Origin of the sequence: Geobacillus sp. WSUCF-018B, from assembly GCF_002809985.1 — a bacterium.
Classification (GTDB): Bacteria; Bacillota; Bacilli; order Bacillales; family Anoxybacillaceae; genus Geobacillus; species Geobacillus thermophilus.
This window is the reverse complement of record NZ_PIJF01000008.1, coordinates 1-57,671: the sequence shown is the minus strand read 5'-3', so window position 1 is coordinate 57,671 and position 57,671 is coordinate 1. Positions and strand designations below refer to the sequence as shown.

Sequence of the window (57,671 nt, the reverse complement as noted above, 5' to 3'; positions counted from 1 at the left end):
CCCAATCATCGTTCACATTTCGGCTGATGGTGTAGCGAAACAGCTCTGACATGGACACAACGACATCTGCCAACTCTTCTTCTCCCTTTTCTTCTAATGACCATCGCAGCGACTCCAATGTGTTGTACAAGAAATGGGGGTTGATTTGCGCTTGAAGCGCTTTCAATTCACTTTGGCTGCGAACAATCTCTTTTTGATACACCATTTTGATCAAATGATTCGTTTCTCTCACCAATTGGTTATAGGTGCTATTCAGCTCCCTGATCTCATTGACCGTAACCATCTTCGGATCAACTGTTAATAACCGCTCATTCGCCAGCCGCATCGTTTTCGTTAATTGAACAATCGGCCGTGTAATGATGGTCGAGAGAAGCAGCGAACATAAAAAGTAAACAAGCATCCCGATAATGCCAGCGAAAATGATCCCAAACCGAATGCTGTTCACTCCCTTGGTCAGGGCACTGACAGGCGTTAATATGAAAACGGTGAACCCTTTGTTGGAAGACTGCTTTGTTACCATGTATTCGGTTTGATTTATTACCGTTGCTGACCGTTGATTTAATGAAGATACATCAGTTAAGCTGGAATTATTTGAAAAAATAACCTTTCCTTCCGGATCGGAAACCAATACGTATTGCCCCGTGTTCACCTCAGTAATCGCGAAATACGGCTTGTAAATTCGCACAAGCAAGTATCCCCCGTTGGCAAAATGACGCTCCATCAACGTAATGCGCCGTATCGCTAAATAAAATTGCGGGTTTCGCGGATCTTCTCCGATCCATACAAGTCTGCCTTTCGCGCGATCCGCTTCATAAATCCATTTCACGTTGAGACGTTGAAACATCTTCATAGAACTGTCTAGGGGAAACACTTGCTTTAAATCTTCTGTATAAAGCTCGACAGAGTAAATGCCCTCAGAGTTGGCTTGGATATTATTAACCACACTTTTTAACCTTTGCAATTCTGGAAACGTCACTTTCTCTCCCCCATGGATTCGTTCGAATAATCGCTGGACTTCTTGATTGGTCATCACAAACTTTGTCGCTGTATTCAACTGTTCAAACAATGAATCAATCCGACCGCTCGCTTCAATAGCTGTCTGCTTGATTTGGTTTTCAGCGTTCTTCCGAATCAACAGGGACACTTGCTTGAGCGTGATCATGCTGACGAGAGACAGCACAATCACCATGACAAATAGGAATACGACCAATATCTGATTTCGCAACGTGTTCCATTTTTTTAGGTAGCTAAGCATGGCGATGTCCCTTCCTAACGGAAAAGAGTATATGAAAGACAAATCTCTTTAATTACTAGTATAGTGGCTTCTACATAATTTGTATAGAACACAAACAAAGATTGTCGAAACAAAAAGCTGGTCGTGTCCGGTTCATCAACCATCCGACCAGCTCATTCAACTTCATATTCGTCTTGATTTCCACAGCATTCTATGTGGTGACCAGCAACATCGATAGGTCTATTTCTCATTCACCCACACCGTCATCTCCCCTTCCCCACGGTTGCACCAGGCATAATAAGGAATCGCACGGAACGGAACTTGATAGGTTCGGGGTTCAATCGGCCGATACAACTCATCGTTCCATGCCGATTCATCGATCCGCTCGGCGATGCCGGTGATCACAACCACCCCTTCGAGCAACCCGGGTTCAAAATGCGCTTCAAGCCTGGCATCGCGCGGGAGGAACAAATTTGCCAAATTCGGTCCGTTATCGACTTCTTCCAAACAATACACAATCGGCCCGCGCTGCAACGCAACTTTGCCGGCATTGACGCGCACTTGGGGATGCGCCTTAATCCGCTCGACCGGCATCGAGAAGTGAAGGACCATTTCATCCCCTTGCCGCCACACTCGACGGATATAAGCGTACCCTTTTTTGGTCAGCGGCGCAATGTCTACGTTTTCCCCATTGATCGTTACCTCCGCTCCCCGGCACCATCCAGGAATGCGCAATCCAAGTGTAAATTCCTGAGCTGATTCCGCCGAAACCGTCAATCGAACCGTTCCATCCCAAGGATAATTCGTCTCTTGCACGATCTCGACTGACCGACCGCCTATTTCCGTTTGAATGTTGCTGCCGACATAAAGGTGGACGAACAACGCATCTGATGTTTGCGAATAAATATAATGGCCAATCGACGCGATGAGACGGGCCAAGTTCGGCGGGCAGCACGCGCAGCTGAACCATTTTTGCCGCACCGGTTTCACATGGCGTTTGTCATGGCGTTCGCATGCCTTCGGCCACACTTCGAGCGGGTTGACGTAAAAGAACCTCTTGCCGTCCAAATCCATGCCGCTGATCGTTCCGTTGTATAGCGCCCGTTCCATCACATCCGCGTATTTCCCGTCCATCTCCAGTTCCAGCATGCGGCGGGCCCAAAACACTAACGCAATTGACGCGCACGTCTCGGCATAGACCGTATCATTCGGCAAATCAAAATCAAACGTAAACGATTCTCCAAAAGCGCTCGAGCCGACGCCGCCCGTGATATACATTTGCCGTTTCGTCACGTTTTCCCATAACGTTTGGCATGCTTGTTTCAACGATTCGTCTCCCGTTTTCGCCGCCAGACCGGCCATCGCGGTGTACATATAGAGCGCCCGCACCGCATGCCCAACAGCTTGTTTTTGTTCCCTGACCGGAATGTGCGCCTGATGGTAACGATACCCGCCGTCATACCAAAATGGCCCCGTTTCCCCCCTTGCTTCTTTTTCCTGATCAAAGTAATGAGGTTGCTGCCCGCGCTGATCAATAAAATATTGGCTCAGTTTTAAATAGTTCTCGTTTCCAGTCGCCTCATACAATTTCAACAGCGCCAACTCAATTTCCTGATGTCCGTCGTATCCAGGAATTTGGCCTTCCCCGCGGCCGAATACCGTACCGATATAGTCGGCATATTTGCACATAATGTCTAAAAAGCGCCGTTTGCCTGTAGCCTGGAAATAAGCAACTGCCGCTTCGATCAAATGGCCGGCGCAATACAGTTCATGATTGTCCCGCAGGTTGGTCCAACGTTTACCGGGTTCCTTGACCGTATAATACGTGTTGAGATAGCCGTCCGGCTGCTGGGCGCGGCCAAGCAGCTCAATCACGTCATCCGCGAGTGCTTCCAATTCCGAGTCGCGCTTTTCCTCGAGTAAATACGCCACCGCTTCGAGCCATTTCGCTACATCGCTGTCTTGAAAGACCATCCCATAAAATTCTCCATCTGATTCGCCAGCGGCGATGCGGAAATTTTCGATTGCATGGCTTGGTTCAGCGCCTAGGATGCGGTCATTAAGCGCTTCCCACTGGTAAGGAACGACTTCGTTCCGGACGACATCGATATATCGTTTCCAAAACCGATCCTTGACATTTGCCCTTATTGTAGCTTTTTCCACTTTGATTCCCCCTATCATGTTCCTAAAACCCATTCATTTAAAAAGTAGAGAATCGTAAAGCGGTTCGGACGCAATCGATGAGCCTCCCGCAGACTCCGTTCAACCAACGGAAGATCGATGCCGAGTTGTTCCGGGAGAGCGGCCCCTCCTACTTTCTCTAACATAGTTCGAACGCGCCCTGGAGAGGGCAAGGATTCAAGCAGTTTCTGAATAGAAGCCGCATTGGCTTTGAGTCGTTTCCTTGCAGTTTCGTCTATTGATTTCGGTCGTTCTTCTAGTTTGTTCCATAACGGCCAAAAGACGCGTTGATAGTGTTCAATGATCATCGGAGTCGCTGCACCAACTTTCGCCCCGTGCAGCACTTGCTGCTTGTTTTGGCGCAAAAACTCCATTTCCCAGTAGTGGGATAGATGGTGTTCCGCCCCCGATGCCGAGTACGATTGCCCCATGAGCAACATCGCAATGCCCGACTGCAGCAACGCATTCATTAATACACGAATCCCTTGTTCACCGCCATCGGCAATGTCATCAATATGGTCGACACATGCTTTGAGAGATTGTTCAGTAAGCTGGTGAACAAATGGACAATAGGGCTCATCGGCCATCCAGTGGGCAAACTGCCAGTCGACCAATGACGTATACTTCGCCACCATATCGCCAAATCCAGCGGCGATCATCTCTTTTGGAGCTTGGGACAACACATTCGTATGGGCAAATACGGCGATCGGCGCCTGCGCTTGGATCGTTTGTTTCCCCCCACGAATGATGAGCGGAGCTCCCATTGACGTAAATCCGTCCACCGATGGAGCAGTAGGAACCGAAATAAACGGAACTTTCATTTTATAACTGCCAAAACGGGTAATGTCGTGAATCGTTCCCGCCCCTACGGCAATGAACGCATCGACATCGTCCGGCGTTTCCAGCAGCACTTGCACGATGGCACGCTCATCGGCGATGACATCCCCATTTTCATCCGGTTGCACGAAGCATACCTTGCAGCGAATCGATTCATTTTCCAGCTCATCACACAATGATTGTCCCGCCGCCGCAAACGTCCGCGCGTCGGCCACCACAGCCACTTTCTTATATCGCTTGTACTGCAAATAAGCTGCCAGCCGTTTGAACGCCTCATGGCTCACGACAATTTGTTCAATCGGAATATCATAATGACGATGCCCGCACTGACATTGCTTGGCTAATGAAACGATGCCGTCCAATGTTTGATTCACTGCATGATCTCCTTCCCTAAGCGGATGATGTCACCAATCGAGTCCAACACATAATCGGGCCGTTCCTTGGCCCGCAATGCGTCAAGCTGACTCCGCTTTGTATTACCGGTCAACACAAGAGCAGTCTTCATCCCGTGCATCCGCCCCATGCGAAGATCTGACTCCACACTGTCACCAATGATGAGACAACGGTGAGGCGGCACTTGCAGCTGGCACAAGGCCGCTTCCGCCATAAAGCAAGAAGGCTTGCCTAACACGATTTCCACTGTTCGGGCTGTCGCCGCTTCAATCGCCCCGACCATCCCCGCTACATCAATGGCATTCCCATGTTCACTCGGAAACGTTTTATCGATATTGGTCGCTATGATGCGCGCTCCATGCCAAACCGCGCGAAAGGCCAAATCCAGCTCTCGATAGGTCATAGTCTCATGCAACGTGATAACGAGAAAGTCCGCTTCCTCTGGCACGGCTGCCAATCGAACGTGGTGGAGGCGCAACTCTTCGCGCAACCCCTCATCCCCCAGCGTCCAAACTTGACACAGCGGATAGTGTTGGCGCAAAAATTGGGCTGTTACCGTTGAGGATAAAATGATGTCTTCCTCCCCCGCCGCAATTCCAAACCGTTCAAGCTGTTCATAGCACATGCGCCGCGACCAATTGCCCCGGTTACTGACGAACACGATTCGTTTTCCAAGAGAACGGAGGTAGGCAACCGCCTCATTCGCATGGGGAATTAGTTCATTTCCTCTCCATATCGTCCCGTCAAGATCGATCAACACCCCTTCGATTTCCTCCATCAAGAGTCATCCGCCTCCTATCCGTCTATGACGTCCGCACACCAAACCGGTAGACCGTCGTTGATGCTCGCTCTTTGCCAGCCGGCAATACGATCGACGGAAACTGCGGATGATGAACCGCATCCGGCAACCCTTGCGTTTCTAAGCAAATGCCGAGATGTTTCCGCGACGGCACGCCGCCTAAATCCATTCCTTCCGGCAGCTGGTTCGATGTGTACACGACCACGCCGACTTCGTCCGTCTCCACCGTCAACGTTCGTCCGCTCTCTTGGTCGGAAAGAACAATTTCCTTGTCATGATGCCGGTCGAGCCAAAACGGATGGTCATAGCCCCCGCCGACGAGTTCAATTTGCGGATGCCCCGATTCGACCGCCTCCCGGATCGCCTTTCCTTGCCGCAAGTCAAACGGCGTGCCAGCGACATCCAAGACGCGGCCCGTCGGAATCAGCTCCTCATTCAATTCCAGCACACGCGAGCTTTGGATCGTCAGCGTGTGATCCAATATATCGCGCTTGCCGTTTCCGCTTAGGTTGAAATACGTATGGTTCGTTAAATTGACGAGCGTCGTTTTGTCCGAACGAGCCCGGTGTGTGACGATCCATTCGTTGTCATTGTTCAGCCAATATTCCACTTGAACATGAACCGTTCCCGGGTACCCTTCCTCCCCATCCGGACTCGTGTACGAAAAGACGACCCCCACCGCATCGTCGCGTTGAACGGGCTCGGCCTGCCACAGCACGCGATGAAACCCGTTCGGTCCGCCGTGCAAGTGGTTGTTGTGTTCGTTTTTCGCCAACCGGTACGTGACGCCCTCAAGCTCAAAGCTCGCCCCGCGAATGCGCCCCGCCACCCGGCCGATCACCGCGCCAAAGTAAGGGGCGTTGGTCAAATACGGTTCAAATCGTCCAAACCCGAGCACGACGTTTTCGATGTTGCCGTTCCGGTCGGGAACGCGGAGGTCCGTCACGATGCAGCCGTAGTTTGTCGCCGACAGTCCCATGCCGCGGTCGTTTGTCAAGGTGAATAAGAACACGTCGTTTCCATTCCATTCGGACCACTTTTCGTATGTAATGTTCATCTCGATTCTCCTTCCTTCATAACCGTACAATCGCTCCCGTTTTCATCGATGTGCGGCAAGCATCAAGCGCCCGTGCTTGTTGGATCATGCGCTCCGGGGAATACAACAGCGGTGTGCCGTCAAGAATGGCGCGCGAGAAATGCTCGATTTGCAGCGCGTATTGATCGCCTGACACTGTTTCCTCGCGCTCGCTTCCATCAGCTGTTACGATCGTAATCCGTCCCTCACCGCCATCGACATCCGGACGGTACGCCCGCGAGACAACGATTTTTCCCTTCGTGCCAACCACTTCATATTTATTTTGTGGAAACATATCAAAACTGCACGTGAACTGCGCAAGAACACCGTTTTCCATCCTCATCCAACCGTTCGTCGTCAAATCGACCGAATGGTGTGGATCAAAACAAGATTGGACGAACAGCTCAACGGGCTCGGTATCAAGAATGTGTCTCGTCGAATGCACACAATAGCAACCGACATCGAACAGACTTCCCCCGCCAAGCTCATCGTTCATGCGGATATTCGTTTCCCGGTCTTGCAAGTAAAAGGAGAAATGGGAGCGCATGTACTTAACTTCGCCGATCTCGCCAGCGGCCAAAAGCTGTTTGACCCGTTCGTGCTGTGGGTGGAACTGGTACATGAACGCTTCCATGAATAAAACGCCATTTTTCTCGCATTCCTCAATCATGCGCCGGACATCTTCTGCGCATAAAGCGGCAGGTTTTTCACAAAGCACGTGCTTTTTCTTCTTCGCCGCTTTGATCGTCCATTCAGCGTGCAGGCTGTTTGGAAGCGGGATGTACACTGCGTCGACGTCCGGGTCATCAAGCAGCTGGTCATAGCTGTCATACGCTTTCGGAATACCGAGCTCCCGCGCCGCTTGTTTAGCTCTCCCGCTCTCACTCGCGATGGCCACGACTTCAGCGTGATCTGCCCGACGAATGGCGGGAATCATCACGTCTTTGGCAATGGCAGCTGTACTCATAATACCAAAGCGGACTTTACATCCCATATTTCGTATCTCCTTCCCGTTTTCAAAGGGATAGGCTGGCCATCAGACCAGCCTTCACTTCCTTATCGTTTTCCTAAACGAATGACGTTCCACGACAACTTCGGCAACGTCGCTGACACTTTTCCACCGGACGACTGGGCATCGCCGTTGCGGTGTGGAACGACCGGAGACGATTGCGCTGAATTCGTTTGTTTCACATTTTCATGCTCCAAAACGATATGCTCAATGACGCGATAGTCTTCAAAACTGCGAACATCGCATTCGAGCAGCAACGCATCGTCCATATCACGGTTGACGGCAAAAATCGTCACTTCTTCTTTTTCTTCATTGTAAACCGCAATCGATTCTAAGTATGGCACATCGGTGAAGTCTTTGCTGTCGTATTTCGGGCTCGAGATGACCGGATGCAACGCCACCCCTCTGCCATAAACAGAGGCGTGCATAAACGGATAATAAATCGTTTGTTTCCAAGCCGGACCGTTCTTTTCCGTCATGATTGGCGCAATGACATTTACTAATTGGGCCAAACAAGCGATTTTCACCCGGTCCGCATGTTTCATGAGCGTAATGAGCATGCAGCCGACAAGAAGCGCATCTTCAAGGTTATAAATATCTTCCAACAGAGGCGGCGCAACGGTCCACGGCTCAATTTGCTTATCCGCCTCATTTGAGTGGTACCATACATTCCACTCATCAAACGAAAGATGGATCGTCTTCTTGCTTCGTTTTTTCGCCTTTACATAATCGGCAATCGCCACAACCGAACGGATAAAATCATCCATTTCCAGCGATAGAGCCAAATAATTGGCCGTATCATTGTCTCGGTTCCCGTAGTATTGATGGAGAGAAATATAATCGACATGCTCATACGTATGATCAAGAACCGTCGCTTCCCATTCCGCAAACGTCGGCATATTCCGGTTCGAACTGCCGCAGGCGACGAGTTCAATCGTCGGATCGACCCACTTCATCACTTTTGCGGCTTCGCATGCAATCCGCCCATACTCCACTGCTGTCTTGTGGCCGATTTGCCACGGGCCGTCCATCTCATTGCCTAGACACCATGTTTTAATTTTATGCGGCTCTTTATAGCCGTGGGAAATGCGCAAATCGCTGTAATACGAGCCCGATGGGTGGTTGCAGTATTCGACTAAGTTGCGTGCTGCATCAATGCCTCGTGTCCCTAAGTTGACAGCCATATTTACTTCGGCCCCGACCATCTTGGCCCAGTCCATAAATTCATTCAACCCGATTTCATTCGTTTCCACCGACCGCCATGCCAAATCAAGCCGACGCGGACGCTGCTCTTTTGGCCCCACTCCATCTTCCCAGTTGTAACCGGACACAAAATTCCCGCCCGGATAACGGATAATGGGCACTTGCAGCTCTTTGACCAGCTCGATGACATCTTGCCGGAACCCATTTTCGTCGGCTTGCGGATGGCCGGGCTCATAAATCCCTCCGTATACCGCGCGGCCGAGGTGCTCGATAAAAGAACCGTAAATGCGTTTGTCGATTTCAGCGATTTTGAAGTCTTTTTCGATGATCATTGTTGCTTTTTTTGCAGCCATCTGCCACTCTTCCTTTCTATTTTTTATCAACTTGTCAATCTATTCTTCCCTTCCCCATTTCGCCCTTCCTGGAAACGGGCAACATTCCTGCTTCCATTTTGCCTGATAATGGACAAGATACCCGCTATAAGCGCAAGTTGTCCCATATTGGAGAGAGGAACAACTTTGGCATATATTAACCCTTTTCTCATATATGTCATCGGAAACGAGTGATGAATGATCAATTTGTTTGAGGAGCTGATCCATCATTTCCTGTGTGACGATGACGCTGCCCGCGCAGTCTTGGCACCAATTTTTTTCTTCCATATTTTCCGCCGCCTTTGTCTTCATTGTCGTTCAATCAAAGCCGCTTTATTTTCAACAATCGCTAAAGTGACGACAGACATGGGCGGAAGTTTGGCCATCAGTGTATGTTGGCCGAGCTCTATTTGACGGAACGGTTCGGGCTTCACTGCATCCGGCTTTTCAAATGTATTATGGGCATTCATCTCATTCGCTGTTAACATCGTGCCGAATACTTGCTTGCGTGCGAGGCTGTCTCCACGAAACTCTAAATCTACTACCGCCTCATTTCGATGATCAATATTGCATAAACTGATATGGACAGTTCCTTCCCCGTTCTTGGATGCAGTGATGCTTACTTGCGGCAACGTTTCCCCGCGATGCTCATACTCGGCACATGAAGACTCTATTGCCAACAACTCGGCATCTTGGTGAACCTTATACATGTCAAACACATGATACGTAGGCGTGAGAATCATTTGTTCCCCTCTTGTCAAAATGACCGCTTGCAAGACGTTAACCGTTTGCGCAATATTCGCCATTCGCACTCGATCACAATGGTTATGGAAAATATGAAAATGGAGAGCTGCGACAAGCGCATCACGGATTGTATTTTGTTGATATAAGAATCCCGGATTCGTGCCTGGCTCTACGTCATACCACGTTCCCCATTCATCCACAATGAGCCCGACGCGCTTTTCCGGATCGTACTTATCCATAATCGTGCTATGCCTCGTAATCAATTCATCTATATATAATGCTTTTTTCAATGTAATAAACCACTCATCTTCTGTAAAATCCGTGGCGGAGCCTTTCCCGAGCCAAAAGTCCCCAGGAATTGTATAATAATGAAGGCTCAACCCATCCATAAAGCGGCCGGCATTTTTCATTAAAACTTCTGTCCAGTAATAGTCATCTACATTCGCACCACAGGCAATTTTATAAATTTGATTGTCCCCGTAATTTCTGACATATGTTTGATAGCGGCGATACAGGTCGGCGTAATATTCAGGGCGCATATTCCCTCCGCAGCCCCAGTTTTCATTCCCGACCCCGAAATATTTCAACTTCCACGGCTTCTCCCGCCCATTCTCCTTGCGCCAATTCGCCATTGGCGATTCTCCATCAAATGTCATATACTCAATCCATTCTGACATCTCTTGAACCGTGCCGCTGCCTACATTGCCGCAAATATAAGGCTCGCATTCAAGCATTTCGCATAACATCATAAACTCATGAGTGCCGAAATGATTGTTCTCAATCACCCCTCCCCAATGGGTGTTAATCATTTTTTTGCGCTGCTCCCTTGGGCCAACCCCATCCTTCCAATGGTACTCATCCGCAAAGCAGCCGCCCGGCCACCGCAGAACCGGAACTTTTATGTTTTTCAACGCTTGCAATACATCGTTGCGAATCCCATTTGTATTCGGAATCGGAGAGTCTTCTCCGACCCAAATTCCTTCATAAATGCAGCGTCCAAGATGTTCCGCAAAATGGCCGTAAATGTTCTTGTTGATGGTTCCTTTTGGCATGTCAACGTTTATTACAGCTCTGTTTCTCACAATACCCCTCCCATTCCTTTCATTAATGTTATGTAGACATTTGCTTCACCGGTGTTAGATTATAATTTGTACGTACCATATAAGACATTAAACAAAGTTAAGGTATATTTGTACGTATAAATTTCAATTCAATTGTATCACAACCTTTCTTTTTTTCAAGGGGGCTTTCAAAATTTTCGAATCGTTCGCAACACCTCTGCTTTGCCGCCCTATCCATCGATGGAGATGTGAACCCCCTTGGAAAAAGCCAAGGGGACTTCGCTGATTTATTCACTCGTTTGCGCCAAGTCAGTCACTTGGGAAGGAGTTAACGCGCCCTCGTAAATGCGCAGTTCGTCAATCAATCCTTTGAATGGAGGGTCCCACCAGTTTACCCCTAGAGCGAAGCTTGCGTTTGCGCCGGTGAAGACATCCGGAAAGTTTGTGCCGCTGAATTTTTCCACGCCGTTTATATAAACTTTAACCGCGCCGTTATCGACCGAGAACGCTAAATGTGTCCACTGACCCGTTGGGATTTTCCAAAAAGTTCGACCATCATACCATGGCGAGCTTCCTGACCATAGCATCGTATTGCCGTCCCAACCTTGCGGAACGAGGCTTATCCAATGGTTAGGATCCTTGGCGCCAAAGAAAGTTGTCGTATGCGTGGTTAATTGTTCCGGTTTCACCCAAAGCGACACCGAATATTGGTTGCTTGAGACCAAACCGTCCGGCAAGCGGATGCCAGATTGTCCGTTCAATACGGCCGCTTTCCCGATCTTGCCGTCTGCATAAGCGATCGTGTCGCCCTCGTTATCGATTCTATTGCCAGTAATCGTACCTGGTCCAAAATTGCCCGTACTATCGCTTAAGTCATTGTTATCAAAACTGTAATGCGCAGTTAACTTCGCTTCCTCGTAGGGCAGTACAGTAATGTGAAACACTTTCGTCGCTGTGGCATCTCCTTTCGTAATCGTCGCCGTAAGGGTAGCCGTAACAGGGGCTGAGCCGACTTCCGGACGATGAACGACTCCCGTCTCGGAAACCACCTTTGCGTCCGAAGTGGTCCACGAAATTACCGTATGCCTTGTTCCCTCGGTGGGAAGATGTAAGTTGGAAACCACGTGATCAGTATCACCAAGATCCAAGTCACTCGCGACATCCTCTACAATTTCCTCATCTGTTTTATCAGCCAGTTTGCTCCCCCAGATCGAGATACCTTCATTTGAAAGAGCGGTAAAGGCCATGACATAACGTTTGGAAGTGGGATCCCATTGACGTACAAATACCCCGTCATACGTTTCTCCATCGATTGTGATTTCTGCTTGATTATGTCCGATTTTTCTCCACGTCCCAGTGGCATCCCCGGAAATGGTGTTATTTCTGTTCAAGCGTACAAATATTTGCTTTTTTATGTCAGCCGAATAGTCTTTCCCGTGATTGATCAATTGATATTCCCCAACAACATCTTGCTTGTTGACTTTTTCAAGCTTTTCGCCTGCATACCGATATGGAGCTACAACCGGCCATCCATTTTTATTCATAAACATTTGATGGACCCGAACTTCATGATACTCACCCGATTGCGGAAAACGAGTATGAAAAACTAAAAATTGCTGGCCAGTTTTGCGGTCCAAATAAACAGAGTTATGCCCCGGAGAGACATACCCTACGCCGATTCCCGTCCCAGGATCTCCTACTTTTCGTTCGAATAAGAAGTTCCCCATAATTTTATTGCCATAAGGGGAGTTATCAACTTCTTCTGGCAAAACGGCACTTTGCCCCTTTGCATCTACGTAAGGTCCTGTTGGGCTAGTTGACCGAAACTGTCTCATGTTATAGCCGCCGTCCGCTCCTAACCAACCGTATGTGACATACAAATAATAATAGTCTGTATTTTTATCGTAGACGATGTACGTCCCTTCTCCGGATTGATAATACCCGCCCGCGATCTTTATGCCGAAATATCGGTCAACAAGCCGTCCATCGGGAGTTTTTCTATCTTTGCCAGGATAGATCGGCTTGCCAGTCGTTTTGTCCATCGGTAGGACAAAAATACCGCCAGACCATGATCCGTAAGCCATCCAAAGGTTCCCTTTCTCATCATAAAACAAATTGGGGTCAATAGCGTTAGGAAAGTCTCGATTATTATACGATCCATCATTATGAAACCAATCGGCCCGCACCCCTTTCAATTTTCCTTGCTCGATCAATTTAGGAATATTCGTATTCGTCCATTTTTTATTGATTTTGCTGTTGGCATCATATGCTTCCTCTTTAGTAAATCCGGAATATACAATTGTATCCACATACTTATATGGGCCTTCGATATGCTTAGACACCGCATATCCGATGGCTGACCGAATGTAAGTGGACGAAACCGAGTAATAAATCATATAGGCTCCTTTTGTGCCGTCTTCATTGACATAGTCTTTGTTCCAAAAAACATCCGGAGCCCAAACCGCAAAACCGCCCTTGCTGTCGGCATCATTTTCACCCGCCCATTTAAACGAACCAGCCAAATTCTTTGATAAATCGCCATATAGCTTATTATTTGGTGTTGTGTAGCCATTAGTAAACTTCTCCCAATTCATTAAATCTTTTGACTTGGCGGCCTCAATATGGGAACCAAAAATGTAATACGTATCACCGTCTTTCACAATCGATGGATCATGGACAGATACATTTGTAAATTGGGGATCCTTTACCTTTTGATTTTGCCGGACATTCTCTCCTGTATGCTTCTCTTCTCCCCTCCCTAGCGTTGCGCTGGACAAACATACGGCAACAATTAAAAGAAACAGAGCGATTCCTTTCAAACTTCTCCTTTTCATCCTAAGCACCTCTTTTTCATGCTAAACCTCTATCCTTTAATCCCTGAAATAGCAATCGATTCAATAATTTGTTTTTGGAAGATGACAAACACAATAATCATAGGCAACAGAGCGACTACGGAAGCCGCCATAATTAACGGATAGTCACTTTGAATTGCAAAATTGGCGTTAAAGCTAGCAATCACCAATTGCAATGTTTGCTTTTCCGGAGAATTCAGATAAATAATAGGCGCTAAATAGTCATTCCATATCCCCATAAACCATAAAATCAATTGTGCAGCAACAGCCGGCCGAATTAAAGGGAGAACAATTTTATAATAAATTTGGAAATATGAACATCCATCAATTTTTGCCGCTTCAATAATGGAATCAGGTATGCTGCTTAAATATTGTCTGAGAAAAAAAATCATCATAATATTTCCAAACAATCCTGGAACAATTAATGGCAATAGCGTATCCGTCCACTCAAGGCTAGAAAACATGATAAACTGCGGAATCATAACCACTGGATAAGGAATCATCATTGAAGTCAACAATAAAAGAAAAATTTTATTTCTTCCAGGGAATCGCAACTTGGCAAATGCAAATGCCGCTAAACTGGAAGTAAATGTTCCGACTACCGTTACCGTGACAGCGACAATCAAGCTATTGATCATCCCCGAAAGCAAAGGACCTTTTTCCCATATCTCGATATATTTTTCAAAATGTATCGTTTCCGGAATCCACTTTGGCGGCAAAGAAAATACATCCTGCTTATCTTTCAAGGACGTCGATACCATCCAGAGCAAGGGCGCGATCATAAAAACGGCTCCCACAGATAAAAGGAAGAAAAGCACTAAGTTGATGATGCGGTTTTTTTTCGCCACCGTATTTACGTTAAGTTTCGCATTTTTTTGCACAACTGCTTCCATAACGATCCTCCTAATAAGAAAATGCATTAATCCATATCAAATCTTGACCGCTCATTCAACCGGAATTGAATATACGTGACGATAAATATAAAGATTCCGAGGATTACAGCCATAGCGGATGCATATCCTAATTGGAAATTCCCAAACGCTTTTTGCCAAATATACCAAACAATCGAGGCCGAGCTAAACTCCGGCCCTCCGTTTGGCGTCATCACGTCAATTTCCGTAAAAATTTGCGCCCCACCAATTACTGAGGTGACAATAATAAAGAAGGTTACGGGCTTCACCATCGGCAGCGTAATATACCAAAAAGATTGCAACGCGTTAGCCCCATCCAGCTTTGCCGCTTCATAAAACGTTTTTGGCACGCTTTGCAAAGCAGCCAAATAAAGCAACATAGTATACCCTAATCCTTTCCAAACGGCCATAATAATTAACGCAGGTTTGACAGTGTGAACATTCTGAAGCCAGTTAGGCCCTTTGATGCCAAAAAAACCTAAAAACTGATTAACTAATCCATAATCCCCATTATACGCCCATTGCCACAATATGGATATCGCAGCAATTGAAGAAATAACAGGAATATAATAAATCACGCGAAAGACATTGGTTCCAGGAACCCCTCTATTCAGTGCCAAGGCCAGCAGAAGAGACAGCACCACACCGATAGGGATGCCAATCATCATAAAAATCGTGTTATACATAGCTTTGTAAAAATATTCATCTTTAAACAAGGCTTTAAAATTGTCCAGCCCTATAAAATTCATTTGCCCAAGCCCGTTCCAATCGGTAAATGCCCCATATAAAGAGTAGATAGATGGAACAAAAGTAAAAACAAGGAATCCTATCACCGGAGCGGAAATAAACAAGTATGCATAAATTTTTTCCTTTCGATACAAGGACGATTGATGGCTTCTTCTCCGCTTCACGCCTCTCCCCTCCTTCAATATCATAAGAGTATTTCATCCGCAGGCTAATAAACAAATACCGGTGTTATTGGCACAACACCGGTATTCACCTGTTTTCTCTTGAACAATTGTCATTTTTTGCTTGCTTGTTTTTCTTGTTCGATTGCCTGATCCAACAGCTTTTGCATTTTCGGCTTTGCTTTCTTTACGTACTCTTCAGCGGACATTTTTCCATCTAAAACTGGTTGCAGATTGCGATAAAACTCGTCGTACCATTCACCGTTGTACGTATATTCTGTCGGAAATGAATGCCCATAATCATTAATGATATCCAAAAATTCCTGCTTGTTTGCCGGCTTAATGGAAGGATCTTTTGCCCACTCTTCAGCTACTTTCACAGAGTTCGGCAACTGTACACGCTGGTCAACAAGCGCTTTCTGTCCCTCTGGATCAGCGGACAAATATAATGCTAACTCTACTGCCTCTTTTGGATGCTTGGTCATGCTTGACACCCCGATTCCAAGCGACCCAACCCAAGTAGCCGGTTTGCCAGTCGAACCTGCAGGCCATGGAATCAAATCATACTCAAATTTGATTTGTTGGTCAAAAGCAGCTAAATCCCAAGGACCTACAGGGAAAAAGCCAAGTTGCCCTCTCAACCAGCGTTGATACGTATCCAATGTCTGCGCCTCCGCAATCGATGGGGTGACCTTATATTTATTCTGCATGTCAGCAAAGAATTGGAGGGCTTCGATAAATTTCGGATCGTCAACGGTAACTTTCGTTTTGCTTTCATCAATCCAATCGGCACCATTGCTCCAAACAAACGCTTGCAACGTCCATGTGGCATTTAAACCTGTTCCCCATTGGTCGAGCTTCCCATCGCCATTCGTGTCTTTGGTTAGTTTCTTACAAACATCAATAAATTCTTGCCATGTATATGGTTTATCTTTATCTGGAAGAGGAATCCCTGCTTTTTCAAACATCGTTTTATTGTACCCGAGTGCAAACGGTCCTAAATCTTTCGGCAGCCCATAAAGATTTCCCTGACCGACCTTTTCTCCATCAAATCGATATTTATTTACCCCTTTTTCCCAAATATCTTGGAGATTAACACCTTTTGAGTTTTCTACATATTTTGTGATGTCTAATAGTACATTGGAATTCACATAAGCGCGAAGTTCTCCGGGGTTGAAATAAAACACATCAGGTATTTTTCTTCCCGCGATCGCAGCCCGTAGTTTCGTAGCATATTGATCTGGCGACGTAACAACAATATTTACTTTTACATTCGGATGTTTTTCTTCGAATTTTTTCACTACGTTCTTATAAGCTGTTTGCTCTTGGGGCTGTCCCCTAAACATAAACGTCAGTTCTATTTTTTCCCCATTGCCATTGCCGACAGATGCGTTTTTGTCCGAACACCCTACTAAAGCAGAAATCACGGCAAACGCTAGAGCAAGAAAAAGCGTTTTCATTTTTTTCGTCCTCATCATCCAAATCCCCCTTCGACATACTCATTTGCAACCATACTTCACGCCAATCCAAATGTACGAACAAAACACCTTCATATTTCTTAAAATAATGAGCCCCCCTCCTAAATATGTAAGCGTATTCTTTATTCAATTTACATATTAATCTAATTGTTCGTACATGTCAATGATTTTTTTAAATTTTCAACTTATTTTACTTAATTTGTTCGTACATATTATTACATTCTTTGATCCCATCCGTTTATAAAATGTATTCTTTCATAAATCCCTTTAAATACCGGTTGTTTTTTTGAATGGAAGCAAATCCTCTCTCATATGTTTTCTCTGCCTTCAAACTGACAAATACGGCCACCCTTCATCATCCCAATACAAAGGCCGGATTTGCAACGTTGGCTCTCCGTTTTTGAGAGCGTCGTACGCATGGTTTACAAGAATGGCGGAAACCCCCGAGAAATAAACGGCGCAATGCCCTGGTCCTATCCAACGGTCGTTCCCTTCGTCAAGAATCGTGCCGCCTCCCTGCATCATCGATACACCATTTTTGTCTACGTATGGCCCTGTAATGTCCTTTGACCTACCAACGGCGATTTTATACGTGCTTTCAATACCGCGGCAGCAAAAATCAAATGATACAAACAAATAATAATATCCGTTCCGGCACACGATAAAAGGGGCTTCGATCGCATTAGGCTCCTCACCCCTGCTGGCAATCGTCAGCAACTCGGCCTGCGCGGCAGGTTTCATTGTTTCAGTGTCGAGCTGAATCAACTGAATTCCCGACCAAAAAGAACCGAAACTTAACCAAGGTTGCCCTTCCTGATCAAAAACTACATTCGGATCTATCGCATTATAGTTATCGGAAGCCGTTGAATGAATAACGGGACCCATGTCTTTCCATTCATAGTCAGGATCTCGCGGGTCAAGGGTCCGATTGGTCGCCAATCCAATCACCGATGTGTTTTTTCCAAAGGTAGAGACTGAATAATACAGATAGTAAATTCCGTTATAAAAACATATATCGGGCGCCCATAAATGATCTTCGTCTTTTTCTGGAACATACTGCTTGCACCAATCCGGCAACGATGGAAATACCCGGCCCATATTCTCCCAATGAACCCCATCTTCAGATGTTTTGATTTGAATGCCGCTCCCGGTGTGAAAAACATACCATCGACTTCCCTCTTTTGCGATGACTGGATCATGAGCCCATAAATCTCCCTTAAGACTCCAATCCATTTCGTAAAAGTTAACATTGCCAAAGGGGTGGAAATGAACCATTTGCTTAGTCTCCTTTTAATTTGGATTATTTTCAGAACTTTATAACATATTGTTTTAAGCCCAAAACCATTGCTGAGATGGAACATGCCATAGTTTCTCAATTCTTTAAGAATCAAAAAAACAAAGTCTATAACCCCTTCCCTACAGCTGGGGATAATTTCACCAATATCGACTGATGAGGACCTAATTCAAATGCCAGTTGATGTTTAACTAATCCTAGATCCTCTTTGGCCCACAAATCCCTAGCCTTCATAGGTTCCATACATCCTAGATCTTTTAAAGAAACAGAAACAACTGATCGTTTTTCACTAATGTTAAACATGGCGACAAATTGATTTCCTTCAGCATCCTGTGAAGTCCAAACGACATGATCATTCTCCCGATATACTTGCCGTGCTCCGTAGCCATTTTGATGAACGTGTAATACTTCTTCATTTGTTAAAAGAGAAAGCGTCCACTCGTCATTATCTCTTAATTCACCGCCAAACATCAGCGGAGATCGAAAAATTATCCATAACGTCATCATCGTACGCTGTTCATCTTTGGTAAATCGGGTCATACGGTCGGTACCACCGCCATCTACCGAACGAATGCCAATATGACCTAATGGCAGCATATCCGCATCGGGCCAATGCCCTGGACCAACAAGCTTGCACCATTTATAGCATCGCTCAAACATATCATAAAGCAATTCCCATCGATCCCAGAAATCATCAGTCATTCGCCACATATTCGCATTTTCCACAAACAACGTAGCATGATCAAGTGGAGCTGGTCCAGGCGACAGGCTAAGAACCATAGGGCGTCCGCAGCGATCAATTGCCTTACGAATCATTTTGATTTCTTCCGTATGGGTACCATAAAGTTTTGATGCAGCAATATCATCGACTTTTACAAAATCGACTCCCCATTGCGCATAAAGCTGAAATAAGGAATCGTAATAAGCCTGAGCTCCTTCTTTTCGATGGTCTACTCCATACATATCAGTGTTCCAAGGACAAATTGAGTTCGTATCCGCAATATCGCGTGCACCTACATTTGTCCCCAAAATTGGCGTATTTTGATGAACAGCTTGACGTGGAATTCCCCGCATAATATGGATGCCAAACTTTAATCCAAGATTGTGGATGTAATCGGCCAATGGTTTAAATCCCTTTCCTCCCTTGGCTGATGGAAATCGATTTACCGCCGGCATTAAACGTGAATATTCATCCATTTCTAATGGGACAAACGGACGGTAAATCGACGAATTGGCGCCGGGTTCATACCACTGAATATCGACCACAACATATTCCCATCCAAATGGTTTTAAGTATTTTGCCATATATTCCGCATTCCCTTTTACTTCATCTTCCGTAACTGACGCCCCGTAACAATCCCAGCTATTCCATCCCATTGGCGGAGTTTTTGCCCACTGATAGTGATGCATACTTGCATCTCCTCTCTGCACATCCTTATTAGAATAAGAGGACATGAGCCCTCCCCTCAAGTCAGCCCATGTCCCTGATGTCACGTCATATTACGGATCTGCACGTGAAATCTTACCGCCCCCGCCAAAACACTTCGTTCCATTTCAGTTCATTTTTGAAGGACGAGACGGACGTATGTTCATTGATCACGACACATTCAATCCCTGCCATTTCCGCAAAGTCTTGCAGCTGTTCTGTTGTAACCGCAAATGAGAAGCACGTATGGTGGGCGCCGCCAGCTAAAATCCATGCTTCAGCGGAGTCGCGGAGTGACGGGCGCGGTTTCCATAGAATGCGCGCAACAGGCAGTTTCGGCATCTCATGTTCTGGTTTCACTGCATCGACTTCATTGACAATGAGACGGAAACGGTGTCCTAAGTCAATCAACGAAGCATTGACCGCAGCACCCTCGCCGCCGTCAAACACGAGACGGGCTGGATCTTCTTTTCCACCGATCGAAAGCGGATGGACTTCGATGCGCGGCCGGGTTGCGGCAATCGTCGGGCATACTTCGAGCATATGCGCGCCAAGAATCAGTTCGTTGCCAGGCTCAAAGTGGTACGTGTAGTCTTCCATGAACGACGTTCCTTTGCCACCGGCCATCACTTTCATCAACCGGACGAGGGCGGCCGTTTTCCAATCGCCTTCGCCGCCGAATCCATATCCCTCTGCCATAAGCCGTTGAACCGCTAGTCCTGGAAGTTGCTTCATGCCGTGCAAATCTTCAAACGTCGTCGTAAAGGCAGTGAAGTTCCCGTCTTGCAAAAAGGCTTTTAACCCAAGTTCAATCCGCGCCTGCTCACGGATCGACTCGCGAACCGGTCCATCTTGACGGCCGGCAGGTACAATGTCATACAGTTCGGCATATTCATCAAGCAGTTCGTTGACGCTTTGTTCAGAAACATCGCGAATAGATTGCACCAAATCCCCAATGCCATAACCGTTGACCGACCAGCCGAATTGAATTTGCGCTCCCACTTTGTCCCCTTCCGTTACCGCCACTTCGCGCATGTTATCACCGAAACGGGCAACTTTGAGATGGCGGCTTTCCGCAAAGGCGACGGCCGTCCGCATCCATTTCGCCAGCCGCTCGCGGACTTCTGGGTCTTCCCAATGACCAACGACCACTTTCCGGGCAACTCCCATTCTCGCACCGATAAATCCGTATTCTCGGTCACCGTGAGCTGATTGGTTTAAGTTCATAAAGTCCATATCGATGCTGTCCCACGGAATATCACGGTTAAATTGAGTGTGAAGATGCAATAACGGTTTTCGCAGCTCCAAAAGGCCGCCAATCCACATCTTCGCTGGCGAGAATGTATGCATCCAAGTGATGACCCCAGCGCATTGTTCGCTCGCATTCGCCTCAAGGCAAACGCGCCGAATTTCCTCTGGCGTCGTCACGACTGATTTGAAAACGAATGGGAACGGAAACACCGAATCGCGATTCCATTCATTGACCATGATTCTTGAATGTTCTTCGACTTGTTTTAACGCTTCTTCTCCGTACAAGTGCTGACTTCCTGTCACAAACCAAAATTCATAAGGACGTAATGATAGCATCATTGCTCCTCCCCGTTCACGATAAAGTCACAGATTCTTTCGCCGCTCGTGCGGTTTCTTTCCAATGTTTAAGCCGTTTCATGACATCGTTTTCCCCACGGCCGAAGTAGTCATGCAGTTTCGTATATTCTTGATACAATTGTTCATAAATGGCAACATTCTCTGGAATCGGTTTGAACGTCTCTTCACGCACTTTCCCCATGTTTCGTGCGGCTTCCACAATGGATTCATAACCGCCGTTTTCTTTGCCGGCCGCAACCGCCGCAAACATGGCGGCTCCGACTGCAGGAGTTTGTTTAGATGCCGCAATTTTAATCTCGCGGTTAGTCACATCGGCATAAATTTGCATGAGCAGCTTATTTTTTTGCGGCAGGCCGCCGCATGCATACAGTTCGTCGACCTTGACACCGTTTTCAACAAACGCATCAATAATTTTGCGCGTGCCAAATGCCGTCGCTTCAAGCAGCGCGCGGTAAATCTCCTCTGGTTTGGTCAGCAACGTATATCCAACGATGAGCCCCGTTAAATCGGTATCGACCAACACCGAGCGGTTGCCGTTCCACCAGTCCAAAGCAAGCAGCCCGGTTTCTCCCGGACGATAGGCAGCAGCGCGCTTTTCCAGCCACTCATGGACACTAACCCCTTCTTTTTCCGCCGCTTCTTTCACATAGGCCGGAACCCCTTGTTCGACATACCAAGCGAAAATATCGCCCACCGCTGACTGCCCGGCTTCATAGCCGAAATATCCCGGAATGATGCCATCCTCGACCACCCCGCACATTCCTTCCACATACTTTTCTTCCGTACCAAGCAACATATGGCAGATCGATGTGCCCATCGCCATCACCAGTTTGCCTGGTTCAACGACCCCGACACCCGGCACGGCCGCATGGGCATCGACATTTCCGACGGCAACGGCGATTCCCGGAAGGAGGCCCATCATGGCCGCCATTTCCTTCGTCAGCACTCCTGCTCTTGTGCCGAGCGGAACGATCGGGCCGCGCAGTTTCGTTTCTGTTACGTGTTCCAGCCGCGGGTCGAGCGCCCGGAAAAACTCCTTGCTTGGATAGCCGTCCTGTTTATGCCAAATGGACTTATAGCCCGCCGCACAGCTATTCCGGACGATATTGCCGGTCATTTTAAATACAACCCAATCAGTCGCTTCTAAAAAAAGATCGGTTTGGTCGTAGATATCTGGCGCCTCGTTTAGAATTTGCCAAATTTTAGCAACCATCCATTCGGATGAAATTTTTCCCCCGTATCTCGGTAAAAACGCTTCGCCTCGTTTGGTCGCAATTTCATTGAGCAAGTTCGCCTCATCCTGGGCGGCATGGTGCTTCCACAATTTCACCCAGCTGTGCGGGCGATGCTTAAACTCCGGTTTCAAGCAAAGCGGCTCGCCAGAAGCATCGACCGGCAACATCGTGCACGAAGTAAAATCAATGCCGACCCCGATCACATCAGCTGGGTTGACCCCAGACTTTTGCAATACCGTTGGAACAGCGGTCACCAATACTTCAATATAATCAGCCGGGTGTTGCAGCGCCCAGTCTGGCTCGAGTTGTACGTTCGATTCCGGCAGCACTTCATCAATGACTCCATGAGGATACGGAGTGACATGGTCCGCAATTTCGTTTCCTTCTAGATCAACAAGAACCGCTCGCCCCGATTCGGTGCCATAGTCAATGCCAATGACATACTTTTTCCCCATCTCGATCTCCCTCCCTTTATTGCCCGTAGTAAGCGTTTGCGCCATGCTTGCGCAAATAGTGGCGGTCAAGTAGCGACTGGCTGATCGGTTGCACATTTGGATTGAGCATGAATGTTCTTGCCGCCATTTTCGCCACTTCTTCCAAGACAACGGCATTATGAACCGCGTTCGCTGGATCTTTCCCCCAAGCAAACGGTCCGTGGCCGTGCACCAAGACACCTGGCATTTGCAGCGGATCGAGAAAACGAAACGTTTCCGTAATGACCTTTCCGGTCTCTAGTTCATAAGCTCCTTGAATTTCTTCATTGGTCATCGGACGAGTGCATGGAATTTCCCCATAAAAATAGTCCGCGTGCGTCGTCCCTAATACTGGAATTCCTTTTCCAGCCTGCGCCCAAATCGTCGCCCAAGTCGAATGGGTGTGAACAACTCCACCGATACCAGAAAATTGTTTATACAACCAGAGGTGGGTCGGGGTGTCCGACGACGGTTTTAAGTCCCCTTCCACCACATTTCCAGTTAAATCCACGACCACCATATCATCAATGGTCAACTTGTCATACGCCACCCCGCTTGGCTTAATGACAACCAACCCGCGCTCCCGATCAATCCCGCTCACATTTCCCCACGTAAATGTCACGAGGCGGTATTGCGGGAGCTGCAGGTTGGCCTCTAATACGGCTTGTTTCAACTCCTCAAGCATTGGCTCCCACTCCCTATGAAAAAACTCCTCACCTCCATTATACTATTGTACGTACAATTTTTCTATAACTTTTTTTGATCTCTCATACATTTTTTAAATTTCCTTTGTTGAGTTACGGACAATTAGCTCCGGTCGATAAATGATATCGCCAATTTTATCGACTGATCGTTGTTCGATCATTTGAATGAGCATCTCAGCCGCTTGAACGCCCATTTCTGTTTTCGGATGGCGAATCGTCGTCAATTTCACCTCCGTCGCTGTCGCAAATGTAGAGTCATCAAAGCCAACGATCGAAATGTCATCGGGAACCGATAACCCTTGTTGGCGAATGACTTCAAGAAGCAAAATCGCCAGCTCATCGTTGTAGCACACAAAGGCTGTCGGGCGCTCCTCTTTCGGCCGTTGCAAAAACTCCCGCGCCACCTCAAGCGGTTTTGTCCATTTCTCCTCTGTTGCGTAGGAAAGAAGATACTCCGTCGCCACAGGCACCTCGTGTTGCTGATGGGCGCGAATAAAGCCGCGCAAACGATCCACCCCTTGCAAATCGTCGGTTTTAAAGAAACCAGCAATCCGGCGGTGCCCTAAACGAATGAGATGGTCGGTCAATAAAAATCCTCCCTGCTCGTCGTCCATTTTGACGCATGGACAGCTCACTTCCAAATAGCGGGCATTGATCATCACGTACGGAATATGGAGGTTATTGAGCGACAAGTAGTAGCCCAAATTTGGATTTCCTTGCGCGCTTTTTGTCGGTTCGATGATCAGTCCGCTCAACGGCTCCCGGATCATCTCCTCAAGCTGCTCTTTCTCTCTCTGTTTATCGTTATTCGTGCTGGCAAGCAAAAGACGGTATCCTTTTTCCCGCAGCGTCTCCTCCGCTCCTCGGACGATATGGGGAAAAATATAATCGGAAATATAGGTCGTTACGATTCCGATCGTTTTCGTATCCACCTGTTCTTTCGGCTTCGGTCGGGACACAAATGTGCCGCTCCCTTGGATTTTGTACAGCCATCCTTCCTTCTCGAGTTCCCCTAGCGCCTGCCGAACCGTATGTCGGCTTAGTTGAAACTGGTTGGCGATTTCGTGCTCGGTTGGAATTTTCTCATCCGGCTTCATTTGTCCGGAAATGATCCAAGATAAAATTTCTTGTTTTAATTGCAGATATTTAGGCAGCGTTTTCTCCTTCATAGTCCACCTCAACGATAAAATAATGAGATACAAATTAATTTTATTATAACAGTTTTTATTTGTCCGTATCATTGCGCTAAGAGCAGACGGCGGAAAATATATGAGGCGCCTGCACACGCCCTTTTTCAAGCGAAAGAGAACAGTGGGAGAAAACGCTTCAACCTCCAAAACCACTTGAAATGCGACTCGGCATACGGATCATATGAACCGATCGAACTCTTTTCGAGCATAAAAGCCCTGTGTCCATCTTTTGACCATTTGACAAAAAAGCCAAGCAATGCGCTTGGCCCTTCGCTTTCGCATTAAGCAGCTTTATTTTTGTTGTAAATATCAAAAGCCACAGCAATAAGCAATACAAGCCCTTTGATGGCCTGTTGCCAGTCAATACCGAGCCCCAGCAAGGACATCCCGTTGTTCATGACACCCATGACTAGACCGCCGATGATCGCTCCGCTAATCGTGCCGATTCCTCCATAAGCGGATGCGCCTCCAATAAAGCACGCCGCAATGGCATCGAGCTCAAACAAGTTCCCCGCTTTCGGCGTCGCAGCGTTGAGGCGAGCGGCAAAAATCAATCCGGACAAAGCGGCCAACACGCCCATGTTGACAAACACCCAAAACGTGACACGTTTCGTTTTAATCCCGGACAATTGCGCAGCCTTCTCATTACCACCAATCGCATAAATATGGCGGCCGACGACCGTCCGGTTCGCCACAAAGGAATAAGCAATGATCAACGCAACCAAAATCACTAGAATCGTCGGAATTCCTTCATACGTCGCCAAAATATAAGTAAAAATCATGATTACAGCGGCAATCACAGCCAGCTTCAAGGCAAACATCGCCGCAGGGGTGACCGCAAACCCATATTTTTTCTGACTGTTTCGTTTTCTCCATTCCAGTACAACAAATAAGAGAGAAGCGGCGAAACCGATCACAATGGTGAACAGATGGATCTCTCCTCCATGAAATACGTCAGGGAGAAACCCAGAACTCATATTTTGGAATGTTTTCGGAAACGGGGCGATCGACTGTCCTTCCAAAATAACCATCGTCAATCCTCGGAACAGCAACATCCCTGCTAATGTAACAATGAATGATGGAATTTTTACGTACGCCACCCAAAATCCTTGCCATGCGCCAATCAAGGCTCCGAGCAATAAACAAATGAGCACCGTCAACCATACTGATGCATGGTGCTGAACCATCAGAATGCCGGCCAATGCCCCGACAAAAGCTGCCACCGATCCGACGGACAAATCAATATGTCCGGTGATAATGACAAGCATCATGCCAACAGCCAGCACCAAAATATAACTGTTTTGCAAAATCAAGTTTGTAATATTTAATGGCCGCAACAAAATGCCTCCAGTTAACACTTGGAACAATAACATAATCAAAATGAGAGCGATGACCATACTGTAACTTCTCATATTGTTTTTGATCATCTGCTTCAACGATAACTGCTGACTTTCTGTAGACCGCTTTGGAGAATGTTGTGCTGTTTTTTGCATTAGTGCTCCCATCTTATGCCCCCTCCTGAATCGCTGTTTTCGTCATAAGCCTCATTAGTTTTTCCTGTGTCGCTTCTTCCCGCGACACCTCTCCAGTGATTATCCCTTCACTCATCACATAAATTCGATCGCACATGCCAAGAATTTCTGGAAGTTCGGACGAAATCATTAAAATACCTTTCCCTGCATCGGCTAGCTGCTGAATAATCGTGTAAATTTCATATTTCGCGCCGACGTCAATCCCCCGTGTTGGTTCGTCGAGAATCAAAATATCTGGCTCAGCAAAAATCCATTTGCTTAACACCACTTTTTGTTGATTCCCGCCACTAAGGGCTTCTACTTTTTGAAATACGCTTGGCGTTTTAATTTTGAATTGGTCACGGAATCGCTCCGATTCAACAATTTCTTGATTTTCATCGACCACAAAATGATTCGAGATTTTTCCTAAACGGGAAAGCGTAATATTTTTCCGAATGTCTTCCATTAAGATAAGGCCATTTCCTTTTCGATCTTCTGTTACATAGGCAATCCCGTTGGCAATGGCCTTGCTGACATCGCTGACATCGATTTTGACCCCGTTTTTCCATATTTCTCCGCTAATTTTCTTTCCGTATGACCGACCAAAGATGCTCATGGCCAATTCGGTTCGTCCCGCCCCCATAAGGCCGGCGATCCCGACAATTTCTCCTCTGCGAATCGACAGATTGATATTATCAAGCACTTTGCGCTCCGAATAAACAGGGTGATATACTGTCCAATTCCTGACCTCGAATATGATTTCGCCTATCTTCGGTGTTCTTGAAGGATAGCGATTCGTTAAATCGCGTCCGACCATTCCACGGATAATCCGGTCTTCGGTCACTTCATCATGTTTCATATCCAACGTTTCAATTGTTTTTCCATCTCGTAAAATCGTGATCGAATCAGCGACTTTCGTAATTTCATTTAATTTATGGGAAATAATAATGGCCGATAAACCCTGTTTTTTCAATTCCAAAAGCAAATTCAGCAAATTTTCGCTGTCATCTTCATTTAATGCCGCTGTCGGCTCATCCAAAATAAGCAATTTCACATCTTTAGCCAACGCCTTCGCGATTTCTACAAGTTGCTGCTTGCCGACGCCAAGTTGGCCGACCAGTGTATGCGGCGACTCATCTAATCCGACTTTCTGCAACAGCTTTTTTGTTTGAGCGATCGTTTCATTCCAGTTAATGATGCCTCTTTTCGCCCGTTCATTCCCTAAAAAAATATTTTCGGCAATGGATAAATAGGGAATCAAGGCCAGCTCTTGATGAATGATAACAATTCCTAACTGTTCGCTCTGTTTAATATCTTTAAATCTACATACTTCGCCCTTAAATAAAATTTCTCCGTCATACGTGCCGTACGGATAAACGCCGCTCAAGACTTTCATTAATGTCGATTTTCCTGCTCCATTCTCTCCACAAAGCGCGTGAATTTCCCCTTCCCGTATTTTTAAATTCACATTATCAAGTGCTTTCACTCCAGGGAATTGTTTCGTAATCCCTCTCATTTCTAAAATAAACTCAGACATCTCCCGCTGCCCCCCTTGTAAGAGAGTTACGGATATAAGGGGGTACAGGTACATCCCTTATATCCGTCTTTTTGGCATCTTCTACTTTTCTAAATCTTCTTTTTTATAATAACCGCTGTCAATCAACACTTTTTCATAATTGGATTTATCAACCGAAACTGGTTCCAACAAGTACGCTGGGACAACTTTGACCCCGTTATTATATGTTTTCGTATCGTTCACTTCCGGCTTTTTCCCTTTCAACACCGCATCCGCCATCTCAACCGCTTTTTTCGCCAATTCCCTTGTGTCTTTAAATACCGTTTGCGTTTGTTCCCCTGCGATAATCGATTTCACCGAAGCCAATTCCGCATCTTGCCCAGTAATCACCGGCATCGGCTTGCTCGGAGTTCCGTAACCGACCCCTTTTAAGGAAGAAATGATGCCAATGCTAATGCCATCGTACGGGGACAAAACCGCATCAACGCGAGCATTCGTATAATGCGCGCTCAACAAGTTATCCATACGTGCTTGAGCCGTAGCTCCATCCCAACGCAATGTCGCTACTTGGTCAAACTTCGTTTGGCCGCTTCTCACCACTAATTTTCCGGAATCAATGTACGGTTTTAACACCGACATCGCTCCATCAAAGAAGAAATAGGCGTTATTGTCATCTGGAGAACCGGCAAACAACTCAATGTTGAACGGTCCTTTTCCTTCTTTCAATCCGAGCTTTTGTTCGATGTACTGGCCTTGCAGCACACCAACTTTAAAGTTATCAAACGTTGCATAATAGTCGACGTACTTGCTGTTTTTAATCAAACGGTCGTACGAAATGATCTTAATCCCTTGTTTATGCGCTTTTTCCAACACGTCCGTCAACGCTTCCGCGTCAATCGGGGCAATCACTAGCACGTTAACCCCTTTGGTGATCATGTTTTCAATTTGCGATACCTGGTTTTCGACTACGTCCTCAGCATATTGCAAATCCGTTTTATAACCGAGTTTTTTGAACTCTTTCACCATATTTTGCCCGTCATGGACCCAGCGCTCGGATGATTTCGTCGGCATGGAAATGCCAACAAACCCTGCATCTTTTCCGCCGCTTGCTCCAAGTCCCCCACAAGCAGACAAAGATAATACAAATACCAATAATGTCAGCACATATAAAAGCCTTTTCATTTTCGTTCCCCCTTTAAATTTGTACGTATATTTAATTTCTAGCTTTACTATATCATCGAACGAATTGTTCGTCTTTTCAATCCATTAACCGTTTTTATAAAAATTTAACTTTGTTGAAGCGTTTTCAAAAAAACAGAACGATCTTTACCAAAAAAGACCGTTCTGTAAGTGCTTGCTCTCAATCTGTATATTCACTGATCATGCGCGTTCTTCGATATTGATTCGGTGATACACCCATCGCTTTTTTAAAAGCGGTGCTGAAATAATGTTGCGTATCATAACCGACACGTTCCGCAATTTCATGGATCGGCAGTTCGGTAGACAAAAGCAATTCCGCCGCCTTCTCCATCCGGATTTTCGTCAACAAATGGATGAACGAAATACCGAGCTCTTGCTTGATCATTCGACTTAAATAAACCGGAGAGACATTGAGAAACTCAGCAACGGACTCAAGCGTCAAATCCGATTGGCTAAAATGCTTCTGTATATACTGCCTAGCACGACGGACAATCGGAGAAAGGCGGCTTTCTTCCACCATTTGCTCTTTGCATTTTTCATATGCCGTCGCCACCCCGACCATTCCTCCTTCCACCGTTTCTATATATACACTGGCTCTAATGTGCAAATGTTGTTTCAGTGCCGTTTCCATCTGCCTACACTGTTCTTCACTGATCGGTTTCCAGCTGATCACAACGATGAACTCGTTTGAATCACGAAAAACAATTTTTTCACCATCCTCCAATAATTCAGAGATGGCGTTTTCGATGGCAAATAAAAGCAACTGCCGATCCCGATCGCTCACAATGGGCTGATTTTTAAATGAAAACCATTGAATCACCACGACTTGCGCAGGGCAAGACCGTGAAAGTCCAAGCAATGACAGTTGTCTCATGATATCCTCATCCGTCAGTCGCCCTGCTACCCATTCCATCCCTAATTGCTGGCGAAGCACGTGAACATGCTTTTGTACTTGGTTCGTTAACAGTTCCATATATCGTTTTTCCTTTTGCTCCTGTTCGAGCTTCTCCTTCACTTTTGCGACTACTTCGTACAATCGCTGCGGATCAGTTGGCTTTAATAAGTAATCATCCACTTGAAGGCGAATCGCCTCCTGTGCATACGAAAACTCATCATAACCGGTAATTACAATCATATGGCAGTTGGGCAACTTCTCCCGCACATGTCTCATCAGCGTAAGCCCGTCCATGATCGGCATGCTTAAATCGACAAACAATACATTCACTCGATGCCGTAAAGCTAATTCCAACGCCTCTTCCCCATCTTCTGCTTCTGCAACAACTTCCATGTTAAATTCATTCCAATCGATCGACTCCCGAATCCCTTCACGAATGATCGCTTCGTCATCTGCAATCAGCACCTTCCACATGAATCCATCCCTCCTAAGGAAGATGGGTGATGATTGGATGCACAATCGTCACGGTTGTTCCTTTTCCTTCCTCACTATCGATATGCAACCGGTAGGACGGGCCAAATGTTAATTGTAAGCGAGCTTGTACGTTCATCATTCCATATCCTTTCACCTTTCGCATTCTGCCTTCCTGGTCTCCTGATGTAAAATCAATGTCTAAACTTTTCCTCAACTCTTCCAGCCGCTCCCGGGACATTCCGACGCCATCATCTTTTACACGAATATACATTACTCCTTTATGTTCTCGCGCTTGAATCCAAATATGTCCTGGTCCTTTCCGCTGTTTAATGCCATGATAAATCGCGTTCTCCACAATCGGCTGCAACAGCAACTTTAACACATAAAATTGTTGCAGATATTCCGGAATGTCAAATGTATAGTCTAACTTATCTTTATAGCGAACTTCCTGGATACGTAAATAACTTTTAATATGCTCTACTTCCTCAGCCAAAAGAATCATATCCTTCCCCTTGCTTAATCCGATGCGGAACAGCTTTGCCAGTGTGCCGACCAATTCAGCAACATCATCAGCCCCTTTTTTGCGTGCCATCCATTGAATGGTATCTAATGTATTGTAAAGGAAGTGCGGTTTAATTTGTGCTTGCAACCCCCGCAACTCTGCCTCCCATCGCTGCCGCTCCTGCCATTCGGCCAAAGAAATAAAACGCTGCATTTGATCCAACATGTGGTTGAAACTTCGACCCAACATCCCAATTTCATCCGTACGCTCACCATGATAACGAACCGTTAAATCGCCTGCTTGCGCTTTTTTCATAAATGCCGTCAACTGGCTGATCGGACGAGATAATGAAAACGACAGGTAATAGGAAGCACCAATTGCAATAAAACAGACGAAAAAAATAAAACTGACAATATAAAAATGGATCTCTTTCACTTCTAATGCCGATTCATCGCTGGGGAACACCCCGATTGTTGTCCAATTCGTAAATGGAGAGCGCTGGTAAATAAACTGAACATGTTGTCCATTGATGTTCTTGGAAAATGCACCGCTATTTCCTTTGATCCAGCGCAATGGGACAGCTGTCACTGTAGAACGGCTCGGAGTATAGATGCTTTTCCCCTGCTCATCCATCACCAATAAATATCCCCATTTTCCAAGACGGATATTTTTAGTAGCTTCCGCAATCACTCTCAACTTTAAATCAACCAGTACAACCCCTTTCACTTTTTGTGTCTCGGGATCCATAATGGCTCGAACTGCAGATACGACTTCTGCACTTGTATAATGGGCATGAGAAATAACATTTCGTCCGATAGGATGACCGAGCATTTTAAAAATCCCTTTATTTTTCACAGCCTCACGATACCACCATTCCTTTGTCAATGGCGCGGAAGAACGGCTGTACATTTCATTACTTATATAGTCGCCATATTCGTTAACAACTAAAATCCCCGCAATCTCGGGATACAACGTAGTGATTCCTTGCAAAAATTGACGCATTTCATAATCATTGCGAGGCGCTCTACGATCCAAAAACGCTTTCATTTGTGGATTAAAGGCAATGAGATACGTTGCGTTTTGCATATTATTGGCATAAAACTCTAATGTCTGATTGACTTGGCTAATCAATTGCAATGTATTTTCATTTACTTGTCGTTCGATAATTCGATCAACCGTCCACCCTACCAAGCTTCCTAAACAGAGTGCAGGCACAATCATAGAGATGAGTAACAACGAAACAAACTTGTATCGTATCGGCCAATGGCTAACCCGCCAACGCTTCATCATTCGCAACCTCAATCACTCATTTCTCTATGTAGTCATTTGGCATAAAAATGATCCACATTTTCCCGCGTAACGACCGTAATTCCTGTATCAACATACGTTGGCAACGGTGAATCTCCTGACCGGGATGGAGATGTGAGATGATGATGAAGATGAAATAAAAATTGGAGCGACCAATATCCCATATTCCACGTTCCTTGCGCCAACGTCGCAGCAATAACGCCCCCCTTCACTAAATCTAACGTTTGTTTTTCTGTATCGAAACTAATGAGCTTAATCTCTTTCTTATTTAGCTCTTTGACTGCTTCTGCCATGCCAACTCCCCCGTTCGCTTCTGTTGCAAAGATCCCTTGCACATCCGGATAATCCTTTAAAATCTCCATTGCCGCCTGTTTTGAGGCCATAGCGTCCCCTTTTCCATTCTTTACGGCCACCACTTGCATTCGCGGATATTTTTGATAGATCGTCTCAACAAATCCTCTCGTCCTCTCTTGATGATTGAGTTGATGAGGGGAAGTAATGATCGCGACTTTCCCCTCATTCTTCAGCAGTTTAGCCATTTCGTGAGCCGCCGTCACTCCAGCGCTATAATTATTCGTCCCTAGAAATGAAAACGCCTTGCTTCCCGAAGCGTTCGAGTCAAATAATACAACTGGAATCCCTTCCTCGACTGCTTTATTGATTGTCTTCGTCAGCGCAGTCGGATTAATGGCAGAAACCGCAATCCCAGCTGGTTTTCTCGCGATCACTTGTTCGAGCACTGTCACTTGCTCATTGACGTCATATTGAGTCGCCCCTCGATATTCTACGGAAACGTTCAACGCCTCCGCTGCGTCTTCAAATCCTTTGAGACAGCGTTTCCAATAATCCATGCCTGATTGGAAGGTGACCATGACGTATTTTTCGTCGGGTTTGCCATAGAACGGTGACGTGTCCTCATTAACAGACTGAATACGAGACACATCATGTTGATAATGATAAACATACGCGATAAACACCGCTAGCAATCCTGCATACGCTACAATTAAAGCCCTTATTCTCATTATCCATCCCCTGTCTTTATCATGTCTTTCGATATATACTTACAAATTTCGATTCATTCTATGGAGTTGTACGAATCAATACATGTAATATACTACAATGTACCATGATTCAAACTAGTAGTTCAAATAAATTTGACACCCATTTGGATCGTTTACGCAAAAAAACTCTCCCCTTCAGGTAATGAATAGGACACCCTGATGAGAGAGGCTGGATGAAACGGATGATTATTCTGCTAAACACCATTCCGATAAGCGATCATACCCTACCTGATTCTATGTCATCAGTTCACCATAGGCATCAGAAAATCTCTTCCCTACCTCCCCCGAAACACCGGCTTCCGCTTTTCTAAAAAGGCGCGGACGCCTTCGCGGTGGTCTTCGGTTTGCCGCATGCGCTGTTGGGCGTCGGTTTCGAGTTCGAGCACGCGAAGCAGCTCCTCTTTTGTTTGTTCGACGTACAGCATTTTCGTGGCGATCATGGCTTGGAGCGGTTTTTCCTGCAAGGAAGCAATAAATGGTTCGGCCTGCTCCTCGTTTTCGACAACGAAATCAACGAGCCCAAGCTGCTGCGCTTCGTCGGCGCTCATCGGTTTTCCTTCCCAAATAATCTGTTTGGCTTTGGCGGTCCCGACCCGCTGCGCCAGGAAGAAATGCCCGCCGCCGTCTGGGATGAGACCAATACCGATGAAATTCATCGCCAGGCGCGCTTCTTTCGTGGCGATAAGATAATCGCTTGCCAAGGCGAAGCTGAATCCAAGACCGGCCGCTGGGCCATGGATGAGGGAAACGGTGATTTTTGGCATCGTATACAGGAGCACGATCATCTCCCGAATCGTATTCATCACCGTCTGAAACTGGTTTGGATCATCGACAGCGAGCATCGTCTTAATGTCGCCCCCAGCCGAAAATCCTCTTCCTCTGCCGCGGATGACGACAACGGAAGCGTCGCTTTCCTTGATTTTCCGCAGCGCGTCGACGAGCTCATGCAACATTTGTACATCCATCGCATTGAGTGCCTGCGGGCGATTGAGTTCCAGTATTGCTTTGTTTTGGTCAAATGTCAAAACAACTGTTTCCATCGTTCTCCCCCTCTGAATCATCATTCATTTATTCATTTCCCGATCGGAGGGCAAAATTCCTTTTTTGTGCATGAAAAACTGGGTGCCCGCAGTCAAGGCACCCTCCCTTTCATTGCATTTTACCGTGTATGTTTGCCTGCTTTCTTTACAGCCGTCCTTTCTCCTCGCCTAAAGCAGCAAGCAGCCGCTCGATCCGCTCGAGCCGGCACCCCATACTCCCGATGGAGAAGGCGATCCATATTAACTGCCACAAACAGCACAAACGGCAGAAGCCACGCAAACAAAGGAAACAACCCATCTCCAATCGGAATCCTCATTTACCCTAACTTTTTCCATCTATAATTTTAGTTTTCGTTAAAAATAATCAACTTCAACTCCGTCATTTCCTCGATCGCATAGCGAATCCCTTCGCGGCCAAACCCGCTTTCTTTCACGCCGCCGTACGGCATATGGTCAACGCGGAACGTTGGGATGTCGTTAATCAACACGCCGCCAACGTGCAGTTGTTTCGCCGCTTTCCACGCGGTATGGACGTTGTCGGTGTAGATGCCCGCCTGCAAGCCGTAGCGCGAGTCATTGACCAGTTCAATGGCTTCATCGATCGAACGGACGCGGTTGATCAAGACGATCGGGGCGAACACTTCTTGGCACGACACTTTCATCGTCGGTTCGGCGTCGACAATGACGGTCGGAAGCAGGATGTTGCCGTCGCGTTCGCCGCCAAGAACAACGTTGGCGCCGCCTTGTTTCGCCTCTTCGATCCAAGAGAGCGCCCGATCGACGTCATTTGGCGTAATTAAGGCCGACACATCGGTATTCGGATCGAGCGGGTCACCCGTCTTCAATTGTTTGGCCGCCATGACAAATTTCTCAACGAATTCGTCATAACAATTCTCATGCACGTAAATGCGCTGGAGTGAAATGCACACCTGCCCTTGGAACGTGAACGCGCCAAATACGCAGCGCGGGATGATGCGGTCAAGATCGACCTGCTCGTCGACGATCACGGCCGAGTTGGAGCCAAGCTCCAACGTCACCCGCTTTAAGCCTGCTTTATTGCGGATCGCGATGCCGACTTCCGGGCTGCCGGTGAAGGTGATCATGCTGATGCGCGGGTCGGTGACGATTTTATCCCCGACCGTGCGGCCGCTTCCGGTGACGACGTTGAGCGCCCCTTTCGGCAAACCGGCTTTTTCGAACAGTTCGGCAATAAAGTAGGCGGACAACGGCGTTTGGCTCGCCGGTTTCAACACAACGGTGTTGCCTGAAGCGATCGCCGGGCCGAGCTTATGGGCCACCAAGTTCATCGGGAAGTTAAACGGCGTAATCGCCCCGATGACGCCGATCGGCTCGCGGACCGTCAAGGCGATGCGGTTTTCCCCGCCCGGCGCGGCGTCAAGCGGCAGCGTTTCCCCGTGAATGCGCTTCGCTTCTTCGGCGGCGAATTTGTACGTTTGGATCGTGCGGGCGACTTCCCCTTTCGCCGTGGTGATCGGTTTGGCTGCTTCCAGTGCGATCAACCTTGCCGCTTCTTCCTGCCGCGCTTTCAGTTGCTCGACAACCCGCTCTAAAATGGCGGCCCGCTCATGAGCAGGCATAGCGGCCATCGTTTGCCGCGCGGCGTATGCCGCCGCGATCGCTTCGTCAACTTCTTCTTCCGATGCAGCCGGGATCTCGGCGATCGTCTCGCGTGAATACGGTGATTTCAGTTCAGTGTAAGACTTCCCTTCCCGCCATTCGCCGTTGATGTATAGCTTCTGTTTCTGCACCGCGGTTGGCATCTTTTCACCCTTCCCTTCTTTTAAGCACGCGGCCGAAATTTTCCCCTTCAGTATATGTCCCGCATGCCCTGTTTATTTGTTTCATTCGCCATCGCGCGTGAAAATCCTTCCACTTGTCCTTTGTTTACGAAAGCCGTCCGTTGCCATGCAGCGCCATCATTCGCCTCTCTCGTTACGGGTGACGTTCCCCTCCCCTCTCTATGATAACACTCCGTCGCTCGGTTTGCCGCCAAACTGCTTGCCCCTGTTCGCGGAAAAACAAGCAACATAGCCCTTGGTCACCGGCCGCCCAACGTTCGGCGCAACATTTCCTCAGCTAACCGTTCAGCCCCGCAAGGCATGATGATGGCTTTCTAATTCCTCCTTCTCCTATGTTTTTGTTGTATGATAAAAGCAGCCAAAAATAGTGTAGAAGGAGATTTGGAAATGAACATCAAAACACTCATCGACCTCACCATGCCGATCACGGCCCAAACTCCGGTGTACCCGGGGGATCCGAAGCCGAAAATCGAACCGGCGGCGACGTTCGCCCAAGACGGCTACCACGTCAGCCGCCTTGTGCTTGGGTCGCACAGCGGCACGCATGTGGATGCGCCGTTTCACTTTTGCGAACACGGTTGGCGGCTCGATGACGTGCCGCTCACGTATTTTCTTGGCCGCGGCGTCGTGATCAATGCCACCGGAAAAGCGGAAGGCGAAGCGGTGACGATGGCCGATGCCGCTCCGTATATCCCGAAGCTGTCGCCGGGAACCATTGTGTTGTTTCATACCGGCTGGTCGCAATACGCCGGAACAAAGCGGTATTTCCATCATCCGTACGTCGCGCCGGATGTGATTGAAGCAATGCTGGAGCGGGGCGTGCGGACGTTTTTCATCGACGCGCTCAACATCGACCCGCCCGACGGCTCTTCGTTCCGCGCTCACGAGCTCATTCTTGGCGCCAACGGGGTGATCGGGGAAAATTTCGTGAACTTCGAGCGAATCGATTTTGATGACCCGTATATTATTGCCCTCCCTCTTTCCTTGCCTAGCTGCGACGGTTCGCCTGTTCGGGCGGTGGCAGTGCAGTGGGCGTAACGAAGAAGGATGATGCAACCAAACGCCCCGCACATGCTTTGATGCGGGGCGCACTTCCTTTGGCTAGTTAATCCATTTGATCACTTTCGCCGGGTTCCCGCCGACGACCGCGTTGGCGGTTTCATTATACAAACGAACGAGCCGCCGCGCCCGCTCCTTGACGAGCTCCGGGTCGGCGGGGTTGTACCATTGCCCCGCCAACATCTTTTCTTTTTCGGTTTTCATCGAATCCGTCCAACACTTTATGCATTCGTTTCAAAACTCCATGGAATGATCTTATCGTCCTTCAGAAAAACCGTTCCCTGTCATCGTTTCGATGCGCACGCCTTCCCGATAATAGGCCTCCATCACACCCTTTGGCACCATGCTTCCACCGGTAGCCCAGCCAATATGGACGGCGTTTTTCATCTTTTCTTTCAAACCGTTTGCCTCTACGTACGTTTGCCCCGCCAAATCACGAAACAGCCGAACAGGCCCCGCCACCCCCGCCAAGGCGGACGGCTCTAAATAGATTTCCTCCGTTTCCACCATCGCCGCGAGCAAGCGGTAAAGCGTCGCATCGTCCACTGTATAGACGCCGCTGATGACGTTCTCAAGCATGTTCCCCACCAGCCTCGACGGCCGACCCACCGCCAGCCCGTCGGCTTCCGTCTTGTTATCGAGGCCAAAATCTTGCACCGACACGCGATCGTGCTGTCCTGTCATCAGGCCGAGCAACATGCAAGGCGAATGCGTCGGCTCGGCGAAAAAGCAATGGACATGATCGCCGTACACGAGCTTTAGGCCAAACGTCACCCCACCCGGACCGCCGCCGACGCCGCAAGGAAGATATACAAAGAGCGGGTGGTTTTCATCAACCGTGATGTTCATGTCCTCTAATTGCTTTTTCAGCCGAAACGCCGCCACCGCATAGCCTAAAAACAGATGGATCGAGTTCTCATCATCGATAAAATACGACGTTGGATCCTCGGCGGACTGTCTTCGCGCCTCTTCCACCACTTTGTTGTAATCAGTGAGATGTTCGATGACGGTGACCCCTTTGCTTCGCAATAAGTCTTTTTTCCATTGTTTCGCATCGGCTGACATATGAACGGTAACGCGGAACCCAAGCTTCGCCCCGATGATGCCGATGCTCAAGCCTAAATTTCCCGTCGAACCAACGACAAGCGAATAGCGGGAAAAGAACTGTCTGAATTCCTCACTGTCCATCACCGCATAGTCATCCCCCATGGTGATCATATGGTTTGCCAGAGCGAGTTCTTCCGCATGTTTCAGAACCTCGTAGATTCCCCCTCTCGCCTTGATCGATCCGGAGATGGGAAGATGGCTGTCACATTTCAGCAACAGCTCCCCTTCAATGTTGGTCTGAAACATCTTTTCCAAACGCTGTTTCATGTTCGGAATTCGCACTAAAGGGGATTCGATGATACCGTGGGCCGTTCGCGTCTCGGGAAAAACTTTCGCGATGTAGGGGGCAAAGCGGCGCAATCGCTCTTCGGCCTCCTTGACATCGCGCTCGCGTAAAGGAATCGTTCGAATGGCTTGCGCAAACGCGTGATATTTTGGATTGCGCCAAAATACCTCTTCGGCCGCCATGATCGTTTTAAGCAGCGGGAATTCCTTTACCCACTTTTGGATTTCGTTTTTGGTCATCATGCACCATTCTCTCCCATGCGTGTTTGTCGTTTCGTACCCTTGGCGGATGCCGGTCCAAAGTCCACTTCATGGTTTGCCGAACCGTTTGCCGTTTACCTTCAGTCTCGCGAAAACCGCTTCCATTGTCAATGGGGATGAAGGGAAATGGTTTGTGGATGACATTCGGGAGTGATCCCAGCCTTGTCGGAATGGCCAAGCGAGGCATGATCCGCTTTGAAAAATGTCTGTCTTTCCATTATGATGAAAGAGGCAAACCATATCGTGGAGATGATGATCATGAGCAATCGTCGCGATTTATCGCTTTTGTTTCTCGTGATGTTTTTGGTCATGGCCGGGTTTGGCATCATCATTCCCGTCCTTCCGTTTTACGCAGAAAAAATCGGCGCTTCCCCGACACAACTCGGCTGGTTGATGGCCGTTTATTCGCTCATGCAATTTTTATTTGCGCCGATGTGGGGGAATTTATCGGACCGCTATGGACGAAAGCCGATGCTGCTTGTCGGCATTTTCGGTTTGGCCCTTTCGTTTTTCTTGCTCGCCGTCGCGACAAAACTTTGGATGTTGTTTGCCGCTCGCATCATCGGCGGATGTCTATCGGCGGCCACGATGCCGGCCGCTATGGCGTACGTCGCAGATGTGACAACGGAAGAAGACCGGGGCAAAGGAATGGGGATGATCGGAGCGGCTGTCGGGCTTGGATTTATTTTCGGACCGGGGATCGGCGGCATATTTTCAAAAACGAGCTTGACCGCTCCGTTTTGGATGGCAGGCAGCTTGGCGCTCTTGACCGCTCTATTCGTTTTCGTTTTCTTGCATGAGTCGCTTCCGAGAGAAAAACGAATGAATATACGAACAAAGCGGCCATCGCTTGCGGCCGCCCTCCAAGGGCCTGTAGCGCGCCTATACTTACTGCAGCTGATCACAACGTTTTCCCTCGCCGGACTTGAAGCGACGTTCGCCTATTTTGCCGCTGAACGAGCGGGGCTTTCGTCGACGGAACTGGGCTACATCTTTATGATCATGGGGCTTGCAGGGGCCATCGTCCAAGGAGGGTTGCTTGGAAAACTGATCCGCTCATTCGGGGAAGGCGCTGTCATTCGTGTCGGGCTGTTCTTGTCAGCAGTTGGCTTTTTTCTCATTTTATTCGTTCACAGCTTTTGGACAGCCGCGCTCTATTTAACGATTTTCGGCATTGGCAACGGCGTCATCCGCCCGTGCGTCTCCGCCTTGTTAACGAAGCATACAGCGGATGGCCAAGGAAGCGCAACAGGCGTCTTATCATCGTTCGATTCGCTCGGCCGCATTGGCGGTCCGGCGATCGCCGGCTGGCTGTTCACCTTAAAGCCCAGTTTGCCATATGCGGCAGGAATTGCGCTTACATTCATTTCCTTTTCCGTTTTTCAATCGTTCCAACGCGCGATGATGCAAAAAGACTCGGCCCTTTGACACAAGAGGAGGACGGATGTGGACATCCCCTGTTACAGATCAGCGAGCGAAAAAGCCCACTCCTTGAGGGGTGGGATGAAAGCGAGCCCCGTCTAACCTAGCGCACTGGTCACAGGTGCGCCGCCCATTGGGGTACATCCTAACCCGATGGGACGGGGTGATGACACACCCCTGAATTTGGGCGTTGTCCGAACTAGAAATGGATGAGGACGCGAACGACCCAAGAATCCCACGCCTTTAGGCGTGCGGAGTGTCAAACTCACGCACGGAAGTGAACGTCTTATGCATTGGGGTGATCAAACATCATCATCTGCACAAAGGAGAAGGATCGCCTTGAACATCGTTCCAACCAAACAGTTGGACCGCGCCATCGTCAACCAATTTTTCAACGACCATTGGGGAAGTCCGCAAATGGTTGTTTCAACCGGCATCTATACCTGCAGCGAGCTGGATGGATTTGCGGCTGTTGAGAACGGTCAGCGGATCATCGGACTGATTACATTCATCATCCGTGGCAGCGAATGCGAGATCATCTCGCTAGACAGCATAATGGAAAACCGCGGCATCGGCAGCGCCCTTTTGCATGAGGCAGAGGCATGGGCGAGACAACAAAGGTGCACGGCTGTTCAACTGATCACTACCAACGACAACTTGCATGCCCTTCGTTTCTATCAAAAGCGCGGCTATCAAATTGTGAACGTCTTTCCCAACGCTGTCGACAAGGCGAGACAAATCAAGCCAAACATTCCGAAAACAAGTCCTGACGGCATTCCTATTCGAGATGAGTTGTTGCTGGTCAAACCACTGGTGTGACACGAGGTGATGATGACGCCGCATCGAAAAAGAAGCACCGGCCTTCTCCCAAGACCGGTGCTTCTTTGTTTTGAACAACCCTCCACCTATGACGCCAGCCGCGAGGAGCGTCAAATTTCGGCGGCGATATGATACATGTAATAGACCCCATAGGCGATGCTGATGAGGGAGACGGTTTTCACGATCCATTGATTCATGACTTGCTGTTTCGCTTTCATCCAAACAAACGGAATCCCGAGAAACGTCGTGAACAGCATCATGCCGATGACCGTTCCTAGGCCAAAAATCAAAATAAAAGCAAGCCCCATCCAAGTTCCTTTGACCGTCGTCATCGTCAACAACACCATTCCGGCGCTGCCGGCCAAACCATGGACGATGCCGATCAATGTCGATTTCACATGCAAATGATGAATATCGCCCTGGTGATGATGATCCAGCCTCATTGTCGAACGGAAACTAGCAATTCCTAGAATAACGATCATGATGCCGACGCCCATTTCAAGATAAGAAGCAATCTGTTCAGGAATTTGCCGCTCAAAGGCGATCATCGCCATCCCAACAACGAGCAGCGTCAACGTATGGCCAATTCCCCAAAACATGCCGGCCAGCGATGAAAGGGACAGTTTTTTCGTCCGGCTGGCAATGGTCGAAACGGCAATGACATGATCCGGTTCCGTCGCATGTTTCATTCCAAGCAGCAATCCAAACAAGAGCACAGGCCATATCGTTCCCATTGTCTTCATCCTTTCCCTTGTCAATATTTCCTCCAACAGACTGGCGCTTTCTCACCGCATTGTTGGCGAATGAACTGTTGGACGCGTTGGAATATCGCTTCGATGGCCGATGTTTCATACGCCAATATACGTACAGAAAAGCCTGGAACGGCCGCCGCTGAAAAACCGCAGCGAACCTCTTTCGGCATCTCTTCCATGAATTGGTTGAACTGTTCTAACACTTCCTTTGTGATAAACGGAGAAAGAGCCACGAATGATCCGACATGCGTATAGCCGCCGAGCTGCAGCATGCTCGTTAAGTGCTGCCGCGAGTCCAAGTACAGATGATCAAACAGAACGAGCGCCTCGTCTTGATACACCTTCAGTTTCGAGCGAATCCAATCATAGCGGAACAGCTCGCCGCTTTCCGACCATCCAGGTGTGATGATTTCGCCATAAACAAACGTGGAGCTTGGCGTGATGTACACCGTCGTTTCTTGATAAAAGCGCGCATGCTCATAGGCGATCGTCGGGTCGGGGAAATATTCAAGTACGCTTTGCTCCCCAAGTGACAATCGTGTATACTGCCTTACAGGCGTTGAAGGAGTTTTGTAGATTTTCGCCGCCGACTGGGTCGTCACCATCAACCGGGCGCTGGGCTCGAGGAAGATTTCCATATCATATGAATCCCCATCGACATACCCGCCGCCCACGTGGACAAGATATAACGTCGGATGAGCCGGGTCGAGGTAAACAGGACGCATCAGTTTCAGCGCCCCTTCACTATAGTTGTCCAAAATGACGGTGCGGCCGTTTTTCACGACCGCTGTACATCGCAAACGCCCCGTCCAGCTCATTCTTCCAGCCCTGCCAGCAGCACCTGTTTTTCGATCCAATCCACAACGTCAAAAAGACCAATCTCTTCTTTTAAATTTGTAAAAATGACCGGCTTCGCCCCTCGCGCTGCTTTGGCGTCCCGTTCCATCACTTCCAGACTGGCGCCGACGTAAGGGGCAAGATCGATTTTGTTGATCACGAGCAAATCCGACTTAATCATCCCTTGTCCGCCTTTGCGCGGAATTTTCTCCCCTTGGGCGACGTCGATGACATAAATGGAGAAATCGACCAACTCCGGGCTGAAGGTCGCCGCCAAGTTATCGCCGCCGCTCTCGATCAAAATGAGTTCCACATCTGGATGGCGCCGTTTCAGTTCATCAATGGCCGCAAAATTCATTGATGCGTCTTCGCGAATGGCCGTATGCGGGCACCCGCCCGTTTCGACGCCGATAATCCGATCTTCCGGCAAGACGCTATGTTTGATTAAAAATTGGGCATCTTCTTTTGTATAAATATCATTCGTAATGACCGCGATGCTAAAGCGGCGATGCATCGCCCGCGTCAGCTTCTCGACAAGCATCGTTTTGCCGGCGCCGACCGGGCCGCCGATGCCGATTCGTACCGGTTCCATTCTGGATTCTCCCTTCTCTGTCCTTCTTTCGTTCCACGTCAAACAAGATTTACGACATAAACAATCGAACAGGAAGACGTTCATGCTGCATTTGCGCGATTTCCAAGCCGACGGCTGCCGCCCCGAGCTCCTCTTCGTCGAGTGTCTCGATGATGCTCGCGGCATGAATCAAATATGGCTGCGCCATGACGAGCAGCTTTTGCCCGTCCGTCTGGCCGAGGGGAATGCCGCGAACCGCGTTTTGCACCATCGTTTGTACGGAAGCAAACAAATACGTCAGCACCGTCGTTTGTTTGGCTGCTCCGATTTTGCGGCCAACCGCCGCAAACACAATGGCCGGATGAATGGACCGCGTCGTTTGCACGATCTCATCCAATTCATCGACTCCGTAAATGTCGCGGCACAGTTTCCATAAGCGCCCCCCAATCATTCTCGTTCCTTCTCGCGTTTCCTTCGCCAAGCAGAGAGCAAACAGCGTGTCGTTCAGCCGCTGCAGTCCTTCCATACGATCGACTTCCAACTGCTCATAGGCGATCCGGCACGCCAATCCATCCGTATACGTCAGCTGGGTCTGAATATAAGCGACAAGCACATCGCCAAACGTTTTGGCATCGCAAATTTGTTCATTGTACATGTATGTTTCAAACCCAAAGGAATGGGAAAATGCTCCAGACGGAAAATTCGAATCGGAGAGCTGCAGCAGCCACAACAACTGTTGGTCAGTCATGGCGATGCCCGATATGGCGGAACGCTTGTTTTACTTTCCGTTTTTCCCTCTTGTACGGGATGCCGAGTTGCTGGAGCAGCTCTTCGACTAAATAGTCGTATTGGACGAGCATTTCCCCTTCCTCGAATTGGGCGGGCAAGTGGCGGTTGCCGAGCTGATGAGCAATCTCCCCCATTTGTTTCATGGAAACCGGCTGGATGACAAGCAAATCATCGGGAAGAACGGATACGACAATGGCATTATGCTCATCCATCCATAACACATCTCCGTCTACCAATTCTTTCGCTTCTTTCAAGCGAATGCCAATCTCCCTCCCATGGTCGGTCACCACCCGCTGAATTCGTTTTACTAAATCATCGCTTGGCATGTACACCCGTTCGATGTGCGGGGGGAGAGAAGAAAGAGCTCGAATGTTGCCGATAACCGTTTCTACAATCATCATCATCACCTCAAAACAGAAAATATCGTTGCGCCATGGCCACAACTTCAGCCGGTTCGCACGTGATGAGCCGCCCATCGACCTTCACTTCATACGTCTGCGGATCGACATCGATTTGAGGCATGGCGTTGTTGAACACCATATCGTGTTTCGTTAACGAACGAATGTTTCCAACCGGTTTGACGATTTTGTGCAATCGCAGTTTGTCAGGGACGCCGCGTTCGAACGCCGCTTTGGACAAAAACGTAATGGACGTTTTCGCGACGGCGGCGCCATAGTTGGCGAACATCGGGCGGTACAGAGCGGGCTGCGGCGTCGGAATGCTGGCGTTCGGGTCGCCCATCACGCTGTAGGCGATCATCCCGCCTTTGATGACGAGCTCAGGCTTGATCCCGAAAAAAGCGGGATGCCAAACGACCAAATCTGCGAATTTTCCGACTTCGACTGACCCGACATACTCCGCGACGCCATGAGTGATAGCCGGGTTGATCGTATATTTGGCTACGTACCGTTTGACGCGGACATTATCGCCTCGCCCCGTTTCCTCCGGCAAGCGGCCAAACTGTTTTTTCATTTTGTCGGCCGTTTGCCACGTGCGCAAAATGACTTCCCCGACGCGCCCCATCGCTTGCGAGTCGGAACTGATCATGCTGAAGGCGCCGATGTCGTGCAAAATGTCTTCTGCCGCGATCGTTTCTTTGCGGATGCGCGAATCAGCAAAGGCAATGTCTTCCGGAACGGACGGATCTAAATGATGACACACCATTAACATATCTAAATGCTCATCGAGCGTGTTTTTCGTATACGGCCGCGTCGGGTTCGTGGAAGAAGGCAAAATGTTCGGGAAGCTGGCGACTTTCATAATATCGGGCGCATGCCCCCCTCCGGCTCCTTCCGTATGGTATGTATGAATGACGCGCCCGTTAATGGCCTTCAGTGTATGCTCGACAAACCCGCCTTCATTCAATGTATCGGTATGAATGGCGACTTGCACATCGTACTCATCCGCCACTCGCAAGCACGCATCAATCGCCGCCGCCGTCGTTCCCCAGTCTTCATGAAGTTTGAGTCCCACCGCGCCCGCGCGGACTTGCTCAGCGATCGGCTCTTTCGCCGATGCGTTGCCTTTTCCTAAAAAACCGATATTCATCGGGAACGCTTCGGCGGCTTCAAGCATCCGGTAAATATTCCACTCTCCCGGCGTGCACGTCGTGGCATTCGTTCCGGTCGCCGGCCCGGTCCCGCCGCCAATCATCGTCGTAATGCCGGATGACAGGGCGGTTTCGATTTGCTGCGGGCAAATGAAATGGATATGGGCATCCACTCCTCCAGCGGTCACGATTTTTCCTTCCGCCGCGATCACTTCCGTTGAGGCGCCGATGACAATATTGACGCCATCCATTAACAGCGGATTCCCAGCCTTGCCGATGGCGGCGATGTTTCCATCTTTGATCCCGATATCGGCTTTGTAAATGCCGGTGTAATCAACGATGACGGCATTCGTCAACACTAAATCGACCGCTTCGTCGCGGGTTGCGAGCGGATGTTGCCCCATCCCGTCGCGAATCACCTTCCCACCGCCGAATTTCACTTCATCGCCGTAAACGGTATAGTCATGCTCAATTTCAACCCATAAGTCCGTATCCGCCAACCGGATGCAGTCCCCAGTCGTCGGTCCAAACATATCCGCGTATTGCCGTCTTGACATGGAAAAACTCATTCTCTTGCTCCCTCCTTCCCGTTGTCATCAAGCGGACCGTTGACCATATTGTTTAATCCGTACACCCGGCGCTTGCCGGAGAACGGGACAAGCTCTACTTGCTTCGCATCTCCGGGCTCAAAACGAACCGCTGTCCCGGCTGGGATGTTCAAATGTTTTCCGTATGCGGCCTGTCGGTCAAATTCGAGAAACGAATTGACTTCAAAAAAGTGAAAATGGGAACCGACCTGCACCGGGCGGTCGCCGCGGTTTATGACCGTCAGCTTCGTAACCGGCTTTTGCCGGTTGCACACAATCGGTTCGTCGCGCAATCGGTATTCTCCTGGGATCATAAGATCACTCCTTTATCCACCTTCATCGGAATCGGCCGGCGCTATTACGACCGGATCGGCTGGTGGACCGTGACGAGTTTCGTGCCGTCCGGAAACGTCGCCTCGACTTGAATCTCGTCGATCATGTCAGCGACGCCTTCCATCACATCATCGCGCGTCAAAATCGTCGCGCCGTATTGCATCAACTCCGCCACCGTCCGCCCGTCGCGGGCTCCTTCCATCAGTTCATACGTAATGAGCGCCACCGCTTCCGGATAATTCAGTTTCAATCCTCGTTCTTTCCGGCGGCGCGCCAAATCGGCGGCCACGACGATCAACAGCTTTTCCTGTTCGCGCGGAGTCAGTTTCACTCATCTCTCCCCCCTCTTGAATGCTCCCGCCTATACTCGCAGGTTCAAAAAATCTCTCATTCGCTAACACCGCTGTCTGCTGCTTAAACAGCAAGAAACGATTGAATATAAGTCAAATCAGCCCCATCGACATCCCCTTTCGCCACGACAGCGCCGCGATCCAAAATATAGAAACGATCGGCACAAGAAAACGCCAGCTCCACGTTATGTTCGACCAATATGATGCCAACCTGCTTTTCTTTGGCAATTTTCATAATCGCATCATGAATCAACGCAACGATCGATGGCTGAATGCCTTCCATCGGTTCATCAAGCAAGAGCAGTTTCGGCCGGCCGGCCAACGCGCGGGCAATGGCCAGCTGTTGCTGCTGTCCGCCGCTTAAATCCCCTCCTTTTCGCTGGCGCATCTCTTTTAGGACTGGAAATAATGCATACATTTCCTCAAGGATCGGCTGAGGACGGACGTTCTCGGCCTGCGCTTCCAACCCGAGAAGGATATTTTCTTCCACTGTCAGCGCGGAGAAAATTTCCCTCCCTTGCGGCACATAGCCGATCCCTGCCCGCGCCCGACGCTCCGGCGGCCATCGCGTGATATCTTCTCCTTCCCATTCGATCACGCCTGACATCGGGCGAATCAACCCGATGATCGTTTTCATCAACGTCGTTTTGCCGACTCCGTTTCTGCCCAACACCGCCGTCACCCGGCTGAGAGGAATGTCCATGCGAACTTGATCGAGCACAACGCTTTCGTCATAGCCAGCGGTTACATTCCGGAGGCATAACACGCGTTTTTCCTCCTTCCAAGATACACATCGATGACTTGTTCGTTTTGCTGCACCTCATCAATCGAGCCTTCGCACAATACTTTTCCTTCATGCATGACCGTCACTTGCTTCGAATAACGGCGGACAAAGTCCATATCATGCTCGACAATAATGACCGCACAATGTTCGGCCATTTCATGGAGCCATTCCCCCGTGCGCTCCCGCTCCGCCGCACTCATGCCGGCGATCGGCTCATCCAATAGGAGGAGCTGCGGACGCTGAATGAGCTGCATGCCGATTTCCAACCACTGCTTTTGGCCATGAGACAGGGTGCCCGCTAAGCGATGACGTTCATCGAGCAATCCAATTTTCTCTAGCTGTGCTGCCATCATTTCTTTCTCTTCTCCAGTCAACTTCGCCCGCAAAACGGAACGCAGACGCCGATCTTGTCGCATGGCCAACTCCATATTTTCCCATACCGTCAAAAACGGAAAAATGGAAGGGCTTTGAAACTTCCGGGCGATGCCTATTTGCACGATCTCATATTCCGGCCGTTGCGTGATGTCATGGAAAAAAAACAGCACCCGCCCGTCCGTCGCTCTCGTCCGTCCGCAAATGACATCGAGCAGCGTCGTTTTCCCCGCTCCGTTCGGGCCGATCAAAAACCGCACTTCATGAGGGTAAACCGCGAGATCAACACCTTGCAAAGCACGAAATCCATCGAAGTCAACGACGACGTCACGACACATCAACACGGGCTTCACGTTCATGCCCCCTTTTTGCTTTGATGCGAACGGCAGCGAGCGATTCATAAATGCCCGCCAATCCCTTCGGAACAAACAGCACAACAACGACAAACAAGGCGCCTAACAAAAGCAGCCATAGATCTGGATAATTTTCGCTTAAAAAGCTTTTCGCCGTGTTCATGACGATCGCGCCCATAATCGCGCCCATGAGCGAGTGGCGTCCGCCGACAGCAGCCCACAGCACCATTTCGATTGAAGGAATAATCCCCATCATCTCCGGGGAAATGAGCCCGACTTGCAGGACAAACAATGCGCCTGCCACTCCGGCAAAGGCGGCTGACAAACTATACACAAACACTTTATAGACGGTCGGATTGAATCCTAAAAAACGAACCCGGTTTTCCGCGTCGCGAATGGCAATGAGCACTTTTCCTAGCCGACCAGTCGTTAGACGGCGCGTCATAACGAAAATGAGGGCAAGAACAGCTGCTGTCAGCCAATACAACACAATTTGCGTAAGCGGCGATGATAACGAAAAGCCGAACACGGTCGAAAAATTGGTCAAGCCGTTCGTTCCACCCGTCCATTCTTGCTTGCCGATAAACAGCGTAACAAACACGACAACAACCGCCTGGGAAAGGAGAGAAAAATAGACACCTTTAATCCGATTTTTAAACGTTAAATAGCTTAATAGGGCAGCCAGCAATGTAGGCAAGACGATCGCTGCTATGACGGCCACGACAGGATGCGCAAACGGCTTCCAAAACCACGGCAGTTCGCGCACGCCGCTCCATTCCATAAAATCAGGCAAATGCCCTCGCGAAGCTTCGAGCTTCAAATACATCGCCATGCAATAAGCGCCTAACCCGAAGTACACCCCATGGCCGAGGCTCAAAATGCCGGTATAGCCCCAAATGAGAGAAATGCCGACCGCCACGATGGCAAAGCAAAGAAATTTGCCAAGCAAAGACAGGCGAAACTCCGTTAAATAAAATGGCGCCAAAAACAAAGCAACGAAAAACAGCCAGTATCCCCAACGTTTGTTCACGATGCTTCCTCCCCTCAATCGAGCGACCGCGTCCTCAAGCTAAGAAGACCGGACGGTTTCCATTGCAAGAACGCAATAATGAGAACGAACACAATGACTTTGGCGATGGTGGCGCTTGTGGAATATTCGACGAACGTCGAAATCAAACCAATGCCAAATGCCCCCAGCAGCGTCCCGGCCAGTTTTCCCACTCCTCCTAAAATGACGACCATAAATGCATCGACAATATAGTACGTGCCGATCGTCGGCCCGATCGGCCCAAGCAAGGTCAACGCGCATCCCGCCACCCCCGCCAATCCTGAACCGATCGCAAACGAGTATGCATCAACTTTCTGCGTGGCAATGCCGAGACAGGCCGCCATCGGCCGGTTCATGGTGACAGCCTGAATGCGTCGGCCAGCTCTTGTTCTCGTTAAATACATATAAAGAAAGAACACGATCGCCAATACAAGACAGAGAATAAACAACCGTTTATACGGAAACACCGCCCCAAACAAGCGGATTCCACCATCCAGCCAGCTTGGCGGCACAACCGCCACGTTGGGCGCCCCAAAGATGAGGCGGGCCGTCTGTTGCAAAATCAAACTGATCCCCCATGTCGCCAACAAACTGTCCAGCGGGCGGTGGTACAAATGGCGGATCAAGCTTTTTTCCAACCCCCACCCAAGCAAGGCAGCGATGAGAAACGACGACGGAATGGCAATGACAAAGTACATCCCCGCTGATTGCGGCGCATGATGGGCAAAGATTTGTTGAATGACGTAGGTTGTGTACGCTCCGACCATCATCAGTTCACCGTGCGCCATATTGATGACGCCCATCAATCCAAAGGTGATCGCCAACCCAATGGCGATCAAAAGCAAAATCGAACCGACGCTCAGCCCGTTGAATAATTGGTCAATAAACATCGCCGTCCCCCTCTCATGTCCGCTGGGCAAGAAGGAAGGACATGCCTTCCTCCCCATGCAACTATTCACTTAATCCTTTCCCCCATGGGTAGCTTTTTAAATACGGATCCGGCTTCACCGGCTGGCCGGAATTCCATAACTCTTTGAATTGTCCGTCCGCTTGGATTTCGCCAATGCGCACCGTTTTCCATAGATGCTGCGTTTCCCCGTCAATTTTCACCGTTCCTTCCGGCGCCTTGTATTCAAGGCCGGCCGCCGCTTTTTTCACTTGATCCACATCAAAGGAGCCGGCTTTTTTCACTGCTTCGGCCCATAAATGAACGGCCGTATACGCCGCTTCAATCGGATCATCGGTCACGCGGTCTTGCCCGTACTTTTCTTTATACTTTTGTACAAACGCCTTATTTTCCGGTGTATCGGTCGTCTGAAAATAGTTCCACACAGCCAAATGACCAGCCAACACATCCGGCCCGATCCCGCGGATTTCTTCTTCCGCGATACTGACGGACATCACCGTCACATCTTTCGGTGTGATGCCAGCGTCTTTCAACTGTTTGAAAAAGGCGACATTGCTATCGCCGTTGAGCGTATTGAAGACGACAGCCGGTTTCACTTGTTTGATTTTGCTGATAATGGTGCTATAATCGGTATGGCCGAGCGGCGTATATTCTTCCCCGACCACTTGCCCTCCTTCGGCCTTCAGCTGAGCCTTGATGATTTTGTTGGCTGTCCGCGGAAAGACGTAATCCGACCCAAGCAAGAAAAACGTTTTGCCGCGGTTTTTCAAGAGCCAGCTGACCGCCGGAACGATTTGTTGATTCGTCGTCGCCCCGGTGTAAAAGATGTTCGGCGACGACTCCATCCCTTCATATTGCACCGGATACCAAAGCAGCCCGTTGTTTTGCTCCACAACCGGAAGCATCGCCTTGCGGCTCGCCGATGTCCAACCGCCGAAAATGGCGGCCACTTGATCTTTTTGCAGCAATTTTTTCGCCTTTTCGGCAAATGTCGGCCAGTCGGACGCTCCATCTTCCACAACCGGTTCAATCTTCTTGCCGAGCAGCCCGCCCGATGCATTGATTTCCTCAATGGCCATTAACTCGGCATCGCGCAGCGACACTTCACTGATGGCCATCGTTCCGCTCAGCGAATGGAGAATCCCTACTTTGACCGTATCGCCTTCTTTACTAGCCGAAGACGAATCCTTTTTGTTTTCGTTTTTTGCTTGATCAACAGCTGATGACGCCGCACATCCCCCAAGAGCAAAAACACTGACGCATAAAAGCAGCCATAATTTCCACATGAATGCTGGTTTCATTCGCACACCCTTCCCCCTATTCATTATTCATTTGAAACATCGATGAATTCCTGCCCCTCGTTCATCTAAAAGAGCGCATCCCTCCCTTGTTCCTCAAAAGCGATGCATGTTCTCCACGTTGAGGATTTGTTCTTGATTAGCAGTATAAGGCCCACGTTTCACGGACTCAACATATTTGTCATATTTTATTACATATTTTTGTTATATTTATTATCAATCATCTTCCGACCAATCAGCCAGGTCGAAAAACAAAACATGCCCCAAAAAGGCACACATGCACCTTTTTGGGGCAGCGTTCATTTCACAAGCGACAAATCCGCTCCGATGACTCCGACAATTTGACCGTTATGATCCGTAATGGGAGCGGACACCGTGACGCAAAGATGTTTCGTCAATGCCGATACATACGGATCGGAAACGTACACTGTTCCTCCGCTGGCTTCCTGAAACCACGACCGGACTTTGGCGTTGACCAATCCGGCTGGCGGGTTCGAATAGACAAACGCCCCATCAAGACGATTCGACCAGACAGCCTCAATCTCTCCATTCTCAGATAAAAATCGATCCAGCACGCGTTGATGCATGGCCTCATCCATTTGTTCCAACGGAGCTGACTGAAGCAAAGCCGATAGTTTCTGAATCGTGTTTTTCACGACCGCATCATCGACAGAAATCGTTTCTCTCATCCAATCACGTCCGACCGTTTGCTGCAGCTCCTCCGCTGTCTTTTGCAGCGCTTCATTAATGCGCAAAATCTGTTCGACGCTTTCATGCTGTTCGTTCATATCCGCCGTCACTCGCTCGACAAACCGTTGATTTTCCCGGCTCAATTGCACGATTTCTTCTAGGAGAACGGCGATTTCTTTCACGCTGTCCGACTGCCCAGACGCTGACCGGACAGAAGAGGAGACGAGGTCCGTCATATCATTCAGCTGTCGCTGCAGCAAATGAAGGAACGACATAATCGCTTCCATTTCTTTCTCTTCGACATCGATTTGCTTTGTTTCTTCGCGAACGATATCGGTTGTCGCTGCGATTTCGCGTTGAATAAGGGACAAAATATCCTGTGTTTGCTGGACAGCTTCCGATGTTTGATTCGCCAACATGCCGATTTCCCGCGCGACGACCGCAAACCCGCGCCCATGTTCTCCCGCACGAGCCGCCTCAATATTGGCATTGAGCGACAAAATTTTCGTTTTCTGCGAAATCTCGCCGATCGCTGATATAATTTCATTGATGCGTCGCGAATGATGAACGAGATGGTCCATTTGTTCCAATAACGTTTCATGGTGGGAGCGCAGTGTTCGAATTTCTTTTTGCAACGTCTCCAATGAATTCCATGAATGCAGCCAATGTTCGGAAAACTGCTGGCTGCTCGCATACATATCACGCGAAGATGCAGCGATTTCCCTAGCCGCCTCCTCGATTGTTCGCATTTTGTTCGCCACTTTTTCCGTATACTCCACCGTTTTCTCGCTATGGTCCATCAGCTCTGCCGCACTATTCCGGCTTGAATCGGAAATGTCATTCAGCGAAAGTGCCGCCATCTTCATCTGTTCCATCGCTGCTTTGAGCTGATCAACCGCCACAACAATTTGCCTTGCAATTTGTTGCGGTCCTCCCTGCGTTTCCTCACGTCGAGGCTGATCCAGTTCGCGCTTTATTTTTCGTTCCGCACGTCTCGCAAAAATCAACAGGCGTCACTCCTTATGTCATTTTTTATTACATAATTATAATATAAAATATAACAAAAGGACATATAAAAATAAGACGCCCGTTCTTCTAAAAACGAGCGTCTTGCCTGGAAAAGGCTAGAGAACCATATTCAATAACAAAATGAAGACAAACGCCACCACCGAAATAATCGTTTCCATGACTGTCCATGTCATGAGCGTTTCTTTCACCGTCATGCCGAAATATTCTTTGATCATCCAGAAGCCGGAGTCATTGACGTGCGACAAGATCAACGAACCCGCGCCGGTCGCCAAGACAAGCAGTTCCATATTCGTTCCCGGCATGGTAGCCGCGATGGGGGCAACGATGCCGGCAGCGGTCATCATCGAGACGGTCGCCGATCCCGTCGCTACGCGAATGAGCGCCGCAATGCCCCAGCCTAACAGGAGCGGAGAGAAGTGCGAGTGTTTCGCCACTTCCGCGATTTGTTCGCCGATGCCGGAATCAAGCAGCACTTTGTTGAATGCGCCGCCCGCCCCGATGACAAGCAGGATGTTCGCGACCGGGCCGAGGCAGTCGTTGGCAAATTTCAAGACAGCGTCGCGGTTGAAGCCGCGGGCGTAGCCTAAGCTAAAGAACGAATAAACCGTCGCGATCAAGAGCGCAACAATCGGGTCGCCGATAAAGCGCAGCACTTTCGCCGCTTCTGACTTTTGATCAAGCGTCACGTTTGCCACAGAGGCAATCAACATCAAAATGACCGGAAGCAAAATCGTGAACAGCGTATTGCCAAAGCCAGGAAGCTCACGTGCTTCTTTATGCTGCACAAGCTAATGAGCAATAATAACACGATAATAGCAGCAACAACAATGGCGATTTCCATCACAAGCTCCCCCTTTATCTTTGAGATAAATCGATTTAGTGAACAAAGCAAACGTTTTCAGATCTTTGAAGGAAAGGGCTAAATCGATTTAGCGCCCGATCATAGCCAGCTAAATCGATTTAGTCTTCCTCCCTTTACCCACTCCGCCGCTGAAACGCAGCGATGATGTCAAATTCCTCTTTCAATCGCTCATACAAGCGGGCATACAAATCAAACAGTTCAGCGTAAATGAGCGTATGTTCTTCCTTCGGCTCATGGCGGGCCGTTGTGTCGATCCACGTTTTCACCGTTTCCAGCGACGGCAGCTCGCCTAACGCGTAAAGCGCCACCGCAGCCGCCCCCAGCGCCGACGCCTCGTGCGTCTGCGGCACGATGAGCGGTTTGCCGAGCATATCAGAAAGCATTTGCCGCCAAAACGGCGACTTGGCGAATCCGCCCGAGACACGGATTTCCGACATCGGCCCCGTGACATCGCGAATGGCCAAGGCGACGGATAGGATGCTGAAGCAGACGCCTTCCATCACGGCACGAATCAAATGTTCACGTCGATGATGAAGGCCAAGTCCAAAAAACGTTCCGCGCGCGTTCGCGTTCCAATACGGCGCCCGCTCGCCCGATAAAAACGGCAAAAACACCAGCCCCTCGGATCCAGGCGGAACACGTTCGGCGTATTTCGTCAACAAATCGTATGGATCCATTCCGAGCTTTTTCGCCACTTCCCGCTCCTGGGCGCCGAACTCATCGCGCAGCCAGCGAAGCAAAATGCCGCCGTTGTTCGTCGGTCCGCCGACGACCCAATAGCCGGGCGTCAACGCATAACAAAACGTCCGCCCTTTTTCATCGGTCGTCGGTTTTGCCGCGATCGTCCGCACCGCCCCGCTCGTCCCGATTGTAATCGCTGCTTCCCCCGGAAGCACCGCCCCGACACCGACATTGGCGAGCACGCCGTCACTTGCGCCGATAACGACGGGCACATCAGCGGATACCCCCATTTTATCCGCCCATTCTTTCTTCATTCCTTGCAGAATGTGTATAGCTGGAACTAAACGCGGCAGCTGCTCGCGGCTGATACCAAGAAACGAAAGCACACCCTCGTCCCAATCAAGCGTATCGAGGCGGAACAAACCAGTGGCTGAAGCGAGCGAATGGTCAGCGATATAATCGCCATATAGGCGGTAAAGCACATAGTCTTTCACAGAGACAAACCAGCGGGCTTGCCGAAACACATCCGGCTGCTTCTCTTTCAGCCAAAGCAGTTTCGGCAACGGGGACATCGGGTGGATCGGTGTCCCCGTCCGCCGATAAATATCAAGCCCGTTCTGTTCTTTCAACAGCCGCTCCGTTTGAGCCACGCTTCGGTTGTCCGCCCAGATGATTAAGCGAGTGAGCGGCCGCCCCGACTCGTCAAGCACCATAATCGAGTGCATCGCCGCGCTTAAACCCATAGCTTTCACTTGCGCTGGGCGGATGCCGTGGCGGATCGTCACCGCCCCGACCGCTTGAACGACCGCCGCAAACAGCTCTTCCGGATCCTGCTCCGCAAACCCCGGGTGCGGCTGGATGATCGGATAGTCGATCGCATGAGAGGCCAGCACTCGTCCCTGTTCGCCAAACACAACGGCTTTCGTGCTCGTCGTCCCGATGTCCACACCGATGACGACACGTTCATGAATCTTCATCGTTTCTCCTCCCTTCTTTGCCATTTCCCCGTTTGATCCATGTCCGCTCCACCAATGCCGGGGAGAAACGAAACACGCGCGGGCTGTCGGCATGATTCGAATCCATTTGTTCAAACACACGCTCCGCCGCTTTTTTTCCCATCGCAAACGTTGGCTGGGCGATCGTCGTCAACGCCGGTGTATAAATATCGGCAAACGGCACATCATCGATGTTGATGATCGCCACCTCATCCGGCACACGAACCCCTGCGTCTTTCACAAACCGCAAAACCCCCATCAGCGTCAAGTCGTTGATCGCAAACAAGGCATTAGGCCGCTTCGGTTCGGCAAACCGTTGTTTCAACACTTCCGGCAGCGCGTCCGGATCAGCGGCGATGATGTTCCCATCTTCAACGTCCAGTCCTCTTTTGCGCATAGCCGCCCGAAACCCTTCAAATCGTTCCATCCGCGGCACGTTGTAAGGGACAAGCGGCGGGGTGACAATGGCAATCCGGTCGTAGCCATAGGAAGCGAAATACTGAACCGCCATTTCCGCTGCACCTGCATTATCAAGCAGCACGCTGTCTGCCTCCACTCCCGGCACCATCCGGTCGACAAACACAAGTGGAAACCGTTCCTCGACAAGACGGCGATAGACGTCCTCGTTCTTCCCTGTTGGAAACACGATCAACCCGTCCACTTGCTTCGCCAGCAGCGTATCAACATATGTTTTTTCCTTATCCGGATCATCGCCGGAATTGCAGACAATGACTTGAAACCCGCGCTTTTGGCATTCCTCTTCAATGGCGTGCAGCATTTGCGTTGTCATCATATGAAGCATATTAAAAACAATCACGCCAATGGTCGCTGTCGTCTTTTGCTTTAAGCTGCGGGCGATGGCGTTTGGCTGATAGCCAAGTTCCTCGATCGCTTGAGCGATGCGCTTTCTTGTTTCCTCGCTCATATATTCATAGCGTTTGTTCAAGTATTGCGAGACCGTGCTTTTCGAAACGTTGGCCAATTTCGCGACATCGGCCATCGTTACTTTTTTCAAAAGGGATCCCTCTCTCGTACTAAATCGATTTAGTTCAAAAGCGTTTTCATAAACCGGTTTAGCTTTATTATAAACCAAGTGAAAGCGGTTTACAATAGTTTTTGTTTGAAATCTAAAAATCAATGAATGGTATACGGCCGTGACAGCTTGCCGATCGAGTGATGTCATTCCGCCCGAATGGATCGCGCCAAACGGCTTCATAGATTGTACTTTCATTTTGCACTAAGCAATGCATTGATTCATTTTTATGAACAAATACCTATTTTTACCTGTCGTTTGTTTTAGTATTTTCTACATTATCGTTTGGCGTTTCTGAAACATCTGTGAAAGCCGCAGAAGAACATAATGAGTTTATTAGAGCTTCACAAGCACAATTGTATACCGATACCAATTAACAAAAAGGAGAATGGGACATGCTGACTACCATGACGTCTATTTTAGGCTACCTTTTTATAGGTGTCGTTATTTTAGCTGTTTTTATGGTTTATGAACCTCTCCTACTTGCGATTGCATTCAAATAGTTTTTGGATAACTTCTTTCTTTGCCCGAAAACGGGTTTTCAGCGTTCGATACATGGTTTCACCTCCTATGTTTATTGTATTC

47 protein-coding genes and 2 pseudogenes (1 of these 49 running past the window's edge) are annotated in these 57,671 nt (G+C 48.7%); 3 read left to right on the top strand and 46 right to left on the bottom strand.

Annotation, left to right across the window (positions count from 1 at the left end; translation table 11 throughout):
• The 27 genes from CV944_RS04125 to CV944_RS03995 form a co-directional block, all read right to left on the bottom strand.
• Nucleotides 1–1,255, bottom strand: the 5' portion of a protein-coding gene (locus tag CV944_RS04125; protein ID WP_100663873.1) for a sensor histidine kinase. The gene continues 467 nt to the left of window position 1, outside the view; 1,255 of the gene's 1,722 nt are visible here — the first part of the coding sequence; the start codon lies at nt 1,253–1,255; the stop codon falls past the left edge of the window.
• 219 nt (nt 1,256–1,474) lie between these two features.
• Nucleotides 1,475–3,415 (bottom strand): glycoside hydrolase family 127 protein, encoded by a 1,941-nt coding sequence (locus tag CV944_RS04120; RefSeq protein WP_199170440.1) that lies wholly within the window; start codon nt 3,413–3,415, stop codon nt 1,475–1,477.
• Nucleotides 3,412–4,626, bottom strand: coding sequence for a sn-glycerol-1-phosphate dehydrogenase (locus CV944_RS04115; protein ID WP_100663871.1), 1,215 nt, complete (start codon nt 4,624–4,626; stop codon nt 3,412–3,414). Before CV944_RS04115 ends, CV944_RS04120 begins: the two co-directional genes overlap by 4 nt.
• The gene (locus CV944_RS04110) at nt 4,623–5,423 is read right to left on the bottom strand and encodes an HAD-IIA family hydrolase (protein ID WP_021321567.1); all 801 of its coding nucleotides are present in this window, start codon (nt 5,421–5,423) and stop codon (nt 4,623–4,625) included. The genes CV944_RS04115 and CV944_RS04110 overlap by 4 nt, the downstream gene beginning before the upstream one ends.
• Before the next feature lie 25 nt (nt 5,424–5,448).
• Nucleotides 5,449–6,501 (bottom strand): aldose epimerase family protein, encoded by a 1,053-nt coding sequence (locus tag CV944_RS04105; protein WP_100663870.1) that lies wholly within the window; start codon nt 6,499–6,501, stop codon nt 5,449–5,451.
• 16 nt (nt 6,502–6,517) lie between these two features.
• Entirely contained in the window at nt 6,518–7,513 is a 996-nt protein-coding gene (locus CV944_RS04100) for a Gfo/Idh/MocA family protein (protein ID WP_100663869.1), read from the bottom strand.
• Nucleotides 7,514–7,575: 62 nt separating this feature from the next.
• On the bottom strand, nt 7,576–9,084 hold the full coding sequence (gene arfA / locus CV944_RS04095) for an arabinosylfuranosidase ArfA (RefSeq protein WP_100663868.1): 1,509 nt from the start codon (nt 9,082–9,084) through the stop codon (nt 7,576–7,578).
• A gap of 39 nt (nt 9,085–9,123) precedes the next feature.
• Nucleotides 9,124–9,330 carry a DUF6171 family protein gene (locus tag CV944_RS17565; protein ID WP_233204968.1) on the bottom strand — a complete coding sequence of 69 codons (207 nt, stop codon included), beginning with the start codon at nt 9,328–9,330 and terminating at the stop codon, nt 9,124–9,126.
• A gap of 80 nt (nt 9,331–9,410) precedes the next feature.
• On the bottom strand, nt 9,411–10,898 hold the full coding sequence (locus CV944_RS04085; RefSeq protein WP_049777096.1) for an alpha-N-arabinofuranosidase: 1,488 nt from the start codon (nt 10,896–10,898) through the stop codon (nt 9,411–9,413).
• 296 nt (nt 10,899–11,194) lie between these two features.
• A complete protein-coding gene (locus CV944_RS04080) occupies nt 11,195–13,741 on the bottom strand; it encodes a LamG-like jellyroll fold domain-containing protein (RefSeq protein ID WP_100663866.1) in 2,547 nt (848 codons plus the stop codon).
• A 29-nt stretch (nt 13,742–13,770) separates the two neighbouring features.
• A complete protein-coding gene (locus CV944_RS04075; protein ID WP_013523906.1) occupies nt 13,771–14,652 on the bottom strand; it encodes a carbohydrate ABC transporter permease in 882 nt (293 codons plus the stop codon).
• 26 nt (nt 14,653–14,678) lie between these two features.
• Nucleotides 14,679–15,605 carry a carbohydrate ABC transporter permease gene (locus CV944_RS04070; protein WP_100663865.1) on the bottom strand — a complete coding sequence of 309 codons (927 nt, stop codon included), beginning with the start codon at nt 15,603–15,605 and terminating at the stop codon, nt 14,679–14,681.
• Nucleotides 15,606–15,691: 86 nt separating this feature from the next.
• Nucleotides 15,692–17,053 carry an ABC transporter substrate-binding protein gene (locus tag CV944_RS04065; protein ID WP_100663879.1) on the bottom strand — a complete coding sequence of 454 codons (1,362 nt, stop codon included), beginning with the start codon at nt 17,051–17,053 and terminating at the stop codon, nt 15,692–15,694.
• Nucleotides 17,054–17,383: 330 nt separating this feature from the next.
• On the bottom strand, nt 17,384–18,331 hold the full coding sequence (locus CV944_RS04060) for an arabinan endo-1,5-alpha-L-arabinosidase (RefSeq protein WP_100663864.1): 948 nt from the start codon (nt 18,329–18,331) through the stop codon (nt 17,384–17,386).
• A gap of 127 nt (nt 18,332–18,458) precedes the next feature.
• Entirely contained in the window at nt 18,459–19,760 is a 1,302-nt protein-coding gene (locus tag CV944_RS04055) for a glycoside hydrolase family 27 protein (protein WP_060475907.1), read from the bottom strand.
• A gap of 112 nt (nt 19,761–19,872) precedes the next feature.
• Nucleotides 19,873–21,363 carry an L-arabinose isomerase gene (gene araA / locus CV944_RS04050; protein WP_100663863.1) on the bottom strand — a complete coding sequence of 497 codons (1,491 nt, stop codon included), beginning with the start codon at nt 21,361–21,363 and terminating at the stop codon, nt 19,873–19,875.
• A gap of 16 nt (nt 21,364–21,379) precedes the next feature.
• Nucleotides 21,380–23,074: a ribulokinase gene (locus tag CV944_RS04045; protein WP_100663862.1), complete on the bottom strand. Its 1,695-nt coding sequence runs from the start codon at nt 23,072–23,074 to the stop codon at nt 21,380–21,382.
• A 16-nt stretch (nt 23,075–23,090) separates the two neighbouring features.
• Nucleotides 23,091–23,777: an L-ribulose-5-phosphate 4-epimerase gene (gene araD, locus CV944_RS04040; RefSeq protein ID WP_020279030.1), complete on the bottom strand. Its 687-nt coding sequence runs from the start codon at nt 23,775–23,777 to the stop codon at nt 23,091–23,093.
• Between the two features lie 93 nt (nt 23,778–23,870).
• Nucleotides 23,871–24,965: a GntR family transcriptional regulator gene (locus tag CV944_RS04035; protein WP_011231396.1), complete on the bottom strand. Its 1,095-nt coding sequence runs from the start codon at nt 24,963–24,965 to the stop codon at nt 23,871–23,873.
• A 302-nt stretch (nt 24,966–25,267) separates the two neighbouring features.
• Nucleotides 25,268–26,491: a multiple monosaccharide ABC transporter permease gene (gene mmsB / locus CV944_RS04030; RefSeq protein WP_014195985.1), complete on the bottom strand. Its 1,224-nt coding sequence runs from the start codon at nt 26,489–26,491 to the stop codon at nt 25,268–25,270.
• A 1-nt stretch (nt 26,492) separates the two neighbouring features.
• Nucleotides 26,493–28,034: a multiple monosaccharide ABC transporter ATP-binding protein gene (gene mmsA, locus CV944_RS04025; RefSeq protein ID WP_074044698.1), complete on the bottom strand. Its 1,542-nt coding sequence runs from the start codon at nt 28,032–28,034 to the stop codon at nt 26,493–26,495.
• A gap of 81 nt (nt 28,035–28,115) precedes the next feature.
• Complete coding sequence (gene chvE, locus CV944_RS04020) at nt 28,116–29,195, bottom strand: multiple monosaccharide ABC transporter substrate-binding protein (protein ID WP_100663861.1); 1,080 nt, start codon at nt 29,193–29,195, stop codon at nt 28,116–28,118.
• A 178-nt stretch (nt 29,196–29,373) separates the two neighbouring features.
• Nucleotides 29,374–30,582, bottom strand: coding sequence for a response regulator transcription factor (locus CV944_RS04015; RefSeq protein WP_021321554.1), 1,209 nt, complete (start codon nt 30,580–30,582; stop codon nt 29,374–29,376).
• A gap of 13 nt (nt 30,583–30,595) precedes the next feature.
• Nucleotides 30,596–32,371, bottom strand: a complete 1,776-nt coding sequence (locus CV944_RS04010; protein ID WP_020279035.1) for a cache domain-containing sensor histidine kinase — start codon at nt 32,369–32,371, stop codon at nt 30,596–30,598.
• Nucleotides 32,372–32,406: 35 nt separating this feature from the next.
• Nucleotides 32,407–33,414: a substrate-binding domain-containing protein gene (locus tag CV944_RS04005; RefSeq protein ID WP_011231402.1), complete on the bottom strand. Its 1,008-nt coding sequence runs from the start codon at nt 33,412–33,414 to the stop codon at nt 32,407–32,409.
• A gap of 314 nt (nt 33,415–33,728) precedes the next feature.
• Nucleotides 33,729–34,493 (bottom strand): enoyl-CoA hydratase, encoded by a 765-nt coding sequence (locus CV944_RS04000; RefSeq protein ID WP_100663860.1) that lies wholly within the window; start codon nt 34,491–34,493, stop codon nt 33,729–33,731.
• A gap of 344 nt (nt 34,494–34,837) precedes the next feature.
• On the bottom strand, nt 34,838–36,274 hold the full coding sequence (locus CV944_RS03995) for an aldehyde dehydrogenase family protein (protein ID WP_100663859.1): 1,437 nt from the start codon (nt 36,272–36,274) through the stop codon (nt 34,838–34,840).
• 426 nt (nt 36,275–36,700) lie between these two features.
• Here CV944_RS03995 and CV944_RS03990 point away from each other — a divergent pair, with 426 nt between their 5' ends.
• On the top strand, nt 36,701–37,351 hold the full coding sequence (locus tag CV944_RS03990; protein ID WP_100663858.1) for a cyclase family protein: 651 nt from the start codon (nt 36,701–36,703) through the stop codon (nt 37,349–37,351).
• A gap of 117 nt (nt 37,352–37,468) precedes the next feature.
• Here CV944_RS03990 and CV944_RS03985 read toward each other — a convergent pair.
• Together CV944_RS03985 and CV944_RS03980 are read right to left on the bottom strand one after the other, a co-directional pair.
• Nucleotides 37,469–37,576: pseudogene (locus CV944_RS03985) on the bottom strand (maltose acetyltransferase domain-containing protein); the annotation flags it as partial.
• 51 nt (nt 37,577–37,627) lie between these two features.
• A complete protein-coding gene (locus CV944_RS03980) occupies nt 37,628–39,007 on the bottom strand; it encodes a D-serine ammonia-lyase (RefSeq protein ID WP_100663857.1) in 1,380 nt (459 codons plus the stop codon).
• A gap of 276 nt (nt 39,008–39,283) precedes the next feature.
• Here CV944_RS03980 and CV944_RS03975 point away from each other — a divergent pair, with 276 nt between their 5' ends.
• Both CV944_RS03975 and CV944_RS03970 read left to right on the top strand, forming a co-directional pair.
• The gene (locus CV944_RS03975; protein ID WP_100663878.1) at nt 39,284–40,453 is read left to right on the top strand and encodes an MFS transporter; all 1,170 of its coding nucleotides are present in this window, start codon (nt 39,284–39,286) and stop codon (nt 40,451–40,453) included.
• A gap of 333 nt (nt 40,454–40,786) precedes the next feature.
• Nucleotides 40,787–41,266 (top strand): GNAT family N-acetyltransferase, encoded by a 480-nt coding sequence (locus CV944_RS03970; protein ID WP_011231410.1) that lies wholly within the window; start codon nt 40,787–40,789, stop codon nt 41,264–41,266.
• Nucleotides 41,267–41,376: 110 nt separating this feature from the next.
• Here CV944_RS03970 and CV944_RS03965 read toward each other — a convergent pair whose 3' ends face one another.
• The 17 genes and pseudogenes from CV944_RS03965 to CV944_RS03885 form a co-directional block, all read right to left on the bottom strand.
• On the bottom strand, nt 41,377–42,000 hold the full coding sequence (locus CV944_RS03965; RefSeq protein WP_047818471.1) for an urease accessory protein UreH: 624 nt from the start codon (nt 41,998–42,000) through the stop codon (nt 41,377–41,379).
• 20 nt (nt 42,001–42,020) lie between these two features.
• On the bottom strand, nt 42,021–42,836 hold the full coding sequence (locus CV944_RS03960; RefSeq protein ID WP_015375015.1) for an urease accessory protein UreD: 816 nt from the start codon (nt 42,834–42,836) through the stop codon (nt 42,021–42,023).
• Nucleotides 42,833–43,447: an urease accessory protein UreG gene (gene ureG / locus CV944_RS03955; RefSeq protein ID WP_011231413.1), complete on the bottom strand. Its 615-nt coding sequence runs from the start codon at nt 43,445–43,447 to the stop codon at nt 42,833–42,835. Before ureG ends, CV944_RS03960 begins: the two co-directional genes overlap by 4 nt.
• A 49-nt stretch (nt 43,448–43,496) precedes the next feature.
• Entirely contained in the window at nt 43,497–44,174 is a 678-nt protein-coding gene (locus CV944_RS03950) for an urease accessory protein UreF (RefSeq protein WP_042380709.1), read from the bottom strand.
• Nucleotides 44,167–44,613, bottom strand: coding sequence for an urease accessory protein UreE (gene ureE, locus CV944_RS03945; RefSeq protein WP_020960052.1), 447 nt, complete (start codon nt 44,611–44,613; stop codon nt 44,167–44,169). The genes CV944_RS03950 and ureE overlap by 8 nt, the downstream gene beginning before the upstream one ends.
• Nucleotides 44,614–44,623: 10 nt before the next feature.
• Complete coding sequence (gene ureC, locus CV944_RS03940) at nt 44,624–46,333, bottom strand: urease subunit alpha (protein WP_100663856.1); 1,710 nt, start codon at nt 46,331–46,333, stop codon at nt 44,624–44,626.
• A complete protein-coding gene (locus CV944_RS03935) occupies nt 46,330–46,665 on the bottom strand; it encodes an urease subunit beta (protein ID WP_015375019.1) in 336 nt (111 codons plus the stop codon). The genes ureC and CV944_RS03935 overlap by 4 nt, the downstream gene beginning before the upstream one ends.
• 44 nt (nt 46,666–46,709) lie before the next feature.
• Nucleotides 46,710–47,015 (bottom strand): urease subunit gamma, encoded by a 306-nt coding sequence (ureA, locus tag CV944_RS03930; protein WP_020755308.1) that lies wholly within the window; start codon nt 47,013–47,015, stop codon nt 46,710–46,712.
• An 83-nt stretch (nt 47,016–47,098) separates the two neighbouring features.
• Entirely contained in the window at nt 47,099–47,800 is a 702-nt protein-coding gene (urtE, locus tag CV944_RS03925) for an urea ABC transporter ATP-binding subunit UrtE (RefSeq protein ID WP_100663855.1), read from the bottom strand.
• Nucleotides 47,779–48,543: an urea ABC transporter ATP-binding protein UrtD gene (gene urtD, locus CV944_RS03920; protein WP_100663854.1), complete on the bottom strand. Its 765-nt coding sequence runs from the start codon at nt 48,541–48,543 to the stop codon at nt 47,779–47,781. The genes urtE and urtD overlap by 22 nt, the downstream gene beginning before the upstream one ends.
• Entirely contained in the window at nt 48,518–49,576 is a 1,059-nt protein-coding gene (gene urtC / locus CV944_RS03915; RefSeq protein WP_033011724.1) for an urea ABC transporter permease subunit UrtC, read from the bottom strand. The genes urtD and urtC overlap by 26 nt, the downstream gene beginning before the upstream one ends.
• A gap of 11 nt (nt 49,577–49,587) precedes the next feature.
• Nucleotides 49,588–50,481: an urea ABC transporter permease subunit UrtB gene (urtB, locus tag CV944_RS03910; RefSeq protein ID WP_033011713.1), complete on the bottom strand. Its 894-nt coding sequence runs from the start codon at nt 50,479–50,481 to the stop codon at nt 49,588–49,590.
• Nucleotides 50,482–50,542: 61 nt separating this feature from the next.
• Nucleotides 50,543–51,799: an urea ABC transporter substrate-binding protein gene (urtA, locus tag CV944_RS03905; RefSeq protein ID WP_100663853.1), complete on the bottom strand. Its 1,257-nt coding sequence runs from the start codon at nt 51,797–51,799 to the stop codon at nt 50,543–50,545.
• 296 nt (nt 51,800–52,095) lie between these two features.
• The gene (locus tag CV944_RS03900; protein WP_100663852.1) at nt 52,096–53,493 is read right to left on the bottom strand and encodes a methyl-accepting chemotaxis protein; all 1,398 of its coding nucleotides are present in this window, start codon (nt 53,491–53,493) and stop codon (nt 52,096–52,098) included.
• Nucleotides 53,494–53,610: 117 nt separating this feature from the next.
• Nucleotides 53,611–54,282: pseudogene (locus tag CV944_RS03895) on the bottom strand (GntT/GntP/DsdX family permease); the annotation flags it as partial.
• A gap of 208 nt (nt 54,283–54,490) precedes the next feature.
• Entirely contained in the window at nt 54,491–56,035 is a 1,545-nt protein-coding gene (locus CV944_RS03890) for a gluconokinase (protein ID WP_100663851.1), read from the bottom strand.
• On the bottom strand, nt 56,022–57,068 hold the full coding sequence (locus CV944_RS03885; RefSeq protein WP_033008364.1) for a LacI family DNA-binding transcriptional regulator: 1,047 nt from the start codon (nt 57,066–57,068) through the stop codon (nt 56,022–56,024). The genes CV944_RS03890 and CV944_RS03885 overlap by 14 nt, the downstream gene beginning before the upstream one ends.
• Nucleotides 57,069–57,671 lie beyond the last annotated feature (603 nt).

Bases quoted from the DNA above. Each gene is read 5' to 3' on its own strand.
- CV944_RS04120 (WP_199170440.1), bottom strand. From the start codon at position 3,415: ATGATAGGGGGAATCAAAGTGGAAAAAGCTACAATAAGGGCAAATGTC.
- CV944_RS04110 (WP_021321567.1), bottom strand. From the start codon at position 5,423: ATGGAGGAAATCGAAGGGGTGTTGATCGATCTTGACGGGACGATATGG.
- CV944_RS04105 (WP_100663870.1), bottom strand. From the start codon at position 6,501: ATGAACATTACATACGAAAAGTGGTCCGAATGGAATGGAAACGACGTG.
- CV944_RS04100 (WP_100663869.1), bottom strand. From the start codon at position 7,513: ATGGGATGTAAAGTCCGCTTTGGTATTATGAGTACAGCTGCCATTGCC.
- arfA (WP_100663868.1), bottom strand. From the start codon at position 9,084: ATGGCTGCAAAAAAAGCAACAATGATCATCGAAAAAGACTTCAAAATC.
- CV944_RS17565 (WP_233204968.1), bottom strand. From the start codon at position 9,330: ATGGATCAGCTCCTCAAACAAATTGATCATTCATCACTCGTTTCCGAT.
- CV944_RS04085 (WP_049777096.1), bottom strand. From the start codon at position 10,898: ATGCCAAAAGGAACCATCAACAAGAACATTTACGGCCATTTTGCGGAA.
- CV944_RS04080 (WP_100663866.1), bottom strand. From the start codon at position 13,741: ATGAAAAGGAGAAGTTTGAAAGGAATCGCTCTGTTTCTTTTAATTGTT.
- CV944_RS04075 (WP_013523906.1), bottom strand. From the start codon at position 14,652: ATGGAAGCAGTTGTGCAAAAAAATGCGAAACTTAACGTAAATACGGTG.
- CV944_RS04070 (WP_100663865.1), bottom strand. From the start codon at position 15,605: ATGATATTGAAGGAGGGGAGAGGCGTGAAGCGGAGAAGAAGCCATCAA.
- CV944_RS04065 (WP_100663879.1), bottom strand. From the start codon at position 17,053: ATGAGGACGAAAAAAATGAAAACGCTTTTTCTTGCTCTAGCGTTTGCC.
- CV944_RS04060 (WP_100663864.1), bottom strand. From the start codon at position 18,331: ATGGTTCATTTCCACCCCTTTGGCAATGTTAACTTTTACGAAATGGAT.
- CV944_RS04055 (WP_060475907.1), bottom strand. From the start codon at position 19,760: ATGCATCACTATCAGTGGGCAAAAACTCCGCCAATGGGATGGAATAGC.
- araA (WP_100663863.1), bottom strand. From the start codon at position 21,363: ATGCTATCATTACGTCCTTATGAATTTTGGTTTGTGACAGGAAGTCAG.
- CV944_RS04045 (WP_100663862.1), bottom strand. From the start codon at position 23,074: ATGGGGAAAAAGTATGTCATTGGCATTGACTATGGCACCGAATCGGGG.
- araD (WP_020279030.1), bottom strand. From the start codon at position 23,777: ATGCTTGAGGAGTTGAAACAAGCCGTATTAGAGGCCAACCTGCAGCTC.
- CV944_RS04035 (WP_011231396.1), bottom strand. From the start codon at position 24,965: ATGAAGGAGAAAACGCTGCCTAAATATCTGCAATTAAAACAAGAAATT.
- mmsB (WP_014195985.1), bottom strand. From the start codon at position 26,491: ATGGGAGCACTAATGCAAAAAACAGCACAACATTCTCCAAAGCGGTCT.
- mmsA (WP_074044698.1), bottom strand. From the start codon at position 28,034: ATGTCTGAGTTTATTTTAGAAATGAGAGGGATTACGAAACAATTCCCT.
- chvE (WP_100663861.1), bottom strand. From the start codon at position 29,195: ATGAAAAGGCTTTTATATGTGCTGACATTATTGGTATTTGTATTATCT.
- CV944_RS04015 (WP_021321554.1), bottom strand. From the start codon at position 30,582: ATGTGGAAGGTGCTGATTGCAGATGACGAAGCGATCATTCGTGAAGGG.
- CV944_RS04010 (WP_020279035.1), bottom strand. From the start codon at position 32,371: ATGAAGCGTTGGCGGGTTAGCCATTGGCCGATACGATACAAGTTTGTT.
- CV944_RS04005 (WP_011231402.1), bottom strand. From the start codon at position 33,414: ATGAGAATAAGGGCTTTAATTGTAGCGTATGCAGGATTGCTAGCGGTG.
- CV944_RS04000 (WP_100663860.1), bottom strand. From the start codon at position 34,493: ATGGAAACAGTTGTTTTGACATTTGACCAAAACAAAGCAATACTGGAA.
- CV944_RS03995 (WP_100663859.1), bottom strand. From the start codon at position 36,274: ATGCCAACCGCGGTGCAGAAACAGAAGCTATACATCAACGGCGAATGG.
- CV944_RS03990 (WP_100663858.1), top strand. From the start codon at position 36,701: ATGAACATCAAAACACTCATCGACCTCACCATGCCGATCACGGCCCAA.
- CV944_RS03980 (WP_100663857.1), bottom strand. From the start codon at position 39,007: ATGATGACCAAAAACGAAATCCAAAAGTGGGTAAAGGAATTCCCGCTG.
- CV944_RS03975 (WP_100663878.1), top strand. From the start codon at position 39,284: ATGAGCAATCGTCGCGATTTATCGCTTTTGTTTCTCGTGATGTTTTTG.
- CV944_RS03965 (WP_047818471.1), bottom strand. From the start codon at position 42,000: ATGGGAACGATATGGCCTGTGCTCTTGTTTGGATTGCTGCTTGGAATG.
- CV944_RS03960 (WP_015375015.1), bottom strand. From the start codon at position 42,836: ATGAGCTGGACGGGGCGTTTGCGATGTACAGCGGTCGTGAAAAACGGC.
- ureG (WP_011231413.1), bottom strand. From the start codon at position 43,447: ATGGAACCGGTACGAATCGGCATCGGCGGCCCGGTCGGCGCCGGCAAA.
- CV944_RS03950 (WP_042380709.1), bottom strand. From the start codon at position 44,174: ATGACTGACCAACAGTTGTTGTGGCTGCTGCAGCTCTCCGATTCGAAT.
- ureE (WP_020960052.1), bottom strand. From the start codon at position 44,613: ATGATTGTAGAAACGGTTATCGGCAACATTCGAGCTCTTTCTTCTCTC.
- ureC (WP_100663856.1), bottom strand. From the start codon at position 46,333: ATGAGTTTTTCCATGTCAAGACGGCAATACGCGGATATGTTTGGACCG.
- CV944_RS03935 (WP_015375019.1), bottom strand. From the start codon at position 46,665: ATGATCCCAGGAGAATACCGATTGCGCGACGAACCGATTGTGTGCAAC.
- urtB (WP_033011713.1), bottom strand. From the start codon at position 50,481: ATGTTTATTGACCAATTATTCAACGGGCTGAGCGTCGGTTCGATTTTG.
- urtA (WP_100663853.1), bottom strand. From the start codon at position 51,799: ATGAAACCAGCATTCATGTGGAAATTATGGCTGCTTTTATGCGTCAGT.
- CV944_RS03890 (WP_100663851.1), bottom strand. From the start codon at position 56,035: ATGAAGATTCATGAACGTGTCGTCATCGGTGTGGACATCGGGACGACG.